At 72.2% G+C, this 47,484-nt stretch carries 41 protein-coding genes and 1 pseudogene; 22 read left to right on the top strand and 20 right to left on the bottom strand.

Annotated features, from left to right (window positions below):
* The first annotated feature begins 226 nt into the window (after positions 1–226).
* Positions 227–910 carry a GntR family transcriptional regulator gene (locus ABZ807_RS27525; RefSeq protein ID WP_357163953.1) on the top strand — a complete coding sequence of 228 codons (684 nt, stop codon included), beginning with the start codon at positions 227–229 and terminating at the stop codon, positions 908–910.
* Between the two features lie 573 nt (positions 911–1,483).
* Here ABZ807_RS27525 and ABZ807_RS27530 read toward each other — a convergent pair.
* Positions 1,484–1,579 (bottom strand): annotated as a pseudogene (locus ABZ807_RS27530) (integrase); the annotation flags it as partial.
* A 456-nt stretch (positions 1,580–2,035) separates the two neighbouring features.
* Here ABZ807_RS27530 and ABZ807_RS27535 point away from each other — a divergent pair.
* From ABZ807_RS27535 to ABZ807_RS27550, 4 genes are all read left to right on the top strand, one after another.
* On the top strand, positions 2,036–2,164 hold the full coding sequence (locus tag ABZ807_RS27535) for a hypothetical protein (protein ID WP_357163956.1): 129 nt from the start codon (positions 2,036–2,038) through the stop codon (positions 2,162–2,164).
* A 378-nt stretch (positions 2,165–2,542) separates the two neighbouring features.
* Positions 2,543–5,467, top strand: coding sequence for an AAA family ATPase (locus ABZ807_RS27540; protein WP_357163958.1), 2,925 nt, complete (start codon positions 2,543–2,545; stop codon positions 5,465–5,467).
* Between the two features lie 239 nt (positions 5,468–5,706).
* Positions 5,707–10,074, top strand: coding sequence for a S8 family serine peptidase (locus tag ABZ807_RS27545; protein WP_357163961.1), 4,368 nt, complete (start codon positions 5,707–5,709; stop codon positions 10,072–10,074).
* Between the two features lie 214 nt (positions 10,075–10,288).
* On the top strand, positions 10,289–10,507 hold the full coding sequence (locus tag ABZ807_RS27550) for a transposase (RefSeq protein WP_357163964.1): 219 nt from the start codon (positions 10,289–10,291) through the stop codon (positions 10,505–10,507).
* 108 nt (positions 10,508–10,615) lie between these two features.
* Here ABZ807_RS27550 and ABZ807_RS27555 read toward each other — a convergent pair whose 3' ends face one another.
* Positions 10,616–12,766 carry a sialate O-acetylesterase gene (locus ABZ807_RS27555; protein WP_357163967.1) on the bottom strand — a complete coding sequence of 717 codons (2,151 nt, stop codon included), beginning with the start codon at positions 12,764–12,766 and terminating at the stop codon, positions 10,616–10,618.
* Between the two features lie 833 nt (positions 12,767–13,599).
* Here ABZ807_RS27555 and ggt point away from each other — a divergent pair.
* Positions 13,600–15,324, top strand: a complete 1,725-nt coding sequence (ggt, locus tag ABZ807_RS27560) for a gamma-glutamyltransferase (RefSeq protein ID WP_357163970.1) — start codon at positions 13,600–13,602, stop codon at positions 15,322–15,324.
* A 153-nt stretch (positions 15,325–15,477) separates the two neighbouring features.
* Here ggt and ABZ807_RS27565 read toward each other — a convergent pair whose 3' ends face one another.
* Positions 15,478–16,644 carry a transposase gene (locus ABZ807_RS27565; RefSeq protein ID WP_357163973.1) on the bottom strand — a complete coding sequence of 389 codons (1,167 nt, stop codon included), beginning with the start codon at positions 16,642–16,644 and terminating at the stop codon, positions 15,478–15,480.
* A gap of 23 nt (positions 16,645–16,667) precedes the next feature.
* Here ABZ807_RS27565 and tnpA point away from each other — a divergent pair, with 23 nt between their 5' ends.
* Both tnpA and ABZ807_RS27575 read left to right on the top strand, forming a co-directional pair.
* Positions 16,668–17,096 carry an IS200/IS605 family transposase gene (gene tnpA / locus ABZ807_RS27570; RefSeq protein WP_357163976.1) on the top strand — a complete coding sequence of 143 codons (429 nt, stop codon included), beginning with the start codon at positions 16,668–16,670 and terminating at the stop codon, positions 17,094–17,096.
* Between the two features lie 126 nt (positions 17,097–17,222).
* Positions 17,223–17,873 carry a formylglycine-generating enzyme family protein gene (locus ABZ807_RS27575; protein ID WP_357164069.1) on the top strand — a complete coding sequence of 217 codons (651 nt, stop codon included), beginning with the start codon at positions 17,223–17,225 and terminating at the stop codon, positions 17,871–17,873.
* 286 nt (positions 17,874–18,159) lie between these two features.
* Here ABZ807_RS27575 and ABZ807_RS27580 read toward each other — a convergent pair whose 3' ends face one another.
* The gene (locus ABZ807_RS27580; protein WP_357164072.1) at positions 18,160–18,771 is read right to left on the bottom strand and encodes a response regulator transcription factor; all 612 of its coding nucleotides are present in this window, start codon (positions 18,769–18,771) and stop codon (positions 18,160–18,162) included.
* A gap of 17 nt (positions 18,772–18,788) precedes the next feature.
* Positions 18,789–19,985: a sensor histidine kinase gene (locus tag ABZ807_RS27585; RefSeq protein WP_357163979.1), complete on the bottom strand. Its 1,197-nt coding sequence runs from the start codon at positions 19,983–19,985 to the stop codon at positions 18,789–18,791.
* A gap of 182 nt (positions 19,986–20,167) precedes the next feature.
* Between ABZ807_RS27585 and ABZ807_RS27590 the strand changes: the two genes are divergently transcribed.
* Entirely contained in the window at positions 20,168–21,244 is a 1,077-nt protein-coding gene (locus ABZ807_RS27590; protein ID WP_357163982.1) for an ABC transporter permease, read from the top strand.
* Complete coding sequence (locus ABZ807_RS27595; RefSeq protein WP_357163985.1) at positions 21,241–21,930, top strand: ABC transporter ATP-binding protein; 690 nt, start codon at positions 21,241–21,243, stop codon at positions 21,928–21,930. The genes ABZ807_RS27590 and ABZ807_RS27595 overlap by 4 nt, the downstream gene beginning before the upstream one ends.
* 26 nt (positions 21,931–21,956) lie before the next feature.
* Here ABZ807_RS27595 and ABZ807_RS27600 read toward each other — a convergent pair whose 3' ends face one another.
* Together ABZ807_RS27600 and ABZ807_RS27605 are read right to left on the bottom strand one after the other, a co-directional pair.
* Positions 21,957–22,079 carry a hypothetical protein gene (locus ABZ807_RS27600; RefSeq protein ID WP_357163988.1) on the bottom strand — a complete coding sequence of 41 codons (123 nt, stop codon included), beginning with the start codon at positions 22,077–22,079 and terminating at the stop codon, positions 21,957–21,959.
* 283 nt (positions 22,080–22,362) lie between these two features.
* Entirely contained in the window at positions 22,363–23,148 is a 786-nt protein-coding gene (locus tag ABZ807_RS27605) for an RNA ligase family protein (RefSeq protein ID WP_357163991.1), read from the bottom strand.
* Between the two features lie 269 nt (positions 23,149–23,417).
* Here ABZ807_RS27605 and ABZ807_RS27610 point away from each other — a divergent pair, with 269 nt between their 5' ends.
* Complete coding sequence (locus ABZ807_RS27610; protein ID WP_357163994.1) at positions 23,418–24,461, top strand: zinc-dependent alcohol dehydrogenase family protein; 1,044 nt, start codon at positions 23,418–23,420, stop codon at positions 24,459–24,461.
* A 59-nt stretch (positions 24,462–24,520) separates the two neighbouring features.
* On the top strand, positions 24,521–25,447 hold the full coding sequence (locus ABZ807_RS27615) for a diacylglycerol kinase family protein (RefSeq protein ID WP_357163998.1): 927 nt from the start codon (positions 24,521–24,523) through the stop codon (positions 25,445–25,447).
* Here the strand turns inward: ABZ807_RS27615 and ABZ807_RS27620 are convergent.
* The 3 genes from ABZ807_RS27620 to ABZ807_RS27630 all read right to left on the bottom strand — a co-directional run bounded on the left by ABZ807_RS27620 (position 25,410) and on the right by ABZ807_RS27630 (position 28,107).
* Positions 25,410–26,396 carry an EamA family transporter gene (locus tag ABZ807_RS27620; protein WP_357164001.1) on the bottom strand — a complete coding sequence of 329 codons (987 nt, stop codon included), beginning with the start codon at positions 26,394–26,396 and terminating at the stop codon, positions 25,410–25,412. The genes ABZ807_RS27615 and ABZ807_RS27620 overlap by 38 nt on opposite strands.
* 155 nt (positions 26,397–26,551) lie before the next feature.
* On the bottom strand, positions 26,552–27,262 hold the full coding sequence (locus tag ABZ807_RS27625) for a TetR/AcrR family transcriptional regulator (RefSeq protein ID WP_357164004.1): 711 nt from the start codon (positions 27,260–27,262) through the stop codon (positions 26,552–26,554).
* Positions 27,263–27,342: 80 nt separating this feature from the next.
* Complete coding sequence (locus ABZ807_RS27630) at positions 27,343–28,107, bottom strand: HAD-IA family hydrolase (RefSeq protein ID WP_357164007.1); 765 nt, start codon at positions 28,105–28,107, stop codon at positions 27,343–27,345.
* 86 nt (positions 28,108–28,193) lie between these two features.
* On the opposite strand from ABZ807_RS27630, the gene ABZ807_RS27635 reads away from it, so the two are divergent.
* On the top strand, positions 28,194–30,995 hold the full coding sequence (locus ABZ807_RS27635) for a DEAD/DEAH box helicase (RefSeq protein WP_357164009.1): 2,802 nt from the start codon (positions 28,194–28,196) through the stop codon (positions 30,993–30,995).
* 93 nt (positions 30,996–31,088) lie between these two features.
* Here the strand turns inward: ABZ807_RS27635 and ABZ807_RS27640 are convergent, their stop codons facing one another.
* Entirely contained in the window at positions 31,089–32,009 is a 921-nt protein-coding gene (locus tag ABZ807_RS27640; RefSeq protein WP_357164012.1) for a 5'-3' exonuclease, read from the bottom strand.
* A gap of 39 nt (positions 32,010–32,048) precedes the next feature.
* A complete protein-coding gene (locus ABZ807_RS27645; RefSeq protein ID WP_357164015.1) occupies positions 32,049–32,267 on the bottom strand; it encodes a hypothetical protein in 219 nt (72 codons plus the stop codon).
* A 104-nt stretch (positions 32,268–32,371) separates the two neighbouring features.
* On the opposite strand from ABZ807_RS27645, the gene ABZ807_RS27650 reads away from it, so the two are divergent.
* A complete protein-coding gene (locus ABZ807_RS27650) occupies positions 32,372–33,445 on the top strand; it encodes a DUF4037 domain-containing protein (protein ID WP_357164018.1) in 1,074 nt (357 codons plus the stop codon).
* A gap of 6 nt (positions 33,446–33,451) precedes the next feature.
* Here the strand turns inward: ABZ807_RS27650 and ABZ807_RS27655 are convergent, their stop codons facing one another.
* The gene (locus ABZ807_RS27655; protein ID WP_357164021.1) at positions 33,452–34,714 is read right to left on the bottom strand and encodes an MFS transporter; all 1,263 of its coding nucleotides are present in this window, start codon (positions 34,712–34,714) and stop codon (positions 33,452–33,454) included.
* 85 nt (positions 34,715–34,799) lie between these two features.
* Here ABZ807_RS27655 and ABZ807_RS27660 point away from each other — a divergent pair, with 85 nt between their 5' ends.
* From ABZ807_RS27660 to ABZ807_RS27675, 4 genes are all read left to right on the top strand, one after another.
* Positions 34,800–35,672, top strand: coding sequence for a winged helix-turn-helix transcriptional regulator (locus ABZ807_RS27660; protein WP_357164024.1), 873 nt, complete (start codon positions 34,800–34,802; stop codon positions 35,670–35,672).
* A 244-nt stretch (positions 35,673–35,916) separates the two neighbouring features.
* Positions 35,917–37,377 carry a hypothetical protein gene (locus ABZ807_RS27665; RefSeq protein WP_357164027.1) on the top strand — a complete coding sequence of 487 codons (1,461 nt, stop codon included), beginning with the start codon at positions 35,917–35,919 and terminating at the stop codon, positions 37,375–37,377.
* 86 nt (positions 37,378–37,463) lie between these two features.
* Positions 37,464–38,579, top strand: a complete 1,116-nt coding sequence (locus ABZ807_RS27670) for a Xaa-Pro peptidase family protein (protein ID WP_357164030.1) — start codon at positions 37,464–37,466, stop codon at positions 38,577–38,579.
* Positions 38,576–39,721 carry an acyl-CoA dehydrogenase family protein gene (locus ABZ807_RS27675; protein WP_357164033.1) on the top strand — a complete coding sequence of 382 codons (1,146 nt, stop codon included), beginning with the start codon at positions 38,576–38,578 and terminating at the stop codon, positions 39,719–39,721. The genes ABZ807_RS27670 and ABZ807_RS27675 overlap by 4 nt, the downstream gene beginning before the upstream one ends.
* 95 nt (positions 39,722–39,816) lie before the next feature.
* Here the strand turns inward: ABZ807_RS27675 and ABZ807_RS27680 are convergent, their stop codons facing one another.
* The gene (locus tag ABZ807_RS27680; protein ID WP_357164036.1) at positions 39,817–40,026 is read right to left on the bottom strand and encodes an orotidine 5'-phosphate decarboxylase / HUMPS family protein; all 210 of its coding nucleotides are present in this window, start codon (positions 40,024–40,026) and stop codon (positions 39,817–39,819) included.
* A 17-nt stretch (positions 40,027–40,043) separates the two neighbouring features.
* Between ABZ807_RS27680 and ABZ807_RS27685 the strand changes: the two genes are divergently transcribed.
* The gene (locus ABZ807_RS27685; protein ID WP_357164039.1) at positions 40,044–40,340 is read left to right on the top strand and encodes a hypothetical protein; all 297 of its coding nucleotides are present in this window, start codon (positions 40,044–40,046) and stop codon (positions 40,338–40,340) included.
* 99 nt (positions 40,341–40,439) lie between these two features.
* Here the strand turns inward: ABZ807_RS27685 and ABZ807_RS27690 are convergent, their stop codons facing one another.
* The gene (locus ABZ807_RS27690; protein WP_357164042.1) at positions 40,440–41,183 is read right to left on the bottom strand and encodes an MBL fold metallo-hydrolase; all 744 of its coding nucleotides are present in this window, start codon (positions 41,181–41,183) and stop codon (positions 40,440–40,442) included.
* 164 nt (positions 41,184–41,347) lie between these two features.
* Entirely contained in the window at positions 41,348–41,680 is a 333-nt protein-coding gene (locus ABZ807_RS27695) for a glyoxalase superfamily protein (protein ID WP_357164045.1), read from the bottom strand.
* A gap of 225 nt (positions 41,681–41,905) precedes the next feature.
* Here ABZ807_RS27695 and ABZ807_RS27700 point away from each other — a divergent pair, with 225 nt between their 5' ends.
* Positions 41,906–42,403 carry an Lrp/AsnC family transcriptional regulator gene (locus ABZ807_RS27700; RefSeq protein WP_357164048.1) on the top strand — a complete coding sequence of 166 codons (498 nt, stop codon included), beginning with the start codon at positions 41,906–41,908 and terminating at the stop codon, positions 42,401–42,403.
* 13 nt (positions 42,404–42,416) lie between these two features.
* Here the strand turns inward: ABZ807_RS27700 and ABZ807_RS27705 are convergent, their stop codons facing one another.
* Both ABZ807_RS27705 and ABZ807_RS27710 read right to left on the bottom strand, forming a co-directional pair.
* Positions 42,417–43,064, bottom strand: a complete 648-nt coding sequence (locus ABZ807_RS27705; protein ID WP_357164051.1) for a hypothetical protein — start codon at positions 43,062–43,064, stop codon at positions 42,417–42,419.
* Between the two features lie 83 nt (positions 43,065–43,147).
* On the bottom strand, positions 43,148–43,714 hold the full coding sequence (locus ABZ807_RS27710; RefSeq protein ID WP_357164054.1) for a histidine phosphatase family protein: 567 nt from the start codon (positions 43,712–43,714) through the stop codon (positions 43,148–43,150).
* A 410-nt stretch (positions 43,715–44,124) separates the two neighbouring features.
* Between ABZ807_RS27710 and ABZ807_RS27715 the strand changes: the two genes are divergently transcribed.
* On the top strand, positions 44,125–44,745 hold the full coding sequence (locus ABZ807_RS27715; protein WP_357164057.1) for a recombinase family protein: 621 nt from the start codon (positions 44,125–44,127) through the stop codon (positions 44,743–44,745).
* Between the two features lie 332 nt (positions 44,746–45,077).
* On the opposite strand, the gene ABZ807_RS27720 is transcribed toward ABZ807_RS27715, so the two are convergent.
* A complete protein-coding gene (locus ABZ807_RS27720) occupies positions 45,078–45,854 on the bottom strand; it encodes a maleylpyruvate isomerase family mycothiol-dependent enzyme (RefSeq protein ID WP_357164060.1) in 777 nt (258 codons plus the stop codon).
* A 217-nt stretch (positions 45,855–46,071) separates the two neighbouring features.
* Here ABZ807_RS27720 and ABZ807_RS27725 point away from each other — a divergent pair, with 217 nt between their 5' ends.
* Entirely contained in the window at positions 46,072–46,875 is an 804-nt protein-coding gene (locus ABZ807_RS27725; RefSeq protein ID WP_357164063.1) for a DUF1062 domain-containing protein, read from the top strand.
* Positions 46,876–46,974: 99 nt separating this feature from the next.
* On the opposite strand, the gene ABZ807_RS27730 is transcribed toward ABZ807_RS27725, so the two are convergent.
* Complete coding sequence (locus ABZ807_RS27730) at positions 46,975–47,388, bottom strand: hypothetical protein (protein ID WP_357164066.1); 414 nt, start codon at positions 47,386–47,388, stop codon at positions 46,975–46,977.
* Positions 47,389–47,484: the final 96 nt, after the last annotated feature.

Genomic DNA, 47,484 nt, shown 5'->3' on the forward strand with positions numbered 1-47,484 from the left:
AGGAGATCACCTGGCCACCAGCATGGATTTCTGCTGTCCGCCCACAAGGAGAACCCAAGGCCATCGGACAGGACTTCGTCCTGACCCTTGACAACTGCGGCCGTCCACCAAGATCGCGCCTCTCCCACCGCTGCGCGGGGCAGCCGTCGGCGCACACGCGCCAGACGCATACTTGTTGTATGGGTGGCCGCGCCCGGCGGTAGCGTAACAATGGAGGGGAGAGTCGTTGGCAAACAGCGCAAGTGCAGCTGAACGCGCCTACCAGGCGATCCGCGATGGCATCCTCAACGGCGTCTACCCGACGGGGACCATGCTGGGCGAGGAGGTCCTGGCCACCGAGATCGGTGTTAGCCGCACCCCGGTACGGACCGCGCTCGCTCGGTTGCAGGACGAAGGTTGGATCGTCATCTACCCCAAGCGTGGCGCGCTCGTTCAGGGACTCAGCGAGCGGGCGGTGACCGACCTGGCGGACGCCCGCCTGATCCTGGAGTCCACCGCGGCCAGCCGGGCCAGTGCCGAGGCCAGGGAGGTGCTCGCCGAGCGCTTGTGCCGGTTGATCGCGGCACAGCGTGAGGCGTTCCAGGCCGATGACGTTCGGCGTTTCATCGAGTTGACGATCGAGTTCCACCGCATTTTCGTGGAAGCGGCAGGCAACGACATCCTGCTCGAGCTCAACGATCGGCTAGCCGACCGGCAGCGATTCCTGCTGTTCAGCTACGGCGACCGGCTCCTCGCCCGGTGCGCCGACATCATCGTCGAGCATGAGATGCTCGCCGAGCGTCTGCGCACCGGTGATGGCGTTGGGTTCGCTGATGCTCTGCGGAAGCATCTGGTCGACACCTACGGCACCCAGCTCGGCGAGGCTCCCCGTAGTCTGCGGTCGGCGGCACCGACGGCCGGCGGCAGGTAGTCGTCTGGCGCCGGTAAGTTGGCAGACACCAGAGCCGAGCTGTTCGCCCACGGCGATGTTCCGCGGGTGTCGGTAGTGGTCGCGCCGGCGGTGATGACGATGTCTCCAGTTTTCGTGAGCGAGACGGGGATCACACTGCGCTGGGCGCCTGACCGTGCTGCCGGAACGGCGGATGACCGGGGCCAGGCCGACGTAGCCGGCCAGGAGCGGGGAAGACGGTGCCAACGCCGACTTCGAGCAGAATACGGGCTTGTGGGCCTGACACCGATGCCGGACGTCGAGGTCAGGACCCTCAGGCGGGTTGCGCTTGCCGAAAATGCCATCCGGCCAGGTCAGGCTCCATGTCGGTACTCGTGGAGGATGCCGCCTAGGCGGTCGCGGCGGCGTATGTCGTCGAGTCGGCATGAGGCGCGGTGCCGAGGTTGCCCCCAGCTCCGTTTCCTCATGCCGCTCGCCGAACCGTACGTGCGAGTTGGCCCCGCATACGGCTCTCCACGTCGTCGCGTGCAGTGGGCGGGCCTTGGCAATGCCCTGGTGGGGCCGGTGGGAGTTGTAGAACCGCTCGTACTCGTGCAGGGCGTGGAGCAGGTGCCGCTGGTTCCAGATCAGGGTGCGGTCGAGCAGTTCCCGTCGGCAGGTCTGCACCCATCGCTCCATGAGGGCGTTCATTCTCGGCAATCGGACGCCGCTGAGCACTCTCGATCTCCGCGTCGTTGAGCACGGTGTCGAACAGGGAGGGGAACTTTCCGTCGCGGTCTCGGATCAGGAACCGTGCCCGGCGGTCGGTGTCCTCCAGGTCCATCACCAGGTTCTTCGCGGCTTGGGCTACCCAAGAGGCGGTCGGGTGGGCGGTCGCGCCGAGGATGCGGATCCGGCGACTGGCATGCTCGATGACCGCCAGCACGTACATCCGAGTCCCGGTCAGGGTGACGGTCTCGAAGAAGTCGCAGGCGAGCAGGGTGTCGGCTTGGCAGCGGAGGAAGTTGGCCCAGGTGGTGGATGTGCGCTCGGGTGCCGGGTCGATCCCGGCATCGTTGAGGATCTCCCGCACGGTGGAGGCGGCGGTCTTGATTCCCAGGACGAGCAGTTCGCCATGGGGACCTGGTCTGGCTGGATGGGGTCGAGGTGGAGGCGTCCGCCGACGACGGTGCCACCTGGCTTCCCGCAACGGCGAAGAACAAGAGCGACGGCCAATACAAGGTGTCCGTCCGCAACCCGGCATCGGGCTACGTGTCACTGCGCCTGAAGGCATGAGACGCCAACGGCAGCCAGATCGAACAGACACTGATCAGGTCGATGGCCAGCCGGCATCTGCGTCGTCGGCAGAACCAGCCAGCGACGGTGAAAGCTTCTTCGGCAGACCCGAAATCCACTACGCCACCGAATCTCGTAGAGCGCCGAGATGCGCACCCAGTCGGTTCCCTCCGGCGGCCCGTTCCCGGCCTCGTGGCAATGCTGCCCGCTCTGCAGGCATCGCCAGGTTCCACACCGATCACCACAAATAGGAGCTGTTGCCGCTGTTGGCCGCAATCTTGGGCGTTCGGGCTGGTTGACAGTGAGGCAGAGACATAGAGAATCAAGGCGTCTATTTGATCTAGACCGAGGAGCCCTGTGATGTCGGGTTCAGCCGGTATGCGCGGCGGCGGCGACGCGCGGTTCCCCCGGTTGGCCTCGCCAGCCTTTGTGGGCCGGGCCAGGGAGTTAACCGCGCTGGCGCAGGCGATGGAGCAGGAACCGGCGCTGGTTCTGGTCGAGGGAGAGGCTGGGATCGGCAAGAGCCGTCTGGTGCTGGAGCTTCTGGCGTCTCCGGCGATGCGGGCGCGGCGTGTTCTGGTCGCGGTCTGTCCGCCGTTTCGCGAACCGGACACGCTCGGCCCGCTGTTGGATGCGGTACGGCAGGCGACCGAAACGGTTGCGGGTCTTGGGTTGAGCGCGCTGGCCGGGACGCTGCGCCCATTCTTTCCCGAGTGGGCAGCGGACCTGGGGCCACCGCCGGAACCGCTCGATGACCCACGCGCGGGGCGGCACCGGTTGTTCCGCGCGTTGGTGGAGCTGCTGGACCGACTACGCATCGCAGTACTGGTTGTGGAGGACGCGCACTGGGCGGACGAGGCCACTGTGGAGTTTCTCCTGTTCCTCGTCACGCGTCCGGTTGTCTGGTCCAGCTCTCGCCCAGGGCTGCTTGTTACGTACCGGCCGGAGGATCTGCCCGCGGATACGCCGGTGGTGCGGCTGTCCTCGCGGCGGCCGGCCGGGACCATCCAGCTGCGTATCCCGCTGGGTGGCCTCGACGTGGCCCAGACCGGCCGGTTGATGTCTTCGATGCTGGCGGGCGAGAGCATCTCCGCCGAGTTGGTGGAGTTTCTGCATCGGCACACTGCCGGGATCCCGCTGGCGGTCGAAGAGGTGTTGCGCCTGCTGTATGACCGTGCCGATCTGACCTATCGTGGCGAGGGCTGGGCGCGGCGCCGGTTGGACCGGATCGACATTCCGGCCACGGTCCGTGACGCCGTGCTCGAACGGGCCGCGCGGCTCGGCCTCCCGGCCCAGGCGGTGTTGCGCGCCGCGGCCGTGTTCGCTGACCCGTCGGACGGTGCGTTGCTCGCCGCGGTCAGCGGTCTGGCCTCCGGTGACGCGGATCAAGGCCTGTCCGAGGCCATTCAGACCGGTCTGCTGCAGCAGGACTCGCGCGGGTTGTTCTCGGTGCGGTACCCGCTGGCGGCCCGGGCGGTGTACGACACGATTCCGCCGGCCGAGCGGCGTGTGCTGCACCGCCGTGCGGCCGAGCTCCTCCAGCACCGTACGCCCGCACCGCTGGCCCGTCTTGCCCGCCATTTCCGCGAGGCCGGCGAGATCGCCTCGTGGCTTCGGTATGCCGAGCTGGCCGTGGATGTGGCGCTCGGGTCGGCCGACGAGGCCGCGGCGGCGGCCCTGCTGTACCAGCTGCTGGAGAGCCCGGAGCTGCCCGTGGGCGACGTGGCCCGTCTGGTGAACAAGGTGCCGTTCGTCGGGTTCACCGGTCCGGCTCGCCTGGACATTTTGGTGCGGGCGCTGCGTCGGGCTGTGGACTGCGCTTCGCTGCCCGTGCGCGAGCGCGGTTTGGCACGGCTGCACCTCGCCCGGGTGCTGTCGGTGGGGGGTGAGATCGCCGCGGCCCACAACGAGGCGGAACGGTCAGTTGCGGAGTTGCCGCCTGGGTCGCTGGAGGCGGTGTGGGCGATGGTTCTCCTGGGCCGGCCAGCGTTGTTCGCCGGGACCATGGCCGCGAACCTGGATTGGTTGCGGCGCTCGGCCGCCACGCGCGAGTCCGGGTGGTCACCGGCGGACCGGCTCAACCTCGTCGTCAGCCGGGCGAGCGAGCTGCTGAGAATGGGCGAGGAGTCGGGGTGGGTCGAAGCGGCCACGATTCCGCAGGACGTTCCTGGTGCGACGACACGTCAGCATGTGACCCGGGGGCACCTGAACTTCGGAGATGCCGCCATGTACTGGGGCCGCTACCACCGGGCCCGCCGTCACCTGGCCGTCGCCCTCACCCTCGCCGAGCGGCACGACCTGATGGCGATACGGGACGCGGTGCTCGCCACCCAGGTGCACCTGGACTGGTTTGTCGGCGAGTGGACCGACCTGGCCGAGCGGGCGGAGGCCGTGGCTGGTGCCGATGACCCCTCACCTATCATCTGGGCCGAGGCGAAACTGGTCGCCGGCATGGTCCGCGCGGCAACGGGCGCAAGCGTGCCTGATCTCACCGCGGTGCTCGACGTGGCCCGGCGGCACAGCCTGGCCGAGCTCTACATGGAGACCGCCGCCGCGATCGCCACGTCACGGCTGGCCGATGGTGATATCGACGCCGCACTGTCCGTCACCGAGGAACCAGTACGGATCGTCGCGGCCAGGGGAATCTGGCTGTGGGCTGTCCCCGTGGTGCCGGTACGAGTCGACGCGCTGGTCGCCGCCGAACGGTTGGACGCGGCGGCGGACCTGGTCCGGGACTTCGCACGAGGCATGCGCGGGCGGGACATCCCCGCGGCGCGGGCGGCGCGGGTCCAGGCCCGCGCCGCGGTCGCCGAGGCTTGCGGCGATCGGTGGCGCGCGGCTGCCCTCTACCGGCGTGCCGCCGACATCTGGTGGTCACTGCCGCGACCGTACGCCGCCCTGCGCGCGGCGGAGCTGAGCGCGGCGAGCGACCCGACCGATGGCGGGCAGGCGGACCTGGCCGAGGTGCTGGAAGGGTTCGCTGCGTTGGGTGCCAGCCGCGACGCCGACCGGGTACGGCGCCGGCTGCGCGATCTCGGTGTGTCCGCGCCCCGCCGCGCGCGCGGCCGACCCAGTTACGGAGATCGGCTCTCGCCGCGGGAACTGGACGTGGTGCGGCTGCTGCTCGCCGGCAGGACCAACCGGCAGATCGCCGAGGATCTCGTGCTTTCCGTGCAGACGGTGGCAGGCCATCTCAAGTCGGCCATGCGGAAGCTGCGCGTCCCGTCCCGTACCGCGGTGGCGGTACGGGTCGTGGAGCTGGGACTGCTGTCCGAGGATGCCGCAACCGCTGCCGACGATTAAATCAGCGCGTCGGGATATTTAAACACCTCATCCGACCAGTCGCGCGTGTCACCGGCACGGGCTGAGACTGCGGCAATGGAAGAACGCGAGCGGACCCCAGCGGCACAAGAGCCGACGCCGGGCGGCCCCCCGCCACACGTGGCGGAGCCTTCGCCAAGGCTTGATAACAGTGGGTCGTTTTCGAGGAGGCCGCACCAATGCTGAGACGTCCACACAGGAGGCGCCTCGCCAGATGTCTGGTGAGCGCCGGCGCGGCGATGGTCCTCGCCGCAACAGGGCTGGCCACCACCGGTTCAGGTGCACAGGCGGCACCGACCGGGGCAGGAGATGCCTCCCCGTCGGACAAGATCCGTCCGGAGCTCACCAGGCAGCTCCAGGCCAAGAGCGAGGGCGACTTCTGGATCCACTTCAAGGACAAGGCGGACCTGAGCCAGGCCAGTGCGATCAAGGACTGGAACAAGCGGGGCACCGCGGTCGCCGAAGGGTTGCAGAAGACCGCCGCCGCAAGCCAGGCCAAGATCCGGGCTGAGCTCAACAGCTCGGGCGTGAAGTACCAGACCTTCTGGGCGACCAACGCCATCAAGGTCAGCGGCGGCTCGTCGTCGATGGTGCAGAACTTCGCCACCCACGCCGAGGTCGAGGGCCTGTACGCCCCGGTCGCCTACGAGGCGCCCAAGATCACCGAGGGCACCGACGAGAAGGCCGTGAACGCCCTCGAGTGGGGCATCGCGAACATCAACGCCGACGACGTCTGGTCCCAGTACGGCGTCAAGGGTGCGGGCATCACGGTGGCGAACATCGACACCGGGGTCCAGTTCGACCACCCGGCGCTGGTGAACTCCTACCGCGGCAACAACGGCGACGGCACGTTCAACCACAACTACAACTGGTACAACGCCGCTGCGACCTGCGCCACCGCGCCCTGCGACAACAACGGCCACGGCACCCACACCATGGGCACCATGGCCGGCTCCGACGGCGCGAACCAGATCGGCGTCGCGCCCGCGGTCAAGTGGATCGCGGCGAACGGCTGCTGCCCCAGCGACGCCGCGCTGATCTCCTCCGGCCAGTGGATGCTGCAGCCCCGGGACCTCAACGGAAAGAACCCGGACGCCAGCAAGCGGCCGAACATCATCAACAACTCGTGGGGAAGCCAGTTGCCCTCCAACGCCCCGTTCATGGAGGACGTGACCGACGCGTGGGCCGCGTCGGGCATCTTCGGAGCCTGGTCCAACGGCAACATCGGTCCGGGTTGCCAGACCAGCGGCTCCCCGAGCAGCCGGATCAACAACTACGCCACCGGCGCCTACGACATCAACAACAACATCGCCAGCTTCTCCTCCCGTGGCGCCGGGCAGGACGGCGCGATCAAGCCGAACATCTCGGCCCCCGGCGTGAACGTCCGGTCGAGTATTCCGGGCAGCGGCTACTCCAGCTACAACGGCACCTCGATGGCCTCCCCGCACCTCGCGGGCGCGGTCGCGCTGCTGTGGTCGGCGGCGCCGGCGCTGGTCGGTGACATCAACGCGACCCGCGCGCTGCTGAACACCACAGCGGTCGACAAGGAAGACCTCCAGTGCGGTGGCACCGCAGCGAACAACAACGTCTACGGTGAGGGCCGGCTGGACGCCCTTGCGCTGGTCAACGCCGCCCCGATCGGCGACACCGGCACCCTGGCCGGCACGATCACCGACGCGAGCACCGGTAAGGCGATCGGCGGTGCCACGGTGGCCCTGACCGGTCCGGCGTCTCGCCAGCTGACCACCGGGAGCGACGGCAAGTACTCGTCGCGGCTTCCGGCCGGCGACTACCAGGTCGCCGCGTCGGCGTACGGCTACGAGACCAAAACGGTGTCGGCGACGATCACCAAGGACACCACCACGACGACCAACGTCGCGCTGGCGGCGGTACCGAGCGTCACCGTCAGCGGGTCGGTCACTGACGGTTCCGGACACGGCTGGCCGTTGTACGCGAAGGTGAGCGTCGAGGGCGCGTCGGGTGTGTCCGACTACACCACGCCCGCCGACGGTCGCTACAGTTTCAAGATCGCGAGCGGGGCGACCTACAAGGTGAAGGTCGAGCCGCGGTACTCGGGCTACCAGACGGTGACCAAGGACGTCGTCGTCGGCTCGAGCGACGTCACCCAGGACATCGCCGTGCCGGTGGACTTCAACGCGTGCAGCACGACGGCGCCCGGGTACCGGTACAGCTCCGACGGCGTGTACGAACCCTTTGACGGCACCACGGTGCCGGCGGGTTGGTCCGTGGTGGACGGTCTCGGTAACGGCCAGGTCTGGCAGTTCAACGACCCCGGCAAGCGCGGCAACCTGACCGGCGGCACCGGCAACTTCGCGGTGCTCGACAGCAACATGTACGGCAGCAACCAGCGGCAGGACAGCTCGCTGGTCAGCCCGGTCGTCGACCTGACCAACGTCGCCGCTCCGGTGATCCGGTTCAACGAGGACCACCGGCAGTGGGGCGCCAACCGCGCGGACGTCGATCTCAGCCTCGATGGCGGCACCACCTGGACCAATGTGCTCCGGGAGGCGGACCCCGTCCGCGGACCGCAGGTGACCGAGGTCAAAATCCCGCAGGCGGCCGGCAACGCGCAGACCAGGGTCCGGTTCCGCTACTACAACTCCGTGTGGGGATGGTGGTGGCAGGTCGACAACGTGCTGATCGGCAGCGAGGTCTCCTGCCAGCCGGTCGAGGGTGGACTGGTGCTTGGTCATGTCCGTGACGAGAACACCGACAGCTACGTCAACGGTGCCACCGTCACCAGCGACGACCGGACGGCCGAGAAGGTCACCACCGCCGCGACCCCGGACGACGCCAACCTGCCGGACGGCTTCTTCTGGATGTTCTCGTCGCTGACCGGGTCGCACAAGTTCACCGCGAAGGCCGGCAACTACGTCAGCCACAGCAAGGACGTCGACGTCCAGAAGAACGGGGCGACGTCCGCGACCTTCCAACTCGCCGCCGGCCGGCTGTCGATCGAGCCGACCTCGGTGAGCGGGACGGTCCAGATGCCCACCGGCACGGTGAACAAGACGTTCACCGTGACCAACACCGGCGGCGTGCCCGTCGACGTCCAGTTCGGTGAGCGGGACGGCGGCTTCGAGCTCCTCCGGGCCGACGGGTCCCGGCTGAGCAAGCAGGAGATGCTCGCCGCCGACGGCGCACCGGAACAGCGGCTCAACGTCCCGACGTCGTTCGCCGCGCTGGCGACCGGCAAGGCGGCCACGGCAACCACCGCGGCCGGCCCGCAGGCCGAGCCCTGGACGAACATCGCGCCCTACCCGGCGAAAGTGATGGACAACCGGGTGGTGAACCTCGACGGCAAGGTGTACTCGATCGCCGGCGCCACCGGCACGTCGAACTCGGCGAAGAACTACGTCTACGACCCGATCGCGCAAACCTGGGCGGCGATCGCCGATCTTCCCGGTGCGCGTAGCGCCATGACGGTGGGCGTCGTGGGCGGGAAGATCATCGCGACCGGCGGCTGGGGGGCGTCCGGCCCCGACGGCACCACCTGGTCCTACGACCCGGCGGCCAACACCTGGACGAAGAAGGCCAACAACCCGGTGCCGCGCGCCGCGGCCGGGCCGGCGGTCGTCGATGGCAAGCTGTACGCCATCGGTGGTTGCACCACGTCGGGCTGTACGCCGATGTCGAACTCCGCCGTCCGGTACGACCCGGGCAGCGACACCTGGGAGACGTTGCCCAACTACCCGAAGTCGGTGGCGTTCGCCTCCTGCGGCGGGATCGACGGCGTCGTCTACTGCGTCGGTGGTCACGACGGGGTGTCCGCCGCGCAGAAGGCGGGCTACGCCTTCGACCCGGAGGCCAACGCCTGGACCGCCATCGCCGACGCCCCGGTCGGCAGCTGGGCCAGCTCGTTCGCGGTCGCGAACGGCAAGCTGCTGGTCGTCGGCGGTGATCAGGGCGGAGCCGTCACCAACGCCGGCTTCTCCTACGACCCGGCCACCAACGCGTGGTCCAACCTGCCGAACGCCAACACCGCCCGGTACCGCGGTGGCGCGGCGTGCGGCTTCTACAAGATCGGCGGCTCGTCCGGTGGCTTCAACGTCACGCCGGACAGCGAGGCGCTGCCCGGGCTCGAGGAGTGTGCTGAAGGCCCGGTGGACGTCAGCTGGATGACGATCGACAAAACGTCGGCCACACTGGCACCCGGTCAGAAGGTCACGGTCACCGTCGGGATGACGGCGAACGTCGACCAGCCCGGTGCCTACACCGGTTCGATTACGATCAAGGAGAACACGCCGTACACGGTGCAGCCGGTGCCGGTGACGATGAACGCGCAGCCTCCGAACACCTGGAACAAGCTGATGGGTACGGTCACCGGGACGAGCTGCCAGGGTGCCACCTCACCGCTCCAGGGTGCGACCATCCAGGTCATCTCGAAGGCCCTGTCGTGGACACTCGCCACCGACGCCCAGGGTAAGTACGCCTACTGGCTGGACCGTCGACACAACCCGTTGACTGTCGTCGTCGCCAAGGAAGGCTGGCAGCCCCAGACCCGTCCAACGAAGATCATCTCCACCCCGAGGGTGGAGGACTTCAATCTGTCCCCGATCCGCTGCTGACAACTGAACAGTGACAGGATCTGGCCCGCCTGGTTGCGACCAGGCGGGCCGGAACGGCTCCGTAGGGTGCGAACCGCGGCGCCAGGTGTGGTCAGGCCCAGGGCGGTGGTGATCATCTGCGCCATGCCTGCGCGATTCCTGAACAGGGTCCTTCCTCATCTGTCCAACGTGGTTGTCGACACGGTCGATTGGTCAGCTGACTCGATCCTGGTGCGTGGCCGCTCCCGCACTCGCCGGGGACGTTGTCCACGCTGCGGTACGCCACCGGGTGCTGACCGACTATGTCCGTCATTTCAACGAACACCGGCCGCACCAGAACCTCAAGCAGTGTCCGCCGTTGCGCGAGCCGGGCACGGTGATCGACCTGAACGCGCCGGTCCACCGAGGACGGGTGCTCGGCGGGGTGATCAACGAGTACCGCCGAGCGGCGTGACCGCCGTATCGGTCGTCCCCGGTGACCTGCAGCGCGGGGTTTGGTGCGGTACAGGCAGACAGGGAGGGCCCGGTCGCCACGGCGGCCGGGCCCTCCGTCTCGGCCCGGTCAGGCGATCGGCAGGTTGTAGAAGGTCAGCAGGCCGCTGCCGGTCGCGTTGACGATCCACGGTCCGGCCCGCAGATGGCCGAGGTAGCTCACGCCCGTCGCTCCGTCGGCGGGCGCGGAGAGCGTCAGCGTCAGCCGGCCGCCGGCGAGGTATTCGACCTCCGTCACGGTGGCCGTGGTCCCGTTGACCCGGAAGTCCGCCGCCGAACCCGGCTCGACCGTCAGCGGGTCGTCGCTGCGCAACCGGATGGTGATCTCCGTGCGCTCGGCGTTCGAGAACGCCGCGGTGCTCGGGTTCGGCGGGGCGACCCCCTCGCCGGGCCCGTGGTAGAGGTCGCGCGCCACCACCGCGAACGTGTGGTCGCCCATCTCCCGGTAGCCCTGCTCCCAGGCGTAGTGGCAGCCGTCGTGTCCGGAGAGGCCGTTGGTCGACAGCAATGTCACGCCGAGCGTGTCGCCCATCTGCCGCTGCGCCTCGCGCAGCGCGCCGGTGGTGCTGTTGCCGCATGGCGAGGTGCGCACCTGGTAGACGAAGTACCGGGTACCCTCGGCGACGTCGGCTCCCAGCTCGGCGCGCCAGTCGTCGAGTAGCGCGGTGAAGCCGGTGACGTGTACGGACGCGTTGTCGTTGTCGGACTCACCCTGGTACCAGAGCAGCCCGCGGACGTCGCCCAGCACCCCCGCGCCCACCAGGCGTTGGCGCAGTCGGCCGTAGTTGGTGCTGATGTCGTCCGGGTTGGCGTCCTTGCGCTGGAAGAACGAGATCGGCTGGCCACCGTGCGCGCCGTTGACGACCGCCACCGGCACCTGGTAGGTGTCCGTGATACGCCGGGCCATCCGGATGCCCCACTGCCCGATCGAGCCGGGCTGGTTGGTGACCTCGCTGCCGGCGTAGTTCCAGTGCCGGTCGGCCGCGGACAGGACGGGATCCGCTGTGGGAGACCCGTAGCTGCGGATGAACGGCGACTCCTCGCCGGCTGAGGAGCCGTTGTAGGTGGCCGACACGGCGTTGGACTGGCCCTGGATGACGTAGACGTCGCCGGCCACGATGCCTTCCCAGACGCCCACCCGGCGCGTCACCTGGGCACCCAGCGCGCGTAGCTCGAACCGGTACTCCCGCAATCTGGCGTCGATGCGGGGGCGGAACGAGAAGTCGTGCCGGTGGGTAACCTCGGCCGTGTAGGTCCACTCGTCGTCGCCGCTGGTGACGTGGAGCTGCACCGCCTTGACCCGCGGATCGGTGATCATGCCGGACACCGGCACGATGGCGCCGTTCGCGGCGTCCCGGGAGTACAACTGACGGTCCTGCGGGTGTTGGTCCAGGGTCAGCACGGAGGACCGGGCGTACACGGTCAGCCGCCGTTGGGTGAACGTGCCGGCGTTCCCGGCGAACGTCCAGTCCGGATGACCGGTCGGCGCGGACCCAATGCCGAGCGAGAGCGCCGCGCCGGTCGAGGTGAAGGTGTTGACCGCGAACACGGTGCGCGGCGCCGCCGGCGACGGCCGGCCGGCGCCGACCTGGTGCACCTGGAACGACCCGTATCCGCCAGAGGAGTTGACGGCGTCGTCGGCGTCGTAGAGCGCGGACGAGGCCCCGGAGATCTGCCGGGACGAGCCCGCGCTGTACGTGTTGGGCCACATCTCCAGGTAGCCCGCCAGGCCGGTGCCCGTGGTCACGTCGGGAACATTGGAGGCGACGTCCAGGTCGTTGACCCGCTGGCGGGTGATCTCGCCGGTGCGGGTCGGCAACCCGAGCTGGTGCGCGTCCGTCGTGAAGGGCTCCATGGCCGTCCAGACCCACTGCGGGCCTGCCGGCCCATTGAGCTCGAGGCAGTAGCCGACCCGGTCGAAGCCGGCGGCGACCGTGTCGGTGCGGTCGAAGGTGTACGGCGGGGTCTGGTTGAGCCACCTCGCCTGAGTCGGGAGGTCGAGCGACAGGACGGGAGTGAAAGCGGCCGTGCCGTCGACGTTCGCGGAGCAGCCCGTGTCATCGACCGCCTGGTCTGCGGCGAGCGTGGGGCCGGCGGCGGCCGCCGGCTCGGACACCAGCGCGATCGAGGACAGCAGCAACAGGCCGGCCGCGGCGAGGGCGACGCCGCGCAGTCGTGGCGCCGCATCGCGGAGCCCTGGGGAAAGGGATGGACGGGGCATGACTCGAACCTCCAGCAAGGTCGTAGTTCGCGTCCGCCGGAACGACGTGCCCCATGACTAGCAGCGTACATTCACCAGCAGCAATGCCGTTGCGGTGAGTGGTTGGATCCTCGCGACGGGGGCGCGCTGTGGGGCGACGAGCGGGCGACCGGCTGCGTCCACAGAGGCTGCGGGTGCCGAAATTGCTATCCGTGCAGGACACGCGGCATGTTCATACCTGTGGATGATGCCGCCGAGGCGGTCACGCCGACGGATGGTGAGGTTCGTGATCGCGGCAGGGTCGGAGATCGGCTCTGGTAGCGGTCGTAGGGGACTGGTCACGGCGAGGTATGCCAGTCGCAGTAGCACAGGCAGGCATCATCACCCAGTCGCCTTCGTCGATCAGGTGTGCGCCGAAACGCAGGCTCGGGCGAGGTGGCGCCGTGTGAGGAGACGGGTCGTGACCAGGAAGGACAGTATTGTCGGCACCCGCAGAACACTTCATCGCCGAAGCCCGCCGGGCTCAGGCAGCTTAAACAACCCTCCACACTCCCAGGGGATTGACATCACCAGCGCCGACCGGGATGGAGCGGATCAGATGTCCGCCCCTCACCACGGCCCCACGCCGCGCCGGCCCATCCCGCTAACCGGACCGTCCGAGCCGCCGACAGCTCCCCTGCACCCTCCTCGGCAAGCACCTGCGGTTCTCGGCAGCCGATGTCGCCGCCATCATCGCCGCCTCGTCAGGACCGCCGCCGCCTGGACGGCGAAGCGCAGAGACAAAAGGATTTCGGCTGTCTGATCAGCGGGTGGATTTTCGGGCCGTCCGCTGGTTGCCGAAGGATTCCATGGTGGTGGCTTTCTTCGCTGGCGCCCGGGGCGTCGTGGTGGTACGGGCTCGTGCGGTCGCGACCTTCTTCGCCGCCGCCACGGCGGTCGGGCTGGATGTGCTGCGGCGCGGTGGCAACGCGGTCGACGCGGCGGTCGCCGCGGCGGCGACGCTCGGGGTCACCGAACCCTTCTCGGCCGGCGTCGGTGGCGGTGGCTTCTTCGTCTACTACGACGCGAAGACGAGGCGGGTGCACACCATCGACGGCCGCGAGTCGGCGCCGGCGTCGATGACCGAGAGCAGCTTCATCAATTCGGCGACCGGGCAGCCGTACCGGTTCGACGAGGCCCGGATCAGCGGGCTGTCGGTCGGCGTCCCCGGCACCCTGCTCACCTGGCAGGACGCGCTGGACCGCTGGGGCACCCGGTCGCTGGCGCAGCTGCTCAAGTCCGCCGCGCGGGTCGCCGAGGACGGCTTCACCGTCGACGAGACCTTCGCCAGCCAGATCGCCGCGAATCAAGCCGCGTTCGGGCAGTTCAGCTCGACCAGCGCGCTGTACCTGCCCGGTGGGCAGCCGCCGGCGGTCGGCAGCACCTTCCGCAACCCGGACCTCGCCGAGACGTACCGGCTGATCGCCAGGCAGGGCACCGACGTGTTCTACCGGGGCGAGGTCGGCAGCGACGTTGTTGCCACCGTGCAGCACCCGCCGGTGGCAGCGCAGCCGATCGGGTCGTGGCCGTACCCGGTCCGCCCGGCCGGAATGACCTCCGCCGACCTCGCCGGCTACCGGACCCGGTTCCCCGAGCCGACCCGGTCGGACTACCGCGGCCTCGAGGTGTACGGCATGGCCACCCCGTCGAGTGGCGGCACCGCGGTGGGCGAGGCGCTCAACATCCTCGAGCAGTACGACCTGCGGTCGATGACCGCGACCCACGCGATGCACCACTACCTGGAGGCCAGCGCGCTCGCGTTCGCCGACCGCAACCGGTACGTCGGCGACCACACCCCGCGACACGTGCTCCGCGAACTGCTCAGCGACGCGTACGCCACGGAACGCGCGTGCCTGATCGATGCCTCGGCGGCGCTGCCCAAGCCGGTCGCACCCGGCGTCCCCGACGGCTCCTACGACGGCTGCTCGGCGGCGACGGTCGCCGACACCCGCGATGACCGCAAGAGCACCACCAACCTGACCGTGGCCGACCGGTGGGGCAACGTGGTGGAGTACACGCTGACCATCGAGGCGACCGGCGGCAACGGGATGGTCGTACCCGGTCGGGGATTCCTGCTCAACAACGAGCTGACGGACTTCAACTTCGCGCCGACCCAGGGCACTGCGCCCGACCCGAACCTGCCGGCGCCGGGCAAGCGCCCGCGCAGTTCCATGTCGCCCACAATCGTGCTGGCCGACGGACGGCCGTTCCTGGCTGTCGGCACGCCCGGGGGCGCGACGATCATCACCACGGTCCTGCAGATGCTGGTCAACCGGATCGACCTGGGAATGACCCTGCCGGAGGCGCTGGCGGCGCCGCGGGCATCGCAGCGCAACGGCGCCAGCACTCAGGCCGAGCCGGCGTTCACCACCGAGTACGCCAACGGCCTTCCCCCGGGTCACGCCTTCTCTCCCACTACGGAGATCGGCGCCGCGACCGGTATCGAGTTCCTGGAGGACGGCCGGCTGCTCGCCGCGGCCGAGCCGGTACGCCGGGGCGGCGGCGCCGCGGCCGTGGTCGGCCGCTGGGCGCGCCACTGACGGTGGGGACCGCGGCGACGGCTCAGACCCCGCCCGAGCCGTCGTCGTGCTCCTCGCCGCAGGCCCCCGCCACGGCTCCGTCGTTACCTGGGCCGCCACTCGGGGTTCGTCAACTACCCGCCCGTGAACGGGCGGGCTTGCGGGTCACCGTCCTCATTGGCTGTGAGGCAGGGCCGCGTGCGGGCGATTGACTGAGCCCCAGTCCTGCATACCGCGCTGGGCGATGTTCAGGGCCGCATTGTGGTCGGCGTGGGCAACGACCCCGCACGACCGGCAGTGGAACGTTTCCTGGTCCGGCCGATTCCGCTTGTCCCGGTGACCGCAGCCATGACAGGTCTGGGAGGTGCACCGAGGGTCGACCTGGACCAGCGGTACACCTGCCCGACGTGCCTTGTAGGTCAGGACGTCACCGAGTTGGTGGAACGACCACGACGACAGCGTGACCCTTTGGGGCTTCCTCAGCCGGACCCGGTCGCGGATGCCGGTCAGATTCTCGACGGCGATTCCGCGGCTGGTGCGTGCAGCCTCGGTCACGATGCGCTTGGCGATGGTGTGGTTGACGTTCGCGGCGTGCCGCGATTCCTTCTTCCGGCGGCGGGCCAACAGTCGCCGCGTGGACTTGGTGTTCCTGGCTTGCAGGCGTCGCCGCAACCGCTGCTGCCGACGCCGGTAGCCGTTGCGTGGGCCGCCGGCGTACCGGCGGCCGTCGGAGTCGTAGGCGATGTTGGCGATGCCCATGTCCACGCCGAGGAACCCGTCCGGGTCGTAGACGTCAGGCTCGGGCACCTCCACGGTGGCGTACAGGAACCACATGCCATCCCGGTGCACCAGGTCGGACTCGCCGATCGGCCGCTCGGCGACGGCCTTAAGTTGGTCGACCGAGCCGGTGTAGGCAACTCCTCTGAGCCGCCCGTCGATGGTCCAGATCGACACGGTGTGGGCGTCGGTCTGCCACGACAGCATCCGTGCGTCGTACGGCTGCGCCGCGTCCCACCGGAAGCCGACCGGGTTGGTTTCGGCTTTGCGCCGACGCCTACCGCCAGGCTTGCCGAGGTTGCCGGCCTTGATGTTTGCCTTCAGCGTGGTGTAGGCGTCGGCGACCTTCTTGATGACGTGCTGCGCGGCCTGCGCGCCGAGCCGGTAGTCGGCCTTGATCCCGTGGTAGGCGTGTCGCCGCAAGTCGTAGTTGCGGTAGCAGCCGAGGTCACGGGCCATTCGCGCCACGTCCGACGCTGCCGCGTTACAGGCGCGCAGCGTGGCATCCAGCGCCGCCGCCTGCTCTGGCGTTGGCAGCAACTTCACCTGCGCGACCAACTTCACCTGCGCATTCTATCATTTGGTCTATGTCACCACGATGGACGCCGGACCCCAATGTCAGGCGCGGCAGAAGCGTCGTTTACAACCTCCACGCACACTTGGTCTTCACCACCAAGTATCGGCGCGGGGCACTCACTGACCCGATCCTCACCCGCTGCCAGCAGATCATGGCTGACGTGTGCGCCGACTTCGGCGCTGAGCTTCGCGAGTTCAACGGCGAGGACGACCACATCCACCTTCTGGTGCACTACCCGCCGAGTGTCACCCTGTCGAAGCTGGTCAATTCGCTCAAGGGCGTATCGGCTCGATACCTGCGGCGGGAGTTCGCAGGACACCTGTCCCGCTACCTGTGGGGCGCACACCTCTGGTCGCCGTCGTACTTTGCCGGGTCGTGCGGTGGCGCACCGCTGGCCGTGGTCCGGGAGTACATCGAAAACCAGCGTCCCGGTCCATGACGGCGTTCCTCCCGGCCCTGAACGGCCGGGGTTCCCGCCTTATCTACCGCTGAAGCCGCCCCTCGACGTGCCATCCGCCGTCGCGACATAGGATCCTGGTCCGTGGACGCCGGAGCGGAGAGCAGGATGATCGCCGTCCCGGCGGGCCGGGTGACGCTGTCCGACCGGCGGACCCGGCGCAGCTGGTCGGTCGGGCTCGGGCCGTACCGGCTCGCCGCCGTCCCGGTCACCCAGGCGCGGTACGCGCAGGTCACCGGCGAGTCGCCGAGCACGGCCCGGGGCGAGCGGTTACCCGTCGAGGGCGTGTCGTGGTGGGACGCGGTCCGGTTCTGCAACGCCCTGTCCCGACAGGAGGGGTTGGCGCCCGCGTACCGCCTCCACGCTGGCGGCGAGGGTGTCGACTGGGACACCTCCGCCGGCGGATACCGGCTGCCGACCGAGGCCGAGTGGGAGCACGCGTGTCGGGCCGGCACCACGGGCCCGCGCTACGGCCAGCTCGACGAGATCGCCTGGTACCGCGGTAACTCGGACGAGCGGATCCGCGAGGTGGGCGGCCGGCGGCCCAACGCGTGGGGCCTGTACGACATGCTGGGCGACGTCTGGGAGTGGTGCTGGGACGTCTACGACGCCGAGGTCTACGGCACCTACCGGGTGTTGCGGGGCGGCGGCTGGTTCGACGAGCACTGGAGCTGCCGCGCTTCGGTGCGTCGCCGCAGCCACCCGACCTTCCGGATCGACGACGTCGGATTCCGCGTGGCGCGCTCCGGTACCCGCTGACGCGACGGCGCCCGCCCCGGGCGGGACGGGCGCCGTGCGGTGCTGCTCCGGTCAGCTGGTGGGGAAGTTGTCCGGGGTACGGATCCGGTTGCGCATGAAGGTGCCGGACTCGGTGAGCACGCCGGTGCCCGTGTACGTGCCGCCGTAGCAGGTGCCGGGCCGGAACGCGTCGCTGCCCTCGTCCTCGCAACATGTCGATGCGTCGAAGTCCCCGGCGATCCTCGCGCCGCCGCCGCCGGCCGCCGTCCGGGGACGACCGCCGTCCGGGGACGACCGCCGTCCGGGGTCAGCGGCGGATCAGCCCGCGCGCGCGGGCCGCGGCCACGGCGGCGGTACGGGAGTCGACGCCGAGCTTGCCGTACACGTGCACCAGATGCGTCTTGACCGTCGCCTGGCTGAGGCTGAGCCGCCGGCTGATCTGCTGGTTGGACAGGCCCTCGGCGACGAGCTGGAGCACCTCGATCTCCCGGCGGCTGAGTGTGATCCCGGGGGCGCGCACCCGGTCGATCAGCCGGTGGGCGACGGCGGGAGCGAGCGCCGACCCACCGGCCGCCGCGGCGCGTACCGCCGCGACCAACTCCTCGGGCGGGGCGTCCTTGAGCAGGTAGCCGCTGGCGCCGGCCTCGACCGCCGCCAGGATGTCCGCCTCGCTGTCGTAGGTGGTCAGCACCAGCACCCGGGGACCGCCGGGGCGCGCGGTGAGGGCGGCGGTGGCCTCGACCCCCGGCATGCCGGCGCCGAACTGCAGGTCCATCAGCACCACGTCGACCCGCTCGCGGGCGCACAGCGCGATCGCCTCCTCCGCGGTCGCCGCTTCGCCGATGACCTCGAGGCCGGGTTCGGTGGCGAGCAGGGCGCGCAGTCCCGCGCGCACCACCGGGTGGTCGTCGGCCAGCATCAGCCGGATCGGGGCGCTCACGCGTCCGCCGTCCCGCCGACCGTTGTCGGGGCGAAGCTGACCGCGAGGGCCGTCCCCTGTCCCGGCGCCGACTCCACACTCAGAGTGCCGCCGAGCTCGGCAGTCCGGGCTCGCATCGACTCCAGCCCGAACCCCGTCCCGCCGGCGTACCGACCCGGGACGGCGCCCGGGTCGAAGCCAACCCCGTCGTCGACCACGTCCAGCGCCACCCGCGACCCCAGGTAGCTCAGCGTCACCTCGATCCGGCGGGCGTGGGCGTGGCCGACGGCGTTGGCCAGCGCGGACTGGGCGATGCGCAGCAGCGCCACCTCGTACGGGGTGGGCAGGGGCACCGGGGCACCGTCGAGGTGGAACCGGACCGACGGCCCGGAGTTCCCGCCGGTCGTGGCGCACAGCCGGTCCAGGGCCTCGGGCAGCGACTGCGCGGCCAGCGCCGGCGGCGACAGCGCACGGACGAACCGGCGCGCCTCGACGAGGTTGTCCCGCGCCGCCAGGCGTGCCTGCTCGACGTGGTCGGCGGCCACCTCGGGCCGCTCCGGCATCGCCCGTTGCGCGGCGCGCAGCAACAGCTGGATGCTGGACAGCCCCTGGGCGAGGGTGTCGTGGATCTCCCGGGCGAGGCGTTCGCGTTCGGCGAGGACCCCGGCGGCGTGCTGGGCCGCGGCGAGGTCGGCCCGGGTGGCGCCCAACTGCTCGATCAGCCGCTGCCGGCTCTCGCTCTGCCGGTACAGGGCCTGGTAGCCGAGCACGGTGGCGACCGCGACGGCCGCGCCGATGACCGGGCCGATCACGGCTGCCGGGGCGAGCCCGCCCTGGTGGCGGGCGACCCCGCCGACCGCCACCGCGGTGGTGACGGCGACGGCCAGGGTGCCCCACCCGGTGGGCAGCAGGTGCGACTGCAGCAGGAACAGCGGGAACGCCAGCCACACCGCGTCCGGGGTGACCCAGAGCAGCGCCACCCACCCGGCGGTCAGCGCCGCCAACCACACCACCGCCGCCCGGCGGCTCCGGGGCAGCACGGCCGCGGCGGCGTACCCGCCGGCCAGCGCAACCGATCCGGCCAGCGTGGCCGCGGGGTGCGGCACCCGGCCGGTGAGCGCCCGCCCGGCGACCAGGGCGAGCAGGACGGCGACCAGCAGGTGCAGGCAGAACCGCAGTGCGCGCAGCGGCTGGGTGGGTGGCTCCAGGTTCACGATGCCTCAAGGCTAGGACGTCGCCGGCCGGCGCCATCAACCAAAGGGTTGATCCCGGGCTGCTTCCTTCGATCCGGGGCGGCCGATCCCCAGGGCGATGTCGGCGGCCCCGGTGCGGGCGACGGTTGTCCCGCACCGCCGCGCGACCGGCGCGGCGCGGAACGGAAAGGGTCGGCCCCGTCATGTTCGTCGCCTGGAGAGACCTCCGGTTCGCCAAGGGGCGGTTCGCCCTGATGGGCGTCGTGGTCACCCTGATGACCCTGCTCGTCGTACTGCTGTCCGGCCTGACCGCCGGCCTGGCCCGGGACAGCACCTCGGCCGTCACCGGCCTGCCCGCCGACCATCTGGCGTTCGCCGAGCCCGTCGGTGACCAGGAGGTCTCCTTCACCGGGTCGCGGGTCACCCGGGAGCAGTGGCGCGGCTGGGGCGAGGTCGCCGGGGTGACCCGCGCCGCGCCGCTGGGCGTCGCCACCACCCGGGCCAGCGCCGGTGACCGCACGGCTGCGGTGTCCGCGTTCGGCGTGCCGGCCGGCTCGGACCTGGCACCCGAGCCTGGCAGGATCGCCGACGGCCGGGTGGTGCTCTCCCAGGGAGCGGCCGAGGCCCTGGCCATCCGGCCGGGGCAGGCCGTCACCGTCGCCGGGACGCGCCTGGAGGTCGCCGCGGTGGCCGGGGACGCCTCCTACAGCCACACCCCGGTCGTCTGGACCACCCTGGCCGACTGGCAACGGCTGGCCCCCGGGTCGGCCGGCGACTCCGCCACGGTCGTCGCGCTGACCACCACCGGCGGCGCCGACCTGAGCGCCGCCGACCGCGAGCTGGGCACCCGCACCGTCACCCGCGCCGACGCGCTCTCCGGGATCGGCTCCTACGTCTCGGAGAACGGCTCGCTGCGACTGATGCGGGGGATGCTGTTCGCGATCTCCGCGCTGGTCGTCGGCGCGTTCTTCACCGTCTGGACCATCCAGCGCAGCGGCGACGTCGCCGTGCTGAAGGCGCTCGGCGCCACCACCGGCCACCTGCTGCGGGACGCGCTCGGCCAGGCCCTCACGGTGCTGCTCGCCGGCACGGCGCTCGGCACCGGGCTGGCGGTGGCCGCCGGCCTGGCCGCCGCCGGCAGCGTCCCCGTCGCGCTCAGCGCGGGCGCCGTGCTGCCGCCCGCTGCCGTGATGACCGCCCTGGGCGCCGTCGGGGCCGCGCTGGCCGTCCGCCGCATCACCTCCGTCGACCCGCTGACCGCCCTGGGGAGCGCCCGATGACCCTCGACCTGTCCGACGTCACCCTGACCTACCCCGACGGCGACGCCCGGCTGACCGCCCTGGACCGGGTCAGCCTGACCGTGCCCGCCGGCACCACCACCGCCGTGATCGGTCCCTCCGGCTCCGGCAAGTCCAGCCTGCTGGCCGTGGCCGCCACCCTGATCACGCCCGACCGGGGCAGGGTGGTCGTCGCCGGTACCGACACCACCGGGCTGGGTCGGGCCCGGACGGCTGCGCTGCGCCGGCGGACGATCGGCATCGTCTTCCAGCAGCCCCACCTGATCGCCTCACTGACGGCGGCCGAGCAACTGCAGGTGATGGCCCACCTCGACGGCCGGTCACCGCGCTCGGCCCGGCTGCGCGCCGAGCGGCTGCTCGCCGCGGTCGGCCTGACCGGCCAGGCCGACCGGCGGCCGCACCAGCTCTCCGGCGGGCAGCGCCAGCGGGTCAACATCGCCCGGGCGCTGATGAACGACCCGGCCGTGCTGCTGGTCGACGAGCCCACCAGCGCCCTGGACCACGACCGCGGCGCGGCGGTCGTCGACCTGCTCACCGACCTCACCCGGGACCGTGGCACCGCCACCGTTCTGGTCACCCACGACCGGGGGCACCTGAACCGGGTCGACCGGGTGGTCGAGATGCACGACGGCCGGTTACGGGTGTCGACCGGCCCGGCGCCCCGGTGAACCGGGGGCGGGGCCGGTCGGCGGCCTCAGCGGCCCTGCAGGGACCGGACGTTGTCCCCGAAGGTCCAGCCCTTCGCGCCGTCCCAGTTCAGCGACCAGGTCATCAGCCTCTTCAGCCCGCCACGGTAGGTGTTCCACGCCTGCGCCACCGACGCCGGTGGCAGGTAGCCGCCGCCGGCAGATGCACGGGAGACTATCCGTAAACTTTGTTAAATGTAAATGCCGCAATGTCCGGCGGCGCGCCCGCCCTGGCGGGGAGCGCGATCAGCCATCGGCCATTCACCGGCCGTGACGGGATCAGATCCGCCCGGCATGGTCGGCGATCCCGCCCCGGCCACGTCACCCGGGACGGTCTCCCCGGCAGGCGTAGCGGCGTCGACGGCCGGGCGGCCGGCGGCGCGACCCGGGGAGCCGGGCCCGCCGCTGGCGTGGTCAGCGCCCGCCGGAGCGGCGCCGCCGGGCCCGCTCGTAGTCCTGGAAGCGGGCCTTGGCGATCACCGACCGGTCCGCGTCGCGCAGCACCAGACCCTCCGACCGGCCCGGCGCGCCGTCGAGCGCCACCAGGGTGTGCGGCAGGTGGTCGGTCAGGAACGCGGACGTCTTGTCCAGGTCGCGGGGCAGCTCGGTGGCGTCCACCGTCGCCAGCCGGGGGACCGTCTCCAGGCCGTACGCCCCGGCCCGCGCGACCAGTTCCCGATCGTCGAGCCAGCGTTGGCCGCCACCGTCGCGCCACGCGGCGAGCTGCTGCGGCGACCGGCCCAGCAACTCGGCGTACCCGTCGAACTCGGCGATGTCGAAGAGCCGGTGGCCGACCCGGCGGCTGTCGGTGTAGTGCTTCGACGCGGCGGTCACCTTCCCGCCGTACACCTCCAGGTAAAACACGGTGAACCGGTCAGCGGCGGCGTCCGCGCGCAGCCGCTCGGCCGGCCCGCGCAGCGCGTCGACGATGCCCAGCGCCGGGTTGGCGATCAGGTCGCCGCGGGCGTGCAGCAGCTCCTCGCGGCTGCCGATCAGGTACTGCCCGTCCGGCGTGAGGATGATCCGGCTGTTCGTGCCGTCCACCTTCTCGGTGAGGGTCACCGGCCCGGTGAACTCCACGACCTCCTCCCGCAGGCCCCCGTCCCGGGGGTCGAGCGCGTGGTACGTCGGGATCGACGGGTACTTGGTCATCGAGTTGACCGCGCGCAGGTCGGCGGTCCGGATGTCGAAGCTCGGCACTGGCGTCCCTCCCCGTGGCGCCGCCGCCGTCGGCGGCGGGCGCAGCGTATCGGGAGCCGTTCCGCCGACGCCCGCCCTTTTCCGTCCGGCCGGGCGGATCGCGTCCGCCGCGGCCCCGGTGGCCGGCGCGGGTGAGTCCCGCCACGCCGGCCGCGCACCGCGTTGGGCGCCCGCCCGGTGCCGGTCTACCGTCGTCCGGGCCCGTCGCTCGCCCGTCCCGGGGCGGCGGCGTGCCGCCGACCACTGTCGATCCCCCCGAGGACGGACACATGCGCGCCACCGTGATCCACGGCCCGAACGACATCCGCGTCGAGGAGGTCCCCGACGCCGCCGTGCGCCACCGGACCGACGCCGTGGTCCGGGTGGTCACCGCCTGCATCTGCGGCAGCGACCTCTGGGCGTACCGGGGCGTCGCCAGCCGGCAGCCCGGCCAGCGCATCGGCCACGAGTTCCTGGGCGTGGTGGAGTCCACCGGCGCCGAGGTGACCTCGGTGCGGGCCGGTGACCTGGTGGTGGCCCCGTTCGTCTGGTCCGACGGCGTCTGCGACTTCTGCCGCGAGGGCCTGCACACCTCCTGCCCGCACGGCGGGTTCTGGGGCGAGCCCGGCTCCGACGGCGGCCAGGGCGAGGCCGTGCGGGTCCCGTACGCCGACGGCACGCTGGTGAAGCTCCCCGCCGAGGCCGCCGGCGACGAGCGGCTGCTCACCGCGCTGCTGGCGCTGTCGGACGTGCTGTCCACCGGTCATCACGCGGCGCTCGCCGCCCGGGTCCGCCCCGGCGCCACGGTCGCGGTCGTCGGTGACGGCGCGGTGGGGCTCTGCGGGGTGCTCGCCGCCCGGCGGCTGGGCGCCGAGCAGATCATCGCGCTCGGCCGGCACACCGCCCGCACCGACATCGCCCGGGCGTTCGGCGCCACCGACGTGGTCGCCGAGCGCGGCGACGCGGCGGTCGCCGCCGTCCGGGAGCTCACCAAGGGCCAGGGCGCGCACGCTGTGCTGGAGGCGGTCGGCACCGAGGAGTCCCTGCGTACGGCGATCTCGATCGCCCGCGACGGCGGCGCGGTCGGCTACGTCGGGGTGCCGCACGGCGGCAGCGCCGGCGTGGACATCGGCCAGATGTTCGGCCGCAACGTCGCCCTCGGCGGCGGGGTCGCCCCCGCCCGCGCCTACATCCCCGAGCTGCTCGCCGACGTGCTCGACGGCAGCCTCGACCCATCGCCGGTCTTCGACCGCACCGTCACCCTCGACGGGGTGCCCGACGGCTACCGGGCGATGGACGAGCGCACCGCGCTGAAGGTCCGCATCGCCTTCTGACCCGGGGGCCGACGAACACGGACGCCGCCCCTGGTGGGCGGCGCTCGCTGTACCGTACGGTGCTCGCCGTGACCGCAGACGATCACTTTCCGACCGGCCCGGTGGCCGTGCTCGCCAACCCCACCGCGGGCCGGGGGCGCCACCGTGGCCTGCTGCCCGCACTGCTGGAACGGCTGGCCACCGCCGGCCGCCCGGTCGAGCTGCTGGCGGCGCGTACCCCGGCCGAGGCGGAGGCGGCGTGCCACGCCGCGGTCGCCGACGGCGCGGGCGCGCTGATCGCGGTCGGTGGCGACGGCACGGTCCACCGGGCGTTGCAGGCGGTGGTCGGTACGCCGGTGCCGTTCGGCCCGGTCCCGGCCGGTACCGGCAACGACTTCGCGGTCGACACCGGCTTCCCGGCCGACCCGCTGGCCGCCGCCGACGTGATCGCCGCCGCGCTGCGCCAGCGGCGGACCCGACCGGTCGACCTGGCCCGGATGACCGGCGCGGACGGCGGCGACCGCTGGTACGGGGCGGTGCTCGCGGCCGGCTTCGACGCGATCGTCAACGAGCGGGCCAACCGGATGCGCTGGCCGCGCGGGCCCCGCCGCTACGACCTGGCGATCCTGGTCGAGCTGGCCCGGCTGCGCCCGCGCCGCTACACGCTGCGCCTCGACGGCGAGGCGCACGAGCTCGACGCGGTGCTGGTGGCGGTCGGCAACTGCGCCAGCTACGGCGGTGGGATGCGGATCTGCCCTGACGCCGACCCGACCGACGGGCTGCTGGACGTGGTGGTCGGTGGGCGGTTCGACCGGCGCACCCTGATGCGGGTCAAGCCGCGCATCTACCAGGGCACCCACGTGACGCACCCGCTGGTGCGCAGCTACCGGGCCCGCACCGTCGAACTGGCCGCCGAGGGCATCACCACGTACGCCGACGGGGAGCGGGCGCTGGACCTGCCGCTGCGGATCAGCGCCGTGTCGCAGGCGGTGCGACTGCTGCTCTGAGCTGGCCGTCCGGCCCCTCGGCGACCGGCCCTTCGGCGACCGGCCCGTCGTCCGACGCGCCGCGCGGCGTCCCAGCGCGGACCGCGCCGATGCTGGCGGCCACCACCAGAGCGATGGCGAGCACCTCCACCGGGTGCAGCGCCTGGTCGAGCACCAGATAGCCGGCGATGGCGGCGATGGCGGGGCCGAGGCTCATCAGCACCGCGAAGGTGGCGGTGGGCAGCCGGCGCAGGGCCAGCAGCTCCAGGGTGTACGGCAGCACCGAGGCGAGCACCGCCAGGCCGACGCCCAGCCCCAGCACGGCCGGATTCCCCAGCCGCGCCCCGGCCCCGACCAGCCCGATCGGCAGGGTCACCAGGGCCGCCACGGTCAACGCCAGGGCCAACCCGTCGGCGCGCGGAAAGCGCCCGCCGACCCGCGCGGAGCAGACGATGTACGCCGCCCACATCGCCCCCGCGCCCATAGCGAGCCCGGCGCCGACCGGGTCGAGCCGGGCGAAGCCGCCCTGGCCGAGCAGGGCCACCCCGGCCAACGCCAGCCCGGCCCAGCACCACGCGGCCAGTCGCCGGGCGGTGAACACCGACAGCGCGAGCGGCCCGAGCACCTCCAGGGTCACCGCCGGCCCCAGCGGGATCCGCTCGATCGCCTGGTAGAACACGGAGTTCATGCCGGCCAGGGCGAACCCGAACGCGACCACGGAGGCCCAGTCGCCCCGGTCGTGCCCGCGCAGCCGTGGCCGGCACACCACCAGCATCAGCAGCGCCCCGATGGTCAGTCGCAGCGTCACCGCCCCGGCCACCCCGGTACGGGGGAAGAGCAGGGCGGCGACCGCCGAGCCGAACTGCACCGACAGCGCCCCGCCGAGCACCAGCCCGATCGCGCCCACCTGCCCGTTCGCCAGGCGGCGTGGGTGACGTGCGGCGGTCGGCGGACGTGGCGTGCGGGTCATGCCGCGACGCTAGCCGGGCCCCGCGCGGGGGTGCGCCGGATCGGCGTCCGACCCACCAGTCGGACGCGGCCCGCTCGCCGGGTCGCCGATACGACGGTTCCGCATCCGGCGACACCGCCACATCGCCCAACATGGGTGGATCGCGGCGGGGACGGTCAGCCGGCCGGTCGGCGCGCGTCGGCACCGGCCAGCCGGTCCAGCCACTCGGCGAGCAGCGCCCGCTCGGCCGCGGTGAGGTCGCCGGCCAGCCGCGGCAGCGCCGCCCTCAGCGCGACGGCGTGGCGGACCGGCCGGTCGGGTGGGCGTAGGGCCCTGGCGGCGGGGCTGTCGGCGCAGATCGCCGTGACGACCGCCTCCCTGGTGGCGACCGACAGGCCCGGGTCGCCGCCCTGAATCAGGGTGAGGGTGACCCCGCAGCTGGCCGCGTGCACCAGCTCGGCCGCCCGGTCCACGTCGACGCGCAGCCGTCCCGCCTCGGCCACCGGCACCACGAGTTGGCGGAAGATGTCGGCGGCCACCCGGGCGGCGGTCGGGCGCACGCCGGGGCGCGGGTCGCCGTACATCAGGGTGTGGAAGGCGGGGTTGGCCACCCCGAACCCGACGTGCATGTCCCAGCCCCGGCGCAGGTCGTCCACCGGGTCGTCGGCGGGCTCCCGGGCGGCCTGCGCGTGCAGGTACGCGGCGAAGCCGTAGCTGGCCGCGGCGTCGAGCAGGCCCCGCATGTCGCCGAACTGGCGGTAGATGGTCGGGGCCTGCACGCCGGCGGCGCGGCTGACCGCGCGGGTGGAGACCGCCTCCCGGCCGCCCTCGGCGAGCAGTGCGGCGGCAGCTCGCACGATCCGGTCCCGGGCCGACGTCTCACTCACGCTAGCGACGATAACCTCTCGGTGTTAACAGTGGGCGCTAACGCGACTATCAAGATCCCGTTAGCGTTGATGTCCGCAGGTCAGTGGCGCAGCGCCAGGTCGAGCACCGCGCCGAGGCCGTTGTCGCGGCCGGGCTCCGCGCTGGGCAGCACCAGCACCGCGCAGCCCGCGTTGACCGCGCCGGCGTCGGCCGGGGTGTCACCCACCATCAACGCGCGCTCCGGGTCCACGCCGAGCATCCCGCACGCGCGCAGGAAGATCCCCGGGTCCGGCTTGCAGCGCCCCACCTCGTACGACAGGGCGTACGAGTCGACCAGCCCGTCGAGGCCCCAGGCGGCGAAGAGCGGCCGGATGTCGAAGCCGATGTTGCTCACCACCGCCACCTTCACCCCCGCCGTGCGCAGCGCGCCCAGGGTGGCCTCGACGCCCGGGTAGGGCACCCAGCCCTCCGGGACCAGCAGCCGCTCGTAGAGCGCCTCGGCGAACCCCTCGATGCCGGCATCCACCGTCTCGGCCAGCCCCGTGTACGCCCCGCGGTGCGCGTACGGGTAGAGGTCCCGGTCGGCCCAGAGCTCGGCCAGCCGGGGCGGCACCCGCGCCGGCAGTGGCCCGCCCGCCCGCCCGGCGGTGAGCAGCCGGTCGGCCAGCGCGGTGGCCCGCATCCGCTCCAGCGTCACCCCGCAGGCGGCGGCCGCCTGCCACACCCACTCCTGGGGCTCCTCCACCTGGGCCAGGGTGCCGTGGAAGTCGAAGAGGACCGCCTCCACGGGACGGCGGGACGGCCCCGGGCGGACGGCGTCGTCGGCGCCGCTCGGGGCAACGGGCGGTTCGGCATGGTCCGGCACGTCGTGCACCCTACCGACCCCCTCCGACCGCCCTGCCGGACGGCCTTGGCGGGTGGCCGTGCGGGGCACGCACTAATCTTGAGGACATGTCGAGCCCCGCCGAGCGGTACGCCGCAGCGCGCCACCGGGCCGCGCAGGCCTCCCAGTTCCCGGCGCTGGACGAGTTCGCCCCCGATCTGGGGTTCGATCTCGACGACTTCCAGCGCGAGGCGTGCCAGGCCCTGGAGCGGGGCAGCGGGGTGCTGGTCTGCGCGCCCACCGGCGCTGGCAAGACCGTGGTCGGCGAGTTCGCCGTACACCTGGCCCTGCGGGGGACGCCGGCGCGGCCGACGACGGCCGACGGCGCCCCGGAGACGGCCACCCGGCGCAAGTGCTTCTACACCACGCCGATCAAGGCGCTGTCCAACCAGAAGTACCACGACCTGGTCGACCGGTACGGCGCCGAGCAGGTCGGCCTGCTCACCGGCGACAACGCGATCAACGGCGATGCGCCCGTGGTGGTGATGACCACCGAGGTGCTGCGCAACATGCTCTACGCCGGCTCGGCCACGCTGGAGGGCCTGGCCTACGTGGTGATGGACGAGGTGCACTACCTCGCCGACCGGTTCCGCGGCGGGGTCTGGGAAGAGGTGATCATCCACCTGCCCGCCTCGGTCACCCTGGTCTCGCTGTCGGCCACCGTCTCCAACGCCGAGGAGTTCGCCGACTGGCTGGTCACCGTGCGCGGCGAGACCGCGGTGGTGGTCAGCGAGCACCGGCCGGTGCCGCTGTGGCAGCACATGCTGGTCGGCAAGCGGATGTTCGACCTGTTCCACGACGCCGACGCGGCCCGCAAGCACGACGTGCACCCCGAGCTGCTGCGCTACACCCGGGACACGGTGCGCCGCCTGGAGTTGGGCGAGGGGCGCAGCGCGGGCCCCGGCGCCGGGCGGCGCGGCCCCCGCTGGCGCGGCCCGATGCGCCCGGACATCGTCGACCGGCTCGACCGGGAGGGGCTGCTCCCGGCGATCCTGTTCATTTTCAGCCGCGCCGGCTGCGCCGCCGCCGTGCAGCAGTGCCTCGCCGCCGGGCTGCGCCTCACCTCGCCCGAGGAACGCGCCGAGATCCGCCGGGTGGTCGAGTCCCGGGTCACCGCCATCCCCGGCGAGGACCTGACGGTGCTGGGCTACTGGGAGTGGCTCGACGGGCTGGAGCGCGGCCTGGCCGCCCACCACGCCGGCATGCTGCCGGTGTTCAAGGAGGTCGTCGAGGAGCTGTTCGTCCGCGGCCTGGTCAAGGCGGTCTTCGCCACCGAGACCCTCGCGCTGGGCATCAACATGCCGGCCCGCTGCGTGGTGCTCGAACGGCTGGTCAAGTTCAACGGCGAGGCCCACGTCGACCTGACGCCGGGGGAGTACACCCAGCTCACCGGCCGGGCCGGCCGACGCGGCATCGACGTCGAGGGGCACGCTGTGGTGGTCTGGTCCCCGGAGACCGACCCGCGGCACGTGGCCGGGCTCGCCTCCACCCGGACGTACCCGCTGCGCTCCAGCTTCCGGCCGTCCTACAACATGGCGGTCAACCTGGTCGGCACCGTCGGCGCGGAGCCCGCCCGGGCGCTGCTGGAGTCGTCGTTCGCGCAGTTCCAGGCGGACCGCTCGGTGGTCGGCCTGGCCCGGCAGGTACAGCGCAACACCGAGACCATCGAGGCGTACGGCGTGGAGGCCGCCTGCCACCACGGCGACTTCGACGAGTACTTCGCGCTGCGGGTGGCGATCGCCGACCGCGAGCGCGCCATCGCCCGACAGGGGCAGACCCAGCGCAAGGCGGCGGCGGTCGCCTCGCTGGAGCGGCTGCGGGTCGGCGACGTGATCCGGGTGCCGTCGGGCCGTCGGGCCGGGCTCGCGGTCGTCCTCGACCCGGCCACCGGCGGCTTCGGCGAGCCCCGCCCGCTGGTGCTCACCCAGGACCGCTGGGCCGGCCGGGTCAGCCCCGGCGACTTCACCACCCCGGCGGAGGTGCTCGCCCGCATCCGGGTGCCCAAGCACTTCAACCACCGCTCCCCGGCCGCCCGGCGGGACCTCGCCGCCGAGGTCAGCGGCACCGGCCTGGACCGGCACGGCGGTCGCCGCGGTGGCCGGTCCCGGCAGGCCGCCGGCGAGGACCACCGGCTCAGCCAGCTCCGCACCGAGCTGCGCCACCATCCCTGCCACGCCTGCCCCGACCGGGAGGAGCACGCCCGCTGGGCCGAGCGGCGCCGCCGGCTGGAGAAGGACACCGAGGAGCTGCGCCAGCGGGTCTCCGGCCGGACCGGCTCGCTGGCCCGTACCTTCGACCGGATCGTCGCGCTGCTCACCGCCCGGGGCTACCTCTCCGCCGACGGCGGGGTCACCGACGCCGGCCGGATGCTCGGCCGGATCTGGACCGAGGCGGACCTGCTGGTCGCCGAGTGCCTGCGCCGGGGCGTCTGGGACGGGCTCTCCCCGGCCGAGCTGGCCGCCGCCGTCTCCGTGGTGGTCTTCGAGGCCCGCCGCGACGTCGACGAGCGGGCCTCTCTGCCGCGCGGCCCGGTCGCCGACGCGGTCGACGAGACGCTCAAGCTGTGGGGGGATATCGAGGCCGACGAGGCCAGCCGCGGCCTCACGGTCACCCGCGAGCCGGATCTCGGCTTCGCCTGGCCGATCTACCGCTGGGCCCGGGGCGAGGCCCTGGCGAAGGTGCTGGCCAGCGGGCACGAGATCGACGGGGAGATGCCGGCCGGCGACTTCGTGCGCTGGTCCCGGCAGGTCGTCGACCTGCTCGGCCAGCTCGCCGACTCCGGCGGCGCCTCGGCCGAACTGCGGTCCACCGCGCGGCAGGCGATCGCTGCCGTCAACCGCGGCGTGCTCGCATACCACTTCTCCGCCTGATAGTCACTTTCGGTCACGACCCGTCGGGACCCGGTCCGCGTCGTCGGTTGGCCCGGGGCGAGCGGAGCGGCCGCTACCGCACCGGGTCGGTGGTCAGGGCCGGTCGGCGAGGGCGTCGACCAGCCGCCGGCACGAGCCGGCCAGGTTCCACCGCTGCGCCAGCTCCAGCAGCCGCTCCGGCTGGGCGGGCGCCGCCGGCAACGCGGTGGCCAGGTCCGGCAGCGGTACGTCCCGCGCCACCTCGACCACCTTCGGCGCGACCGCCAGGTAGCCCCGGGCCGCGTCCAGCTTGGTGCGCAGCCCCGGCGCGAAGCCGGAACCGGGCTCGTCCAGGGCGGCGAGGATGCCGGCGAGGCCGCCGTACCGGTCGATCAGCCGGGCGGCCGTCTTCTCGCCCACTCCCGGCACCCCGGGCAGGCCGTCGCTCGGGTCGCCGCGCAGCGCGGCGAAGTCGGCGTACCGGTCGGCGGGTACGCCGTAGCGGGCGCGGACCGCCGCGTCGTCGCAGTCGTCCAGCTTGGCCACGCCACGGCCGACGTAGAGCAGCCGCACCCCGCGCACGTCGTCGACGAGCTGGAACAGGTCCCGGTCGCCGGAGACCACCTCGACCGGCGCGTCCTGGGTCACCGACAGCGTGCCCAGCACGTCGTCGGCCTCGTAGCCGGTCGCGCCCACCGCGGTGATGCCGATCGCCTCCAGCACGTCCAGGATCATCGGCACCTGGGGGGAGAGGGTGTCCGGCACCACCTCGCCGCCCTCCGGCGCCAGCCGGTGCGCCTTGTACGACGGGAGCAGCTCCACCCGCCAGGCGGGCCGCCAGTCGTGGTCGAGCGCGCAGACCATCCGGTCCGGCCGGCGGGTGCGGATCAGTTGGGCGAGCATGTCGAGGAAGCCGCGAACGGCGTTGACGGGCTGGCCGTCCTCGGTCTTCGCGGCGGACTCGGGGATGCCGAGGTAGGCCCGGAAGTAGAGACTCGGCGCGTCGATCAGCAGGATCGGGGGTCGCTGTGCCACGCCCGACAGCTTGTCACAGCCCGGCGACGGTGTGGGGACTCACCGCTGGTCGTCGTGGCGGTAGAGCGTCTCGCGGCGGGCCAGGTACTGCAGGGCGTAGCTCGCCACCAGCAGCACGATCGCCAGCACCACCTCGATGCCGGCGAGCACGCCGGTGGCGACGGTGAGGCCGAGCGCGAGCAGCGCCAGCCCGATCACGGCGAGGATGCCGGCCCCGAGCAGCCGGCGGCGGCGTACCACCCCGCGCTCCTGTGTCACCGTCCCCACCTTCCACCGGCCACCCCGGTCCAGGTTATCGGGGGCAGCCGGCAGGCGGACCGATAATCGGTGGTGGCCCGGGTGTTACCCGGCAGACTGCCGGCATGGCGTTCGTACCCGGCCTGACGCTCTGTCGCCGATTCCACGACGAGGTCCTCGCGCCGCTGCTGGCGCGGCGCTGCCCCGGCCTGCGTCACGCCGCCGGCCTGCTCGACGGCGGCTCGGAGCTGCTCGGGCTGGACACCCCGCGCTCCACCGACCACGACTGGGGCCCGCGCGCGCAACTGTTCGTCGCCGACGCCGCGGACGTCGCGCCGGTACGCGCCGCGCTGGACGCCGGCCTGCCGGCGGAGTTCCTGGGCTGGCCGACCCGGTTTGTTGGCGGCCCGGGCGCCCGTCTCGGAGTCGTGGACGCCGACGGTGACCGGCACGGGGTGAGTGTGGACGAGCTGGGCGGATGGCTGCGCGGCCGGCTTGGTTTCGACCCGGCCGACGGCGTCACCACGGAGGACTGGCTGTCGGTGCCCAGCCAGCGGCTGGCCGAGCTGACCGGCGGGGCGGTCTTCCACGACGAGCTCGACGGGGCGCTCGGCGCCGCCCGGGCCCGGCTGGCCTGGTACCCGGACGACGTCTGGCGCCATGTGCTCGCCGCCGCCTGGACCCGGGTCGGCCAGTCCGAGCACCTGGCCGGGCGGTGCGCCGAGGTCGGCGACGAACTGGGCAGCCGGATGGTCACCGCCGGACTGGCCCGGGACCTGATGCGCCTCGGGCTGCTGCTGCGCCGCCGCTGGCCGCCGTACGACAAGTGGCTCGGCACCGTCTTCGCCCGGCTGCCGGGGGCGTCGCCGGTGGTGGCCGCGCTGACCGACGCCCTGGGACCGGGCGGGTGGACCGAACGGCAGGTCGGGCTCGGTCGCGCCCTGGAGACCCTCGCCGGCTGGACGAACGGTACGGGCCTCGCCGCGCCGCTCGACCCGCGGGTGCGGCCGTTCCACGACCGGCCCTTCCTGGTGCTCGATGCCGGCCGGTTCGCCGCCGTGTTGCGCGCCGCGACCGGCGAGCCGGCGCTGCGCGGGCGTCCGCCGGTCGGTGCCGTCGACCAGTACGTCGACAACGTGGACCTGCTCACCCACCCGGAGCGGGCGCGCCGGCTCTCGGCCGCTGTCCCGGCGCGATGACATCCCTCACCGGGCGCCGACGACGTCCCGGTCGTGGACGTGGTCGACCGGCAGGTCGGTGAGGTCCCGCAGCCGACGGACGGGGGACAGGACGAGGGTCAGCGGCGCGCACACCGCGGCGGCGGCGAAGACGAACAGGGTGACCCGGGCGCCGACGAGACCGGCCATGGCGCCGGCCACCAGCCCGCCGACGGGGATCGCGCCCCAGGAGACGAAGCGGACGGTGGCCATCACCCGGGAGAGCAGCTCCGGCGGGCTGGCCGTCTGCCGGTAGGTGCGGGTGGTCACGCTGAGCACCACCACGCCGCCGGCGAAGACCACGTTGCCGGCGGCGAACGCCAGATACGCCGGCCAGCCGGTGCCCAGCGGGACGACGAACGCGCCGACGACGGAGACCGCGCAGGCGACCACCACCGCGCGGGCGGTGCCCCACCGGCCGGTGATCCACGGGGTCAGCGACGCCCCGACCAGCGACCCGACGCCCTCCACGGCGAGCAGCACACCGACCAGCGCGGCCGGGGCGTGCAGCTCCCGGACGAGGTAGAGCGGGTAGATCGCGAGCTGCGCCCCGCAGACGAAATTCACCGCTGTGGCGGTCCACATGGTCGGGCACATGACCGGGTGGCGGGTCACGTACCACCAGCCCTCGCCGATCATCCGGCGGACCGGAGGCCACCGGTCGGGCGCGTCCGCCTGCCGGGCGGGCAGGGAGCGCATCAGCGCCGCCGAGACAAGATAGCTGGCCGCGTCGACCAGCACCGTCGGCACCGCCCCGAGCGCCTGCACCGCGAGGCCGCCCAGCGCTGGGCCGCTGAGCTGGGTGGTGGCGTGCGTGGCGGAGGTGAGGCTGTTGCGGGAGTGCAGCTGCTCGCGGCTGACGATGGCCGGCAGGAAGGTCGAGTTGGCGACGTCGAAGAGCACGTTGGCGAAGCTGACCACCAGCGCCACGACGACCAGCTGGGCGACGGTCAGCCACCCCCACCACCAGGCCAGCGGGATGGACGTCACCGCGACGGCGCGGGCCAGGTCGGCGCCGACCTGGGCGCCGCGCAGCGGCAGCCGCTGCACGATGACGCCCGCGGCTAGCCCGATCACGAGCCAGGCCACGTAGCCGGCGGCGGCGACCAGGCCCATCTCGAAGGCGGTCGCGTCCAGCACGGTCAGCGCGGTCAGCGGCAGCGCGACCCCGCCGACCGCCGACCCGACCATGCTGGTCGTGCCGGCGGCCCACCAGCGCCAGAACACCCCGGCTCCCTGCTCGACGGTCATGACCGTCAACCCCCGTCCCCGAACAAGTGAGTTCCAATCTGGAACGGACTATAGTCGACGGTGGTCCGAGCGAGGGAGGTGGCGGATGAGGCGGACGGACCTTGCCGACGCCGACTGCGGCATCGCCCAGGCCCTCGGCGTGCTGGGTGACTGGTGGACGTTCCTGATCGTCCGCGACGTCGCCGGTGGCGCTACCCGCTTCGACGCCCTGCAGCGCGAGCTCGGGGTCAGCCGCCGGGCGCTGACCGAACGGCTCGGCGCGCTGGTGGAGCACGGGGTGCTGCGCCGGGAGCCGTACTCGCGGCACCCGCCGCGTTACGACTACCTGCTCACCGCGAAGGGCGAGGGCCTGCTGCCGGTGCTGGTGGCCCTCCAGGACTGGGGCACCCGGCACGTGATGGGCGACGGGGCCCTCACCGCGACCGCCGCCGCCGACTCCGCCGAGGCCCGCCGGGTGCACCAACTCGTCGGCCGCCGGCTGCCGGCGGTCACGCTCTCCCGGCACGACGACGGCGAGGAGCCACCGGCCGTGCCGGGCCGGTGGACGGTGCTCTACCTCTTCCCGGGGGCGTTCGCCCCCGGCAGCCAGGCGCTTCCGCCGGACTGGGGCGACATCCCGGGCGCCGTCGGGTGCACGCTGGAGGCCCGCACGTACGCCGACCGGCACGACCTCTTCCAGGCCGCCGCAGCGGAGGTACGGGGTGTGAGCACGCAGCGTCCGGACCAGTTGCGCGCCTTCGCCGAGTACGCCCGGCTGCCGTACCCGCTGCTGTCCGATCAGGACGGGCGGCTCGCGGCGGGGCTGCTCCTGCCGACCTTCCGCGCCGGTGGGGTGGACCGGTTCAAGCGGCTCACCCTGCTGGTCGACCCGGACGCGGTGGTGCGTGCGGTGCAGTTCCCGGTGACTGACCCGGCCGGCTCGGTCGACGAGATGCTCGGTCTGCTTCCGCGCACCTGACCACCCCGAGCCGGTGTGGTGAGTCCGCCTCGCCGACGGGGCCGGGAGTGTTCGCGGTGCGCGACGGATCAGGGGCCCGGCGGGCGAGCACCGCCCGCATCCCGCCGGCCTCGACGAATCCCCGCACCGGGCCGCGCGGTCTGCGGGGCGACCACCGGCCGGCCCTGCAGTTCACGCCGGCATGAGGCAGAGTGGCAGCCGCGGCCGGGACGACCCGACGCGACCGGGAGAAAGGGCAGTAGCCGTGGCGAATCCGTCCGGGGTGGTGTTCCCCCGCACCAGCGAGGGGCGCAGCACGAGCGCGCTTGGACGCGCGGTCGTCGCCGACGCCCTGCGCGCCGTCGATCCGGTCGGCGCCCGCGCGGCGGAGCACGAAACGAACTGGCGGCACGAATACCTGGGACATTTCCGCCGGCTTGTCGAGGCGGGCCTGCTCTCCCGCGACGCCGCGGTCACCATCGCCCGGGACGGGCTCGCCTCCCTGCATTCCCGGATGACCGTGGTCGGTGCCGACAGCCGCGAGACCGGACTGGACGAGATCTTCACGACCGGCCGCGCCGACGAGGCTCTGGAGACGGCGACGGTCGCCGGCGGCGGCCCGGTCGAGCGGGAGCTGTCGCTGCCGTACCGGGGTCAGCGGCTGCGCGGCGACGACCTGCTTCGCCGACTCGACGCCTGGGTCACCGCAGGCGTCATCGAGCCGTCCTGCGCCGAGGCGGTCCGCGCCGTCCTCGCGAACCCGGACTGGCTCGACCTGCGGGACCAGCGGGTCGTGGTGCTCGGCGCGGGCGCGGAGATGGGCCCGCTGCCGTCCCTGCTGCGCTGGGGCGGGGACGTCGTCGCGGTCGACCTGCCCCGGCCGGAGCTCTGGCGGCGCCTGCTGCGGACCACCCGCCGCCACGGCGGTCGCCTGCGGCTCCCGGTCCGGCCCGGCGCCGCCGCCGACGACAACGCGCTGGCCGCCCGCGCGGGCGCCGACCTTCTGCACCGCCTCCCACAGGTCGCCGACTGGCTGCGCGGTGTCGACGGCCGGCTCGTGCTCGGCAACTACGTGTACGCCGACGGGGCGACCAACGTGCGGGTCGCGATGGCGGTCGACGCGCTCACCTGCCACCTGCAGCGCCACCGCGACGACGTCGCGCTCGCATTCCTCGCCACTCCCACCGACGTCTTCGCCGTGCCGGCCGAGGCGGTCGCCCACGCCGAGCGGGGCTACGCCGCCCGCGGGTTCGCGCGCCGGTCCCTTCGCGTCCTCTCCGGTGGCCGGCTGCTGCATCGCAACTACCCTCCCGGCGCCGATCCCGGCGTCAACGACAGCCTGGTCCCGCAGCAGGGTCCGAACTACGCCCTCGCGAAGCGGCTGCAGCGGTGGCGGGCCACCGTGGCCCGGGAGGCCGGGTCGACGGTGTCGTTCACGGTCGCGCCGCCCACCCGCACCCGCTCGGTGCTTCGCAACCGGGCGCTCGCCGCCGCGTACGCCGGCGCCCACCGGTTCGGCATCGAGGTGTTCGAGCCGGCGACCAGCAACACGCTGATGGCCGCGCTCCTGGTGCACGACCTGCGCACCGGCGGTCCGGCGCTGGCGCACCCCTGGCAGGACGAGGCGTACGCCGCGGCGCACGGCGGGCTGTGGCGGGTGCCGTACGCGCCGCGCAGCGCCCTGGGGCTCGCCGTCCTGCTGGGCCTCGGCGGCGCCCGGGCCTGACCGGCCGGGCCGACGCGCCGGGTCCGCTCGGGCCGCCGACGCGAACCTGGGTAGGGCCAAGCCCAAACGACCGTTAAGCTGAGCGGGTGGGAAACGACGAGCTGTACCCGCCCGACCGGCTGGCCGCCGCGCGGCACGCCACCGCCGCCGCCGGCCTGGACGTGCTGCTGCTCACCCCCGGCTCCGACCTGCGCTACCTGACCGGCTACGACGCGCACGCGGGGGAGCGGCTGACCTGCCTGGTGCTCCCCGCCGAGGGCGAGCCGACCCTGATCGTCCCCACCCTGGAGCGCCCGGCCGCCGAGGCGTCCCCGGCGCCGGCCACCGGCGTACGCATCGTCGACCACGCCGACGGCACCGACCCGTACCCGCTGGTCACCGCCGCCCTCGGCGGACCGGTCGCGGCGGTCGGGCTGGCCGACCGGATGTGGGCCGAGCAGGTCCTCGCGATGGGCGCCGCGCTCCCGGGAGCCACCCAGCGGCTGGCCGGGGAGGTGCTGCGGGAGCTGCGGGTGCGCAAGTCGCCGGCCGAGGTCGCCGCCCTGGCGGAGGCGGGCGCGGCGATCGACGCGGTGCACGCCCGGATGGGCGAGTGGCTGCGCCCGGGGCGGACCGAGGCCGAGGTGGCCACCGACATCGCCGCGGCGATCCGCGCCGCCGGCCACGCCTCGGTCGACTTCGTCATCGTCGCCGCCGGCCCGAACGGCGCCAGCCCGCACCACGGCACCTCCGACCGCCCGATCCGTGCCGGCGAACCGGTCGTCGTCGACATCGGCGGCACCATGCCCTCGGGCTACTGCTCCGACTCGACCCGCACCTACCTCGCCGGCGGGCGCGCCCCGGCCGAGTTCACCGACTACTACCAGGTGCTGCACGCGGCGCAGCGCGCCGCCGTGGCCGCGGTCCGGCCCGGTGTCACCGCCGAGGCGGTCGACGCGGCCGCCCGCGAGCCGATCACCGCCGCCGGGTACGGCGACGCCTTCCTGCACCGCACCGGCCACGGCATCGGCCTCGACGGGCACGAGGAGCCGTACGTCGTCGCCGGCAACCCCCGGCCGCTGGAGCCCGGCATGGCGTTCTCCATCGAACCCGGCATCTACCTCGCGGGCCGACACGGCGCCCGCATCGAGGACATCGTCGTCTGCACGACGGACGGCGTGCACCGGCTCAACACCACCCCCACGGAGCTCATCGCGCTATGACTGTCGACCGGATCCTCCCCACCGACGAGGCCCACGACCTGCTCGACCTCGCCACCGAACTCGCCGACCGAGAGCTCGCCCCCCGGGCCGCCGGGTTCGAGGAGCGCGCCGAGTTCCCCCGGGAGGTGCTGCGCACCCTGGGCCGGTCCGGCCTGCTCGGGCTGCCCTACCCCGAGGAGCACGGCGGCGCCGCCCAGCCGTACGAGGTCTACCTGCAGGTGCTGGAGATCCTGGCCAGCCGCTGGCTCGCCGTGGCCGAGGCGGTCAGCGTGCACACCCTGTCCTGCTACCCAGTGGCCCAGTTCGGCACCGACGCGCAACGCAAGCTGCTGCCCGACATGGTCTCCGGGGAGCTGCTCGGCGCGTACTGCCTCTCCGAGCCGCAGGGTGGCTCGGACGCCGCATCGCTCACCACGAAGGCCGTCCGCGACGGTGACTCCTACGTGGTCACCGGCACCAAGGCGTGGATCACCCACGCCCGGGTCGCCGACTTCTACAACATTTTCTGCCGCACCGGCGGGCCCGGCCCGAAGGGCATCTCCTGCCTGCTCGCCGACCGGGGCACGCCGGGCATCGTGCCGCAGGCGGCCGAGCGGACGATGGGGCTGCACGCCTCCCCGGTGGCGCAGATCGCCTTCGACGACGCCCGCGTGCCCGCCGATCGGCTCATCGGCGGGGAGGGGATGGGCTTCACCATCGCCATGTCCGCACTGGACTCCGGTCGGCTCGGGATCGCCGCCTGCGCGGTGGGCCTGGCCCAGGCGGCGCTGGACTACGCGGTCGGCTACGCCAAGGAACGCCAGCAGTTCGGGCGGGCCATCATCGACTTCCAGGGTCTCGGCTTCAACCTGGCCGACCTGGCCACGCAGATCTCCGCCGCCCGGGCGCTGATGCTCTCCGCCGCCCGGCTGCGCGACGCCGGCCGGCCGTACTCGATCGAGGCGGCCAAGGCGAAGCTCTTCGCCACCGACATGGCGATGCGGGTGACCACCGACGCGGTGCAGGTGCTCGGCGGCGCCGGCTACGTCGCCGACCACCCGGTGGAGCGGTACATGCGGGAGGCGAAGGTGCTCCAGATCGTCGAGGGCACCAACCAGATCCAGCGGCTGGTCATCTCCCGGGCGCTGGCGAAGGGCCACTAGCCCGCGCCACTGACCTTTGCGCGGATCACCATCGCCCCCGACGTCGCGGACATGCCGTACTCCGGATGATGCGTTACACGTTGACGTCGGTGGCTTCAGCTGTGTGCTCGGAGCCTACCGAGCTCGTCTTCGAGGTGGGCGAGGACGGCTGCTGGGTCTGGTGCCCGGGTCAGGGACCGACCGATGACGATGTGCGTTGCGCCCGCGCGGATCGCTGCCGCAGGATGCGCCGGCCGGGCGTGCTCGGTTGTGGTCCCGGTGTTCGAATCGGCCTGCAACATCACTCCTGGAGTGACGATCAGCATGTCCGCGCCGAGTCGCGGTGCTGACCCGCATCGCCAACTGGCTCACCGACGACGGACAGTTCAGCGCCGATCTCGACCTGGACAGCATCCGCCTCGCCGATGGCCGGCCCGCCGGCCGGAAACTCGCCACCGCACTGCGTGCGGCAGGCTTCACCGTCGACACCCGCCGTCGGCGAATCGGGCGGAACGGGCCTGGCGTCGTGTCACTGCCATACATGTACCTCGGCGCCGACGACCGTGCCGGACCCAACTACACCCAGCCGGCGGTCAACTCCTACTACACCCGAAACACACCGACCTTCGGTGACCAGTAGCCGCCGACGGGATGCGCCCTAACATGCCGCGATGAGCGTGCGCTTGTACCTGCTCCCGGATCAAGGGCTTCTCGGGCGTGGACGCGTTCGAGCTCTGGTCTAGGGAAGGTCGAGGATGAGGCCGGTGGTGGCGACGGCGACCTGACCGTCGTACTCGTCAGCGGCCGCGGCTCGTGCGGCGGCCGGGTCCGTGCCCGGCCGGAGATGGGTCAGTAGCAGGTGTCCGGCACCGGCATCCGCGGCCTGTCGACCTGCCTGGCGCGCGCTCGACTGGTAGCCCTGCGAGTCCTCCGGCACCTCATCCACATAGGTGGCCTCGGCCAGCAGCAGGTCAGCGTCGCGCGCCAGTTCCACCACGTCGGGGCTCGGGCCGCTGTCACCGGTGTACGCGAGTACCCGGTCGCCCGCGGCCAGCCGTACCCCGGCATTCGGCACCCAGTGCGGCAGCAGGCGGGTCTGGGCACGGAACGGGCCGATGTCGAGGCGGCTGCCGGCGGTGAACTCGTGCAGAACGTAGGCGGCATCCAGCATCCCGGGGCGGTCCAGGGCCAACACCGCATCCAGCGCGCCAGGCAGCGCGTACACCGGCAGCGGCGCGGGCGGATCATCGCGTAACGCACGCGCCCGCAGCAGTGGGTTCACATCGGCGCAGTGGTCGGGATGCCCGTGGCTGATGAACACCGCGTCGACCTGGTCGACGCTGACCCGTTCCAGCAGCCGCGGCAGGGTCGCGTAGCCAAGATCGACGAGCAGCCGGAATCCATCATGCTCAACGAGGTAGCCGCTGCATGCCTGACCCGCCTCGGGCCATGCACCGCACCCGCCGAGAACCGTGAGCCGCATCCTGGAGACTGTATCGGCTGGCTCGTCATGGCCGAGCCCTTTCGCGCATGGCGCGGGCCAGCGCCCTCATTCTCCGCTGTCGGTGCGGTCCTGGGCCGTGGCGGGATGCCGCGGCGGATTCATCGCTGATGCATGCCCTGTCGACGCGTTACCTGCGGGGCCGTTCAGCGCTGTGTCGCACCGATCCGTAGCCGGTTGCCGTCCGGGTCGCGTACCTCGATCTCGGGTCCCCATGGGGCTTGTTGCACGGTCAGGCCGAACTCCGCGGCCATCGCGTCGATGTCATGGACGCTCAGGTAGAGCAGCGTGTCGGGGTGGGCATCGCCCTTGTGTTCGGACAGGAAGATCCGCATGGGACCACGCGAAATCGACACGAACAGCGGGAAGCCCGGCTCGAAGCGGTGCTCCCAGTCTTTGGTGAAGCCCAGTCGCGCATACCAGGCCACGGCACCTTCAGCGTTGTCGGTGCGAAGGATCGGCGTGATCTGCTCGTCCACGAGGCCATGGTGGCAGACGAGGGCGCTGACCCGTATGCCGAACATCCGCACCTGCCGCTGACCGCGCGTTGCTGGTGGGCACTGTGCAGCGCGCGCCCGGCAGGAGGACATGGCCGAGGTGTTGATCTACGCGGCGGACGCGGTGCGCGCCGCGCGGTCCGCTGAGCGTCACGTCCGGCGGGCCGCGTGCGGCACCGGAGCGCTCTTCCAGGTAGGTTGCAGCGCGTGGAGGAGATCGACCGCGCCATCGTCGCCGCGCTGACCGTTGACGGTCGGCTGTCGTACACGGATCTGGCGGAGAAGGTGGGGCTGTCGGTCTCCGCGGTGCACCAGCGGGTCCGCCGGCTGGAGCAGCGCGGGGTGATCAGCGGGTACGCCGCCCGGGTGTCCTTCGAGGCGCTGGACCTGCCGCTGACCGCGTTCGTGGCGATCCGCCCGTTCGACCCGTCGCAGCCGGACGACGCGCCCGAGCGGCTGGCCCACCTGCCGGAGATCGACTCGTGTTACTCGGTGGCGGGGGAGGACTTCTACCTGCTGCTGGTGCGGGTGGCCGGCCCGGCCGACCTGGAGCGGGTGCTCCAGGAGATCCGCACCTCGGCCAACGTCACCACCCGCACCACCGTGGTGCTCTCCACGCCGTACGAGGGGCGGCCGCCGAAGATCGACCTCGACCCAAGTACCCGCGGGCGGTCCCGCGCCAACGGGGACGCCCCCGCCTCCTGAGCCGGGCTTCGGGTCAGCCCAGGTCCGCCAGCCAGGCCCCGAGGGCGGCCAGCGCCGGCGGGGTGATGCCGTGACCGACCGGGTCGCGGCGGGCGGTGGCCGCGGCGCCGGACTCGCCGGTGAGGTAGTCCCAGGTGCGGTCGAGCAGGTCGCGCGGGATGACGGTGTCGTGCTCGCCCTGCGCCACGAACACGGGCAGCCCGGCGAGCCGGCCGGGTGTGGTCGGGACGCCGGCGTCGAACGGCAGCGTGCCGTAGAGGATTGCCGCGCCGGCGTACCGGGCCGGGTCGTCGAGCAGCAGCCCGCCGGCGAATGCCGCCCCGCCGCTGAATCCGACCAGCACCACGGGTCGGCCGGCGGGCGCCGTCTCGTCGAGCCAGCCGCGGAACCAGTCCATCGTCGCGCGCAGCGACCCGGCCACCGGTCGACCGATGCCCCGATTGGCGAACCAGGCGTACCCGCCGCCCTCGGCGATCGGCGCGCGCATGGCCGCGTACGCGGGGCCGACCGGCAGGTGTTCGGCGAGAGTGATGATCTCCCGTTCGTGCGAGCCCCGGCCGTGCAGCAGCACCACCAGCGGCGCGGCGGGGTCGGTGTTGCCGGTGGTGACGACGACGGCGGGGGTGAAGCCGGCCCCTCCGCCGGGGTCCGTAGCGCCCATGTCCCGTCTCTCTTCTCGACGACGCTTGGCCCGGGGAACGATACCCGAAAGTTGAGCGCTCAACATCTTGCCCGGCGGCCCGGTCAGCCGCCGTTCCAGCGGAGGATGACCCGCCGCCCGTGCTCGTGCCCGAGCACGCTGACCGTGGCGGTGTCCAGCCGCAGCTTGCCGCCAGCGGACGGGGGCAGCCCGATCCAGCGGGCACCGACGACCCGCAGGCTGTGCGCGTGGCCGACCAGGGCGACGCTGCCCAGGTCGAGCAGGGGAGCGACCCGGTCGAGCAGCCGGTCGACCCGCTCGCCCACCTGCTCGGGCGTCTCCCCGCCGGGGCAGCCGTCGGTCCAGATGCTCCAGCGCGGCCGTTCCTCGTGGATGTCCACGGTGGTGCGGCCCTCGTACTCGCCGTAGTTCCATTCGACGAGAGCCTCGTCCACCGCGTCCACGGTGAGGCCGGCGAGCTGCGCGGTGCGCACGGCGCGCTCGCGGGGGCTGGCGAGCACCCGGGCGAACCGCCGGCCGACGAGCACCCCGCCGAGGGCGCGGGCCTGTCGCTCGCCGTCGGGGGTCAGCTCCAGGTCGGTGTACGAGGTGTGCCGGTGGCTGGCGCTCCAGGCGGTCTCGCCGTGCCGGACCAGGACGATCTCGCTCATGCCACCAGTCAACCAGCACGTGGCGTCGCCAATAGGCCGGACGTCGCCCGCCTATTGTCCTAGGACGCCCTGGAGGGTGTGTCGCGGGTGGCGTAGCAGGGGCGTCCCGGCAGTGCTACCGGTGTATCGTCTCGGGCATGACCGGATCGGTGAGGAAGCTGTCGATCTCCGTCCCGCCGGACGTGGCCGAGCGACTGGCGCGCGAACCCGGGGTTGAGGAAGAGCGGTACCGCGGTTAGCGCTGAGAATGATCTTGCTCTGGGGATCTCACATATACGTTCGTTTCCGATAGACCCTCTCCAGGACGGCCGCCGCCGAATGTCGGCCCAGCATCGCACCCCACCAAAACTCATCTCGGAAACAAGCCATCACAACACCCCGCTGAAAATGAGTTCCGATAGAGTCCGCCGGTGGGACACAAGATCGGGTACGCGCGAGTCAGTACTGCCGACCAAGATCCGCAACTGCAGCTTGATTCTCTCGCCGCCGAGGACTGCCTCAAGATCTACAAAGACGTGGCCACCGGAACCAAGGCCGACCGCCCGCAGTGGCAGGCCTGCCTGGACGATCTGCGCCCCGGCGACACTCTGATCATCTGGAAGATCGACCGGCTCGGCCGTAGCCTGCGTGACCTGGTGGACGTCGTCGCCCTCCTCGAAGCCCGCGGCGTCGGGGTCAAGTCGCTGACCAACGGGATCGTCGACACCACCACCGCGCATGGCAAGCTCGTCTTCGGCATGTTCGCCTTGATGGCGGAGTACGAAGCCGCGCTCATCAAGGAACGCACCCTCGCTGGCCTGGCCGCTGCCCGTGCCCGCGGCCGCACTGGCGGTCGCAAACCTAAGATGACCCCCGCCCTGATCAACAAGGCGCAGCGCATGTACGACTCGAAGCAGTTCACGATGGCCGAGATCGCCGCTTCCTGCGGCGTCACCCACATGACCATCTACCGCAACATCCGCACTGACACCGCGGAGCGGCCCACCACGGCGACCGCGTCTACCGCCGCACCGAGAGGCGGGCCCCGGTGAACCGGCCGGGCTGGCTACTTGACGTCGACGGCATCCTCAACGTGATTCTGACGGCTTGCGGTGGCCCCGCTCGGACGGCCTGTGTTGGCCCCATCGTGGTGGAGGCGTGCGATGGTGTGGCGGCCCGATTTGGCCCCACCCCGGCCTGCCGCAGGAACTCAGATTAGTGACTGTGCGTTAGGTATGTAGGCGCTCGGCTTCAGGCCGAAGCTGCCATCCGGCCTTTTCGATGACTTCGCGAGCCGCCTCCGCAACAGACCTTGCGTGGGTCGACACTTTGCTGCGGCCTCGGCCTCGGCCTCGGGGTGCACGAGATGGCCTGTCGTCGATTGTCACACGGACGGGTCCCAGGCGATGAGCTGATCGAAGATGCGGCGGTCGCCTTCGAGCTTCAGGGAGTCCATCGGAATGCGGCCGTAGCAGAACATGACCAGCTCATTGGCCGTGCCCCGGGCGGAGACATAGGCCGCCTCCGGGTCCTCGCCGGCGACCGGCGTGGGGAGGCGGGCGGTCCGGGCGCCGTCGGCGGAGAACCAGAGCCGCCAGGAACGGCCCTCGGTGGCGTGGTAGTCGATGACCGCGGGCTTGTGCGGCCACGCGGCCGTCGTCGCGACGCAGGTGGTCAGGAACTCGTCGACACCGTCGAGGGCCACCTCGTCCGGCAGCGGCTGCGGGGCACCCACGGCGACCTGGGCGTCGTAGGTGTGCACGGCGACCTGCTGGAGCTGGTGCCGGGCGACGGCACCAGTCGTCTGCGGCGACTGCGAATCACCCCACCACGTCCAGCAACCACGATCCGGGCCGGCCTCCCGCAGCGCGTCCAGCAGCTCCCCCGTCGACGCGGCGAACCAGGCCAGCAGGGCCTCGCGCTCCCGGGGCGCCACCGGGGCGGACATCGCCGGCGGAGCGTCGGCGGGCCCCGCGGCCACGATGGCGGCCCACTTGCGGCGCCCCTCGCCCAGGTGCTGCACCAGGTCGAACAACGTCCACTCGGGGCAGGTCGGCACCCGCACGTCGAGGCTGGGTGCCGCGTCGACCGCCGCCCGGAAAGCGGTCGATCGTTCGTCCATCAGCCGCAACAGGTCAGCGAACTCCAGCGTCTTTTCCACCGCGGCTTTGTACCACCCCCCTCCAACAACCGACAGCGGATTTCCCCACCCCCGGCGGCGGGGCCACGCGGAAAATCCGTTGCCCGGCTGCCCACGGGTTGACCATGCTGACGCGCATGGATCAGTGACCAGTGGCGCACGGGCGCGATGAAGACGGGTTCGAGTCACCTCCCCGTCTCCGTCCGCCGTGCCACTCGAAGCCCGCACCGCGTGACCGGTGCGGGCTTCCTTCACGCGACGTGATCTGCGACGTCGCGCCAGCCGGCGTGCTCCCCGCCGAGACGCCGGCTGCCCGCCACTGGATCCGGGAGGCACCCCCCGGCGCGCCATCGCGCTGCCGGGCGCCTCCTGCCTAGACCTTGGAATCGCCGAAGCCATGAATAGTTTCCGCCATATCCGCGTGCCGGCCCACGGTCGCGGACCCGGCATCGACCGCAAAGCGCTGTGGGTGGTCAGCGAGCTCGGACTGCCCACCATCGTCAAAACCTGCGTGTCATGCAGGTCCACCCGTCACCGTCCCACCGGCAAGATCCGGGTCAACGCGAACCACAAGCTGCTCGACGTGTGGCTGCTGATCTGCTGCGACCTGTGCGGCCGCACGTCGAAAATCCCCGTCCACGAGCGCATCAACGTGCGGGCGCTGGACAACGAGCGGCTACTGAGGTTCGAGAACAACGATCCGGCCATGGTGCGACAGCTGACCATGGACGCGACGCTCGCCCACAAGGCCGCCTACCAGCTCGACTGGACCGGTACCTGGCAGCTGGACACCGACATACCGTTCTACGACCTCCAGCGCGAGGATGCCGCGCCACTCGAGGTCATCATCAGGTTCGAGCTCCCGGCACCCATCCGGGTCGAGAAGCTGCTCACCGCCGGGTTCGGCCTGAGCCGTCCCGCTGTGCGAGGCATGGTCGACTCCGGGCGCATCCGCCTGCCCCTGCCCATCGACGCCAAGGCCCGCGAGGACTTCACCTTCCTGGTCGTCACCGCCCCACCGCTGTCACCCGAGCGGGCATGAGGCGCCACCCCACGGCGCGATGACCTGCGCCGTGGGGCGGCCCGTACCATCCGGCCCGCCGGCCGTCGCGGTCGGCGGGCCGGCCCAGCGTGCGGCGGCTCACTTGAATGTGCCGGCCTTCGGCCGCACGGACATGCCTGCGTGCGAATCCCGTTCTTCAAAGACCTCCGCTTGGCTGCGGTCGAAGGCCTCCGCCTCGCGTAGCGCGGATTCCCGCTGTTCACCGGGGCGTGCCCGGTTCTCCAGGCGCCGGCGCAGCTCGGGCTGGTCGCAGCGCATTCGCAGCACGGTGAGCGCAGCGTGCGTCAGGTACTCGATGTGGATGCCCCGGTGGGAGTCGATGTATCCCGAGACGATGAGGCAGCTGGCGCCCGCCGCCGCGAAATTGGTAACGGGTGCGGCTCGCTTGGAGGGACGGTCTGATGTGGCCTGACGTGCGTTGTTTCCGTTGCGGCGCAGGTTGAAGGGCTCCTTCTCGCTATGTTCTTGGGTGTCTAGACCGAGAACGAGCAAGAAGGAACCCGATGTCATCGTACGTGTTGGTGGGTGAGACCACGTCGTTCGCCCAGTCGCGTCAGCGCTTCGAGGAGACCGTGTCGTGGCTGGTCG

Source organism: Micromonospora sp. NPDC047548 (assembly GCF_040642975.1).
Lineage (GTDB): Bacteria > Actinomycetota > Actinomycetes > Mycobacteriales > Micromonosporaceae > Micromonospora.

Coding starts and splice junctions, on each gene's coding strand:
- ABZ807_RS27540 (WP_357163958.1), top strand. CDS start 2,543: ATGCGCGGCGGCGGCGACGCGCGGTTCCCCCGGTTGGCCTCGCCAGCC.
- ABZ807_RS27555 (WP_357163967.1), bottom strand. CDS start 12,766: ATGCCCCGTCCATCCCTTTCCCCAGGGCTCCGCGATGCGGCGCCACGA.
- tnpA (WP_357163976.1), top strand. CDS start 16,668: ATGTCACCACGATGGACGCCGGACCCCAATGTCAGGCGCGGCAGAAGC.
- ABZ807_RS27575 (WP_357164069.1), top strand. CDS start 17,223: ATGATCGCCGTCCCGGCGGGCCGGGTGACGCTGTCCGACCGGCGGACC.
- ABZ807_RS27580 (WP_357164072.1), bottom strand. CDS start 18,771: ATGCTGGCCGACGACCACCCGGTGGTGCGCGCGGGACTGCGCGCCCTG.
- ABZ807_RS27590 (WP_357163982.1), top strand. CDS start 20,168: ATGTTCGTCGCCTGGAGAGACCTCCGGTTCGCCAAGGGGCGGTTCGCC.
- ABZ807_RS27595 (WP_357163985.1), top strand. CDS start 21,241: ATGACCCTCGACCTGTCCGACGTCACCCTGACCTACCCCGACGGCGAC.
- ABZ807_RS27610 (WP_357163994.1), top strand. CDS start 23,418: ATGCGCGCCACCGTGATCCACGGCCCGAACGACATCCGCGTCGAGGAG.
- ABZ807_RS27620 (WP_357164001.1), bottom strand. CDS start 26,396: ATGACCCGCACGCCACGTCCGCCGACCGCCGCACGTCACCCACGCCGC.
- ABZ807_RS27635 (WP_357164009.1), top strand. CDS start 28,194: ATGTCGAGCCCCGCCGAGCGGTACGCCGCAGCGCGCCACCGGGCCGCG.
- ABZ807_RS27650 (WP_357164018.1), top strand. CDS start 32,372: ATGGCGTTCGTACCCGGCCTGACGCTCTGTCGCCGATTCCACGACGAG.
- ABZ807_RS27655 (WP_357164021.1), bottom strand. CDS start 34,714: ATGACCGTCGAGCAGGGAGCCGGGGTGTTCTGGCGCTGGTGGGCCGCC.
- ABZ807_RS27660 (WP_357164024.1), top strand. CDS start 34,800: ATGAGGCGGACGGACCTTGCCGACGCCGACTGCGGCATCGCCCAGGCC.
- ABZ807_RS27675 (WP_357164033.1), top strand. CDS start 38,576: ATGACTGTCGACCGGATCCTCCCCACCGACGAGGCCCACGACCTGCTC.
- ABZ807_RS27680 (WP_357164036.1), bottom strand. CDS start 40,026: ATGCTGATCGTCACTCCAGGAGTGATGTTGCAGGCCGATTCGAACACC.
- ABZ807_RS27690 (WP_357164042.1), bottom strand. CDS start 41,183: ATGCGGCTCACGGTTCTCGGCGGGTGCGGTGCATGGCCCGAGGCGGGT.
- ABZ807_RS27705 (WP_357164051.1), bottom strand. CDS start 43,064: ATGGGCGCTACGGACCCCGGCGGAGGGGCCGGCTTCACCCCCGCCGTC.
- ABZ807_RS27710 (WP_357164054.1), bottom strand. CDS start 43,714: ATGAGCGAGATCGTCCTGGTCCGGCACGGCGAGACCGCCTGGAGCGCC.